A 57,671-nucleotide genomic window follows, 5' to 3' on the forward strand; every position below is an offset into this window, starting at 1 on the left:
TGCGCTACCTGGCCCTGCAGTCGGCGGGACAGTGCGGCCCCTGCCTCAACGGCCTGCCCCGCATCGCCGCCGCCTTCCGGACCCTGGCCACCCCCGGCCCCCAGGGCACCACCCGCACCGACATCGCCCGCTGGGCCGGCCTGGTGGAAGGCCGAGGCGCCTGCCACCACCCCGACGGCACGGTCCGCCTGGTCCGCAGCGCCCTGACGACCTTCGCCCCCGAACTGGACGCCCACGCCCGGGGCCACTGCACGGCCACGAACCACACCCCCGTCCTGCCGGTCCCCGAGAACGAGAGCTGACCCGATGACCACCACCCCCACGGCCCCGACCCTCGCCGTCGACTGGACCGCCTGCCAGGCCCACGGCCTCTGCGCGGAACTCCTCCCCGACCACATGGAGCCGGACGAGTGGGGCTACCCGATCGTCGCGGACGGCCCGATCCCGAGAGCGGCCCTGAAACGAGCGAAGCGAGCGGCGGCCGACTGCCCGGCGCTGGCTCTGCGATTGAACGCCGGGTAAGGACAGCCCCGAGTCTTTGAGGGGCGCGGGGAACTGCGCGACCAGCCACGAACCACCGTCGCTGTCCGAACGCTCAGAACCGATTCAGCCCTTCAACTGCCCAGGTCAAAGCCACCCGGCGAACTCCAGCAACAACTCCGCGTCCCGAGGCCGCCCCACGCGCAGTGCCCGCACCCCCGACTCCACGGCCCGGAACAGCGTCCACCCCCGCAGCCGCTCCTGCTCCACGTCCAGCGACTCGGCCAGCTTCTTCACCCGCCGCCGAGTGATCGCCGCCCCCGACGGTGAAGCGATCAGATCCTCCACCCGGTCCCGTACCAGCCGAGCCAGATCGAAGGCACACTCGCCCACCACCGGATCCGGCCCCACGGCCAGCCACGGCAACCGCTCCCCGGCCAGTACCTTGCTCTGCCGGAAGGTGCCGTGCAGCAACCGCTCCTCGGGCGTGGAGGCCAGCAACTCCGCGCGTACCCCGAGGGCCGCGTCGACCAGCCCCCGCACCTCGGAGTCCTCCCCGGCGCCCGCCCGGAGGGCCTCCGCCTGCCGCTCCGTCCGCTCCGCCACGGTCTCGAAGACATGCGCCGCCGGCGGCTCCACCCACAGCCGCCGCAGCGTCCCCGCGGCCTCCAGCAGGGCCTTCGCCTCCGGCAGTGACCGCACCGACAGATCGGGGCGCAGCCGCTCCAGCAGCAGTACGCCATGGCTGTCCCCGGGGTTGAGCAGCTGCACCGCGCCCCGCCCGTCCCAGTGCGCGAGGGCCGCCCGCTCGGCCTCCGGCCGGGCCCGCTCGGGCGCCAGCTTGAGCACGGCGGGGGTGTCGTCGATCATCCGCACCAGCAGGACGAGACTGCTGCGGCCACCCGGGGCCTGTACCCGCTCCGCGGTCAACTCGCGTAGATCCACGGCCTGTTGAAGCAGCCCGGGGAGGGTTTCCAGCCACTCGCCGATCCCGTCACCGCCGTCCGGCCGCCGGGTCTCGGCGAGCGCCCGCACCAGCCGCTGCGGCGGTTCGAAGTCCTCGAAAGCCATGCGAGCCATGTGCGAGTGGTTCCCTTCCGGAGCGTGATCAGGGCCGTGATCAGGTGTGCGGTGTCGCCGACGGACCGGCGGCGGCCGTCCGCTCGGCGAGACCAGGGAAGGCTACGCTTGCGCCCCGCCACCGGACCGCCCGCACCGCCGCTTCCCGCAGCGCCTCCGCCGCCGTGGCCCGCCGGGCACCCTCGGACGCCCGGACGAGATCCGAGTACACACCGGCCACCCGCTCCTCCAGCTCCGCGGCGAGGCGTGCGGCGGAGTCGGCATCGGACACCTGGAAGGGCAGGGAGTAGCCGGCCGCCGCCGCAGCGGGCTCGCCGCCCAGGTCCCGTACGGCCCGGGTGAGCTGGTCCCGGCGGGCCCGGTGCGCGTCGTACGCCTCCCGGGCCTCGCTCCGCCGGGCCTCGCCGATCTTCCCGCCGACGACGCCGTACCCGTACACGGCCGCGTGCTCGGCCCCGAGCGCCGCCTGTGCCGCCTTCAGTTCCCCGCCGCTCACTTCGCGCCCTCCGTCAGCATGTACGCGTGCCCGGCTCCCGCGGCGGCCACCGAGGCCATCAGCCGCGCGACCTCACCCGGCACGTCCAGCAACGCCTTGGCCCGCCGGTCGGCGAGCCCCCGCTCGGCGGCGGCCAGCTCGGAGAGGGCCGCCCTGGGGTCGCCGGGCACGGGGGAGGGCGAGGCGGAGGGGGAGGACGGGGAGGGCGAACCCGACGGGGACGACGGGGAAGCGCTCCCCGTTCCCTTGCCCGCCCCCTTCGCGCCCCCGAACGCCCTGGCGTGCCGTACGACCTCCGCCCGCAGCGGGGTCAGCAGCGCGGCCAGATCCGGATGGGCGGCCAGCACGAGGTCGTACCGCTCCACCAACCCCTCGCTGTCCCGTGCCACTCGCGCGCGTGTTCGCTCCACCTCCGACGCACCGCCCACGCCCCCGGACCCCTCACCCCCGGACGAGCACCCCACGAGCAGCCCCGCACCGGCGGCCCCGACGAGCAAACTCCTTCTGCGCGGCCCCGACGGGGCACGCGACGGCAGGCTGAACGACACAGCAGACGTCCTAGGGGAGTCGTACGAACAAAGAAGCGGTGCGATCACCGTACCCGTGAAACGCGCCGTGGCCCGCTAGGACCTGCCCCGGGGGCGCGGGGAACTCGTGGACGGCAACACCCCGGTGGAGCGGCTACCCTTTGACCTGACACGCGCCCTACCCACAACAGCACACGCGGCCGAGGAGTCACCCGGATGAGCACCACCCAGAGCGAGAGGCTGCGAGAACTGCTGGAACCGCTCGTACGCTCCCAGGGCCTCGATCTCGAAGAGATCGCAGTGGACTCGGTCGGACGCAAGCGGGTGCTGCGCGTGGTCGTCGACTCGGACGAGGGCGCGGATCTGGACGCGGTCGCCGACGTCAGCCGCGCGCTCTCGGCCACGCTGGACGAGACGGACGCGATGGGCCAGGCGGAGTACACCCTCGAAGTCGGTACGCCGGGCGCCGAGCGCGCCCTCACCGAGCACCGTCACTACCGCCGCGCCGTCGACCGCCTGGTGAAGTTCCAGCTCCGCGAGGACGGGGAACTGATCGCCAGAATCCTGACCGTGGACGACGAGGGCCTCGACCTCGAAGTGCCCGGCGTGAAGGGCCGCAAGGCCACCTCCCGCCGGCTCGCCTTCGACGCGATCGACAAGGCCCGCGTCCAGGTCGAGTTCAACCGCAAGGACAAGAAGGACATGACGGAAGAGGAGGAGGCGTAGCCGTGGACATCGACATGAGCGCCCTGCGGGGCTTGGTGCGGGAGAAGGAGATCTCCTTCGACCTGCTCGTCGAGGCGATCGAGGCGGCCCTCCTCATCGCCTACCACCGCACCGAGGGAAGCCGCCGGCACGCGCGCGTGGAGCTCAACCGGGAGACCGGCCATGTGACCGTGTGGGCGAAGGAGGACCCCGAGGACCTGGAGGAGGGGCAGGAGGCACGCGCGTTCGACGACACCCCGTCGGACTTCGGGCGCATCGCCGCCACCACCGCCAAACAGGTGATCCTGCAGCGTCTGCGGGACGCCGAGGACGACGCGACGCTCGGCGAGTACGCCGGGCGTGAGGGCGACATCGTCACCGGAGTGGTCCAGCAGGGCCGCGACCCGAAGAACGTGCTCGTCGACATCGGCAAGCTGGAGGCCATCCTGCCCGTGCAGGAGCAGGTCCCCGGCGAGACCTACCAGCACGGCATGCGGCTCCGGTCGTATGTCGTCCGGGTGGCGAAGGGTGTCCGCGGCCCGTCCGTGACGCTCTCGCGCACCCACCCCAATCTGGTGAAGAAGCTCTTCGCGCTCGAAGTGCCGGAGATCGCCGACGGCTCCGTCGAGATCGCCGCCATCGCGCGCGAGGCCGGCCACCGCACCAAGATCGCCGTCCGCTCCACCCGCAGCGGTCTGAACGCCAAGGGCGCCTGCATCGGCCCCATGGGCGGCCGGGTCCGCAATGTCATGGGCGAGCTGAACGGCGAGAAGATCGACATCGTCGACTGGTCGGACGACCCGGCCGAGATGGTGGCGAACGCGCTCTCCCCGGCCCGGGTCTCCAAGGTCGAGGTGGTGGACCTCGCGGCCCGCTCCGCGCGCGTGACGGTGCCCGACTACCAGCTGTCGCTGGCGATCGGCAAGGAGGGGCAGAACGCCCGCCTCGCCGCCCGCCTCACCGGCTGGCGGATCGACATCCGACCGGACACCGAACAGCCGTCGGAGCAGGCGTCCCAGTAGGTGTCGCAGCAGGCGTCACGGCGGGCAGGGAATAGATCCAGGCCGCGGGTCGCTTAGATCACGTCAGTTATATGCGCGGCAACTGTTCGATTCTTGCCCCAAAGGGGTGAGGTCGCTGCGGGGAGGTAGACTTAGCGGTGTCTGGCCGGACGCGTGCCCGCGCATGCCCTGAACGCACCTGTGTGGGGTGCAGGCAGCGAGCGGCCAAGACCGAACTGCTGCGCGTCGTGGCGGTCGAGGACGAATGCGTCCCCGATCCTCGCGGTACGCTGCCCGGCCGGGGTGCGTACATACACCCCGTTCAGGTCTGTCTCGACCTGGGTGTACGCCGCCGGGCGTTCACGCGGGCGCTGCGCGCCCCGGGAGCGCTCGACACAAAGGCGTTGCGCCGATACGTGGAGCAGACAACAGTTGCCGAACAGGCAACACCGTAAGACGTGTCGTACGGAGCCTCCGTGCGGCCCTGGTACCCCGCGAGTTGGAAGTAGGTCGAGATTGCGATGAGCACTCGATGAGCACGCGATGAGTACGCCCATGAAGTAGCGACGGTCCGGACGCACCCGGACCTAAAAAGGAGCGAAGTGGCTAAGGTCCGGGTATACGAACTCGCCAAGGAGTTCGGGGTTGAGAGCAAGGTCGTCATGGCCAAGCTCCAAGAGCTCGGTGAATTCGTCCGTTCGGCGTCCTCGACGATCGAGGCGCCCGTTGTCCGTAAACTGACAGACGCCCTCCAGCAGGGCAGCGGTGGCGGCAAGCCCGCCCCCCGCAAGGCCTCCCCGGCACGTCCGGCGGCCCCCTCTCCCGCGCAGGCCGCACGTCCGGCCGCCCCGCGCCCGGGTCCGGCAGCACCGAAGCCGCCCGCCGCGGAGAAGCCCGCGTCCTCGGCTCCCGCCCCGGGCCCGCGCCCGCTGCCGGGTCCCAAGCCGCCGACGCCGAAGCCCGCTCCGGCCTCCCCGGCCCCGAGCGTGCCCGAGTTCCAGGCGCCCCCGTCGGCTCCGGCCGCCCCCTCGTCGTCGTCTCCGCGTCCGGGCGCCCGTCCCGGCCCGGGTGCGCCGCGTCCGGGTGGCCAGCAGCGTCCCGGTGGTCCCGGTCAGGACCGTCAGGATCGCGGCCAGGAGCGTGGCGGCCAGGCCGCGCGCCCCGGTGGCCAGCGTCCCGGCGGTGCCGGCGCGCCCAAGCCGGGCGGTGCCCGTCCGGCCGGTCCGCGTCCCGGTAACAACCCCTTCACCTCCGGTGGCTCCACCGGCATGGGTCGCCCGCAGGGCCCCCGTCCCGGCGGCGCCCCGCGTCCCGGCGGCCAGGGTGGTCCCGGTGGCGCCCAGGGCGGTCCGCGTCCCGCGGCTCCCGGCCAGGCGCCCCGTCCGCAGGGTGCCGGCGGCGGTCCCCGTCCGCAGGCTCCGGGCGGCGCCCGTCCGACCCCGGGCGGCATGCCCCGTCCGCAGGGCGGCGGCCCCCGTCCCGGCGGTGGCCCCGGTGGCCCCCGTCCGAACCCCGGCATGATGCCGCAGCGTCCGGCTGCCGGCCCGCGTCCCGGCGGCGGTGGCCCCGGTGGCCGCGGTCCCGGTGGCGGCGGTCGCCCCGGTGGCGGTGGCGGCGGTCGTCCCGGTGGCGGCGGCGGCTTCGCCGGTCGTCCCGGTGGCGGTGGCGGTGGCGGCTTCGCCGGTCGTCCCGGCGCTCCCGGTGGCGGTGGCGGTTTCGCCGGTCGTCCCGGTGGTCCGGGTGCCGGCGGCGGTGGCCGTCCCGGCTTCGGCGGTCGTCCCGGTGGCCCGGGTGCCCGTGGTGGCACGCAGGGCGCCTTCGGCCGTCCCGGCGGTCCCGCGCGTCGCGGTCGCAAGTCGAAGCGGCAGAGGCGCCAGGAGTACGAGGCCATGCAGGCCCCGTCGGTCGGCGGCGTGATGCTGCCTCGCGGCAACGGACAGTCCGTCCGCCTGTCGCGCGGTGCGTCCCTCACCGACTTCGCGGAGAAGATCAACGCCAACCCGGCGTCGCTCGTCGCCGTGATGATGAACCTCGGCGAGATGGTCACTGCCACGCAGTCCGTCTCCGACGAGACCCTCCAGCTGCTCGCCGGCGAGATGAACTACGTCGTCGAGATCGTCAGCCCGGAGGAGGAGGACCGCGAGCTGCTCGAGTCCTTCGACATCGAGTTCGGCGAGGACGAGGGTGGCGAGGAGTTCCTCGTCGCGCGTCCGCCGGTCGTGACCGTCATGGGTCACGTCGACCACGGTAAGACCCGCCTGCTCGACACCATCCGCAAGACGAACGTCGTCGCGGGCGAGGCCGGTGGCATCACCCAGCACATCGGTGCCTACCAGGTCACGACCTCGGTCAACGACGAAGAGCGCAAGATCACCTTCATCGACACCCCGGGTCACGAGGCGTTCACCGCCATGCGTGCCCGTGGTGCGAAGTCGACCGACATCGCGATCCTGGTCGTCGCGGCCAACGACGGCGTCATGCCGCAGACGGTCGAGGCGCTCAACCACGCCAAGGCGGCCGACGTCCCGATCGTCGTCGCGGTCAACAAGATCGACGTCGAGGGTGCCGACCCGACCAAGGTGCGCGGTCAGCTGACCGAGTACGGCCTGGTGGCCGAGGAGTACGGCGGCGACACCATGTTCGTCGACATCTCCGCCAAGCAGGGCCTCAACATCGAGAGCCTGCTGGAGGCCGTGGTCCTCACCGCGGACGCCTCGCTCGACCTGCGGGCCAACCCGGAGCAGGACGCGCAGGGCATCGCGATCGAGTCCCACCTCGACCGCGGCCGCGGTGCCGTCTCGACGGTCCTGGTCCAGCGCGGAACGCTGCGCATCGGCGACACGATGGTCGTCGGCGACGCGTACGGCCGCGTCCGGGCGATGCTCGACGACAACGGCAACAACGTCGAGGAAGCGGGTCCCTCGACCCCCGTCCTGGTCCTGGGTCTCACCAACGTCCCGGGCGCCGGCGACAACTTCCTCGTCGTCGACGAGGACCGTACGGCCCGTCAGATCGCCGAGAAGCGGGCGGCGCGCGAGCGCAACGCCAACTTCGCCCGGCGTGGCGTCCGGTTCTCCCTGGAGAACCTGGACGAGGCGCTCAAGGCCGGTCTGGTGCAGGAACTCAACCTCATCATCAAGGGCGACGCGTCCGGTTCGGTGGAGGCCCTCGAGTCCTCGCTGCTCCAGCTCGACGTCGGCGAAGAGGTCGACATCCGCGTCCTGCACCGCGGCGTCGGTGCGGTCACGGAGTCCGACATCGACCTGGCGATGGGCTCCGACGCCATCGTGATCGGCTTCAACGTCCGCGCGGCCGGCCGTGCCGCGCAGATGGCCGAGCGCGAGGGCGTGGACGTCCGGTACTACTCGGTGATCTACCAGGCCATCGAGGAGATCGAGGCGGCCCTCAAGGGCATGCTCAAGCCGGAGTACGAGGAGGTCGAGCTCGGCACGGCGGAGATCCGCGAGGTCTTCAAGTCGTCCAAGCTGGGCAACATCGCCGGTGTCCTGGTCCGCTCGGGCGAGGTCAAGCGCAACACCAAGGCGCGCCTCGTCCGCGACGGCAAGGTCATCGCGGAGAGCCTCACCATCTCCGGTCTGCGTCGCTTCAAGGACGACGTCACCGAGATCCGCGAAGGCTTCGAGGGTGGTATCAACCTCGGAAACTTCAACGACATCAAGGTCGACGACGTCATCGCGACGTACGAGATGCGCGAGAAGCCGCGGTCGTAAGACGGTGGTCCATGCCGGCCGGGGGTGCCATTCGGTACCCCCGGCCGGTGTGGCCGTTCCGGGGGCCTCGCCCCCGGACCCCCTTCACGCGGTTCCCCGCGCCCCTAAAAGCGATCGAGCCCCTGCCGGGTTCGATGTACGGTTCTGATGTTGCCGCCCGGCCTACGGGTGGGCCATCGATCCCGTACCGGCGGGTGAACCGGATACACACATGTACGTGGGGACTCTGTCCTTCGACCTCCTGCTCGGCGACGTACGGTCGCTGAAGGAGAAGCGCTCCGTCGTCCGCCCGATCGTGGCCGAGCTGCACCGCAGGTTCGCGGTGAGCGTGGCGGAGGTCGACCATATGGATCTGCACCGCCGGGCCGTGATCGGACTGGCGGTGGTGTCCGGTGACACGGGGCATCTGACCGATGTACTGGACCGGTGCGAGCGGCTGGTCGCCGGGCGCCCCGAGGTGGAACTGCTGTCGGTCAGACGCCGTCTCCACGGCGACGACGACTGACCCGGTAGTGATCAGCAAACGCAGAAAGAGCTAGGAGACGGACCAGTGGCCGACAACGCGCGTGCCAAGAGGCTGGCGGACCTCATCCGAGAGGTGGTGGCCCAGAAGCTGCTGCGCGGGATCAAGGACCCGCGGCTCGGCTCCCACGTCACCATCACGGACACCCGGGTCACCGGGGACCTGCGGGAGGCGACCGTCTTCTACACGGTGTACGGGGACGACGAGGAGCGGGCGGCCGCCGCCGCGGGACTGGAGAGCGCCAAGGGCATCCTCCGTTCCGAGGTCGGCCGTGCCGCGCAGGTGAAGTTCACACCGACCCTCACCTTCGTGGCGGACGCCCTCCCGGACACCGCCAAGACCATCGACGACCTCCTCGACAAGGCACGGGCCTCCGACGCCCAGGTCCGCGAGAGCGCGTCGGGCGCCAAGTACGCCGGCGGGGCCGACCCGTACCGCAGGCCGGGCGACGACGCCGATGACGCCGACGAGGACGCCGCCGCCGAATGACCCAGCAGCGCCAGAAGAACACCACGCCCGACGGCCTTGTCATCGTCGACAAGCCGTCGGGCTTCACTTCGCACGATGTCGTCGCCAAGATGCGCGGCATCGCCCGGACCCGACGGGTCGGGCACGCGGGGACGCTCGACCCCATGGCCACCGGAGTGCTCGTCCTGGGGGTGGAGAAGGCGACCAAGCTGCTCGGCCATCTCGCGCTCACCGAGAAGGAGTACCTGGGCACGGTCCGGCTCGGGCAGACGACGGTCACCGACGACGCCGAGGGCGAGATCACGGCGTCGGTCGACGCGTCGAAGGTCACCCGGGACGCCGTCGACGCCGGTGTGGCCGAGCTGACCGGCCGGATCATGCAGGTCCCGTCCAAGGTCAGCGCCATCAAGATCGACGGCGTGCGCTCCTACAAACGGGCCCGGGACGGCGAGGACTTCGAGATCCCCGCCCGCCCCGTCACGGTCTCCTCCTTCGCCGTGTACGACGTCCGCGAGGCCGTCGCCGAGGACGGCACCCCCGTCCTCGACCTGGTGGTCTCCGTGGTGTGCTCGTCCGGGACGTACATCCGCGCCCTCGCCCGCGACCTGGGTGCGGGCCTCGGCGTCGGCGGCCACCTCACGGCGCTGCGCCGCACGCGCGTCGGGCCGTACAAGCTGGACTCCGCCCGCACCCTCGACCAGCTCCAGGAGGAGCTGACGGTGATGCCGGTCGCCGACGCCGCCACGGCCGCGTTCCCCCGCTGGGACGTGGACGACAAGCGCGCCCGGCTGCTGCTGAACGGGGTCCGTCTGGAGATGCCCGAGGAGTACGCGGACCGCGGCGCCGTCGCCGTCTTCGACCCCACCGGCCGTTTCCTGGCCCTGGTGGAGAGCCAGAAGGGCAAGGCGAAGAGCCTCGCGGTCTTCGGCTGAGGAGCCGTATCCGGCTGAAGAGCCGGCGGTCCTCGGCCGGGGCGTGAGGCGTCCGGCCGTCCGGCCGTCCGGCCGTCCGGTGGAGCGTGGAGCGGCGGTCACGGGGTTGCTGTTCCCGCCGCTCCACGGTCCCCCCTCGGTTCCCCCACCCAGAGGTGTATCCATCTCCCCGGGGCTATTCACCCCTTCGTGCAGGCGCTCGGAGTGAACCGAGGGAGCGGAAGGGGGCGCGTTCGCCGCGCGATCTGTTCCGCTGATCTTCACGTGCCTACCGTCGGAACACAGGTACGACGGGGAGGTCAGGACATGGCGGTACGGGGCCGTCGGGCAACCGACGACGGCCGTCGGGCGGCGCGGGACGAAGTCCTGGTGCGGGTCGGCGATCTGGCGGGACGACCGCGCGGCACGGGCTTCGTCGCCGACCACCACGGCACGGTCGTCACCAGCCACGAGGCGGTGGACGGGCTGGCCCGGATCGTGGTGCGCGCCACCGGCGACCGTGTCTGCGTGGTGACCTCCGACGCGGTGACCCCGCTGCCCGCCCTCGATCTCGCGCTCATCCGCACCGAGGGGCTGTGCGTGGACCCGCTGCCCTTCGCGCTGCGGGACGAGGTCGGGACGGGCGCGTACGTCCGCATCGCGGCCGGCAGCTGGCGCGAGGCACGGGTGCTGGGCACGGCGGACGTCACCTACACCGCGACCGACGGCTTCCATCTGCTGCGCGGCGCAATGGAGTTGGCCATCGGCACGGCCGGGAGCGAGGCGTTGAGGCTGGGCGGCGGCGCGGCCGGCGGCCCCGTGCTCGACGTGACCACCGGGGCCGTCGTGGGGGTGCTCGGCACCGCCCTGGAGGCACAGCACCGGGCCACCGGTTTCGCCGTACCCCTGCGTGGCTGGCGGTCCGAGCGGCCCCTGGCCGAACTGCTCGCGCGCAACGCGGCGACCGTGGGGGCGTACGGGACCGATCTGAACCTCGCGGGGGTACTGGAGCTCACGGCCACCACCGTCGGGTCGGACGGGCCCGGGGCGGCGGCCGGAGCCGTCGCCGCGACCGGGGGGCCCGCCCCGGTCGAACGGACCGATGTCGTAAGCGAGTTCACCGCTTTCACCGAGGGCCCGGCGACGGTCCTCGGACTCGTCGGCCCGCCCGGCAGCGGCCGTACGACGGAACTGGCCGCCCTTGCCGCCCGGCGCGGCCGCGACCCCGAACCGGCGCCGACCCTCTGGCTCCGCGGCGCCGACCTCCTCGCCGACGACGACTCCGTCGCGGACGCGGCCCGCCGCGCGCTGGAAAGGGCCGGGCGGATCGTGGCGGCGTCGTGGGCGGCGGGTGTTCCGGGGACGGGGGGCGCGCCGGCGGGGTCGATGGGGTCGATGGGGGAGCGGGGCGGCCGGGGTGGGGCTGTGGGCGAGTCCGGTGCGGCGGGGGCTTCGGACGCGCTCGCCGGGTCGGGCGGATGGGCCGCCTCGGATTTCTCGGCCGCCTCCGCCGCGACGGCCGGCTGGGGTGCGTCGGGTGGTGCCGACGATCTCGGAGAGGGGCGGGCCGGTGCGGTGGGGCGGCCGTGGCTGCCTGGTCGGTACGAGGGCGAGTTGGGGGACATCCGGCCGGAGCGGCTGGCGCGGCTCGCGGGTGCGGCGGGGCGGCCCCTGCTGCTGCTTCTCGACGGCCCCGAGGAGATGCCGCCGACGCTCGCGCACCGGCTGGCCGAGTGGACCGCCGGTACGGCCGCGTGGCTGCGGGAGAACGGGGCGCGGCTCGTGGTGGCCTGCCGTGCCGAGTACTGGGAGCGGGCCGGGGCGCAGTTCCCGGCGGAGCTGCTGTACGGGGAGGCCTCCGGCGCAGAGGGGCAGCCGCTGCCCGCCTGCGTACGGCTCGGTGACCTGACGCGGAGCGAGGCCCGCCGCGCCCGGCTCCGGTACGGGCTCCCCGAGGACGCGCTGGCCGCCGCCGACGCCCGCCACCCGCTCACCCTGCGTCTGCTGTCCGAGATCCGTGCGGCACTGCCGGAGCCCGCGGGCGGGCGGCCAGGCGACCGGCACCACGAGGACGACGGCTTCACCGGCCGGTGCAACGGGGGCGGGGGGCCCTCCGGCGCGGCGGCCTCCGCCTCGGGTGCCGATGGGTTCCCGTACGGCCGGGCGGCGTCATCCGCCGGTACGCCGTCGCCTTCCTTCGACCCGACGGCGTCAGCTTCCGCCTCCACCGCACCGCCCTCCCCGCCCCCCACCCCCTCGGGGCGGCCGGACCGGGACGACGTGTTGGCGGGCTATCTGGATCTGATGTGTCTGCGGGTCGCCGTGCGGCTGGCCGCGGGGAACGGGGTGCGGGGAGCGGCCGTACGGCGGCTGGCGGCACAGGTGTCCGGGCAGGTGCACGAGGCGGCCCGGCGGTGTCTGGGACCGGGACAGGGGGAGCTGGACCGGGCGGCGTTCGAGGCGGTGTTCCCCTGGGGGCCCGTGTCGGGGCGGCGGCTCGGCGGCACCACCGGCTGGGCCTCGGCCGTGCTCACCGAGGGCCTGCTCGTCCCGGCCGGCGACGGCTACCGCTTCGCCCACGAGGAGCTCGCCGACTGGATCCAGGGCGCACACCTGGACCTCGACGCGGCCCTCCACGCCCTGGTCCACCGGGGCTGGGTCGCCCAGGCCGAGACACGGCGCGGCTGGGGCACCATGCCCTCGGAGGCCCGGGTGCGGCGACAGGCCCGCCGGGCCACCCGCAACCTCCCCGTGCCCCGCCACCGCATCGGCCCCGTCGTCCACGCCCTGCTGCTCCTCGGCCGACAGCAGGGCCCCACCGAACTGGCCGGACGGCTGGAGGAGTTGCTCGACGCCCTGGACGCCCTGCTGCCGCCCGGCGCCCCGGCCCCCGACGATCCGACCTGGTGGGCCACCCGCCTCCTGGGGGAGGTCCTGCTCCGGGTGCCCGACGCGACGCCGTACTCCAGGGTGCTGCGCTTCCTCACCGAGCGGATCGGCGCCTGGCGGGCCCAGGGCCGGGGCGTGCCCGGGGAGTTCGGGCCGGACTTCTGGGCGTCCCTGCGGCTGCCCGAGGCGGAACGGTTCGACCTGCTACGACGCCTCGTCGTGGCCGACCCGCCCACCGGCGGGGGACCCCGCTATCTGGACGTGGTCTCCCGGCTCCTCGCCGCCGACCCCGTCGCCGTGCAGCCGCTGCTGACCCGTTGGTTCCTCGACGACACCCCGCTGGTCGCGACACCGGACGCCACCGTGGCGACGGCCGCGCAGGCGCTGCTGCACACCCGTCGCCGGTGCGCCCTGGACGACCTGACCGAGGCGCTGGTCGACAGCGCGCACCGGCGCGGGGACGAACTGCTCGCCGTACTCTCCGAGGAGGAGCCCTCGGCGGTGTGCCGGGCCGTCGACCGGTGGGTGCGGGACGAGCGCCCGGCGCGCCGGGTCGCGGGGCTCGCGTACGCCCTGCGGACCGCTCCTCAGGTCGGCACGGAGGCCGACCGCGAGCTGCTCCGCTACGCGGCGTTCGCCCTGTTGGCCCGCCCCGCCGACGTCACGCTGCACAGCGGCGCCCTCGCCCTGCTCGTACGGGACCCGCGGACCAGGTCGCGGTATCTGCCGCAGGCGCTGGAACGCTTCGCAGCCGGTGATCCGCAACTGCCCGCGAGCGCCCTGGTCACCGCTCTCGCCACCGACCCGGACCCGGTCCTGGACGCCTTCCGCGCCCGGCTGCGGACCCCGGGCGCCGAGGGCTCCGACGGGGAGGCCCTGCGGACGCTCGCCGAGGTCACCACCCCCGGCCTCGCGCGCCGCGTCACCGCGCTCGTACGGGAGGCCGTCGAGCTGCGCCCCGAGCTGGCGGGGCACGTCGCCGCGTACGTCGACCGCCGACTGGAACACGGGCCGGGTACCTGCGCCGTACTGTTCCCGCTGGTCAGTGGCCTCATCGTCGACGGACCCGTGCAGGTCCGCGCGACCCTCGCGGCGGTCTTCGCCGAGCGCGGCACACCGGCCTCCGGCCCCCTCCGGCGTGAGCTGCTCGACCTGCTGATGGCGACCGAACGGGACCCGTCCGTCCTCGACGCGCTCCTGCGCGCGGTCGCCACACGCGGAGCGGCGGCCGGCGGCGCGGCGACCGCCGACCGGGGGACCAGGGGCGACAGGCACGAAGGGGTGGATATGGCCGATCCGGGCGACGACCCGGTCACCCGGTCGCTGGTCCATCGGGTCGGGACGCTTCTCGTCCGTACACCCGAAGGGGCGACCCGTTTCGACTGGGCGCTCGTCGACCTGGCCCGTCATGTGCCCGGATTCGCGGTGCTGGTGGCAGGCTGGCTCAACGGTACGCCCCAGGAGTGGGCCACGGTGGTCGGCCCGAGCACACGCCGGATGATCGAGAACCTGGCAGGGGTCCCGGGAGTGCGGGTGCCCGCGTGAAGCGAGTCCGCAGCCGTGCCGCAGCCGTGCCGCGCATCACAGGGCGGATGCCGATGCGGGCCAGGGGCACCGGGCATGGCACCCTTAGACCTGCGCAAGGGTCAGGCGTCAATACGGACACGGGTTCGATGAGGAGCGGTCACAGTGCAGCGCTGGCGTGGCTTGGAGGACATCCCCGAGGACTGGGGGCGCAGCGTCGTCACCATCGGTTCCTACGACGGGGTGCACCGCGGGCACCAGCTGATCCTCCGGCACGCCGTGGAACGCGCGCGTGAGCTGGGGGTTCCCTCCGTCGCCGTCACCTTCGACCCGCACCCCAGCGAGGTCGTGCGCCCCGGCACCCATCCGCCGCTGCTCGCCCCGCACCACCGCCGCGCCGAGCTGATGGCAGAGCTGGGCGTGGACGCGGTCCTCGTCCTGCCCTTCACCAGCGAGTTCTCCCGGCTCTCCCCGGCCGACTTCGTCGTCAAGGTCCTGGTCGACAAACTGCGCGCCAAGGCCGTCGTCGAGGGCCCCAACTTCCGCTTCGGCCACAAGGCCGCCGGGGACGTGGCGTTCCTGGCCGAGCAGGGCAAGACGTACGACTTCGACGTCGAGGTCGTCGATCTGTTCGTCACCGGCGAGGCGGGCGGCGGACAGCCGTTCTCCTCGACCCTGACCCGACGGCTGGTCGGCGAGGGCGATGTCGAGGGCGCGCGCGAGATCCTCGGCCGCCCCCACCGTGTCGAGGGCGTCGTGGTACGCGGCGCCCAGCGCGGTCGCGAACTGGGCTTCCCGACGGCCAACGTCGAGACCCTCCCGCACACCGCGATCCCCGCCGACGGCGTCTACGCCGGCTGGCTGCACGTCGACGGCGAGGCCATGCCCGCCGCGATCTCCGTCGGCACCAACCCGCAGTTCGACGGCACCGAGCGCACGGTCGAGGCATACGCCATCGACCGCGTCGGCCTCGACCTCTACGGCCTCCACGTCGCCGTCGACTTCCTCGCCTTCGTGCGCGGCCAGGCGAAGTTCGACTCGCTGGAGGCGCTGCTGGTGGCGATGGGCGAGGACGTGAAGAGGTGCCGGGAGCTGATCGGGGCGTACGCGGGGGAGTAGACCCCGAGGGCCGATGACGCGCCTGGCGCACCGGTATGGCTGATGGGCTGAGGGCCCGTACCGTTCGTGGATCGTGAACGGTACGGGCCCTCAGCCGTGTTCCTGTCGTGCGGTTACTGCTGCTGTGGCGGGGCCGGCGGGTAGGGCTGCTGCTGGCCCTGTTGCGGCGGGTACGGCTGGCCCGGGGCGGGCTGGCCGGGCTGGCCGTAGGGCCCGGGGGTCGGCTGACCCGGGTAGGGCTGGGGCTGGCCGGGGTACGGCTGCCGGCCCTGCTGCGGCGGATACGGCTGGCCCTGTGGCTGGTGTTGCTGTGGCTGGTGCTGCTGCGGGTACGGCTGCTGACCGGGTGTCTGCTGGCCCGGCATCGGCGGGGCGACCACCGGAGGCGGGTTGCCGTCCGAGGTCCACAGACCGTGCGACTGCTGATGGCGGGCGATGTCCTCGGCGACCATCGCGGCGAGCGTGAAGTACGACTCCCGCACCTTCGGCCGCATCATGTCGAGGTCCAACTCCGCGCCGGCGGAGAGGTGTTCGTCGAAGGGCACGACGACGACCCCGCGGCAGCGCGTCTCGAAGTGGGAGACGATGTCCTCCACCTTGATCATCTTGCCGGTCTCACGCACCCCCGAGATGACCGTGATGGAACGGGCCACCAGGTCCTGGTACCCGTGCGCGGAGAGCCAGTCCAATGTCGTACTGGCGCTGCTCGCGCCGTCCACCGACGGCGTCGAGATGATGATCAGCTGGTCGGCGAGGTCGAGAACCCCGCGCATGGCGCTGTAGAGCAGTCCGGTGCCCGAGTCGGTGAGGATGATCGGGTACTGCTTGCCGAGGATGTCGATCGCGCGCCGGTAGTCCTCGTCGTTGAACGTCGTGGAGACGGCCGGGTCGACGTCGTTGGCGATGATCTCCAGCCCGGAGGCCGCCTGTGAGGTGAACCGCCGGATGTCCATGTACGAGTTGAGGTACGGGATCGCCTGGACCAGGTCGCGGATGGTCGCCCCGGTCTCCCGCCGCACACGACGGCCGAGCGTTCCGGCGTCCGGGTTGGCGTCGATCGCGAGGATCTTGTCCTGACGCTCGGTGGCGAGCGTCGAGCCGAGCGCCGTGGTGGTCGTGGTCTTGCCCACGCCGCCCTTGAGGCTGATGACCGCGATGCGGTAGCAGGACAGCACCGGCGTCCTGATCAGCTCCAACTTCCGCTGCCGCTCGGCCTCTTCCTTCTTCCCGCCGAGCTTGAACCGCCCACCGCCGGACGCCGGACGGCTGCTCTTCGTCTTCTGCTTCTTGCTGTTGAGCAGCCGGTCGGAGGACAGCTCGACCGCCGCGGTGTAACCGAGCGGCGCCACACCGGGGTTGGTGGGCTGCCGCTGATCGTGCCGCACGGCCTGCGGCCAGGCCGCGCCTGTGCGGGGGTCGACGGGGGCGGAGGGGGCGGAGGTGTGGGGGTGAGGGTGACCGCCGGGGTGTTCACCGGGGTGCGCTGGCTGGCCGGGGAAGGGGGGGTGCGGCTGACCGGGGTGCTCCGGCTGGGTGGGCTGGGTGGGTTGGGTGGGGGGTTGGGGGAAGCCGTAGCCACTCTGGGGGGTGGGGGCTCCGGGGGCAGCGGGGGAGGGCGGGAAGCCGTAGCCGGCTTGGGGCACGGGGGCGTGGGGGGTGTTGGGGTGGGGCGTGGGGGCGGCAGGCTGTTCCGGCTGTCCGGGGTGTGCCGGTTGGGCCGGGGGTTGGGGGAAGCCGTAGCCGCCCTGCTGGGGGATGGGGGCTTGCGGGGGTACGGGCGCGCCTGGGGGCGGGAAGCCGTAACCGGGGGTGGGTTGGGCGGGGGGTGCTGCGGGTGTGGGGGCCGCAGGTTGTCCCGGCTGTTCCGGCTGTCCGGGGTGTCCTGGCTGTCCGGGGTGTGCCGGTTGGGCCGGGGGCTGGGGGAAGCCGTAGCCGCCCTGCTGGGGGACGGGTGTCTGTGGGGGTACGGGTGCGCCCGGGGGCGGGAAGCCGTAGCCCGCGGGGGCGGGGGCGGGGGCGGGGGCGTAGGGAGTCTGCGGGGGCGGCGGCTGCTGGCCGGGCGCGGCCGGCGCCCCCGGCGTGGCGTCGATCGGGTTGCCCCAGGCCGCGGGCGCGCCCTGCGGCGCCTGCGGATGGAACGGCTGCTGATGGGGCACGGCTGCGGGCTCCCCCTGCGCCGCGGCCGGCTCCTGGCCCGGCATTCCGGGGTACTCCGGCGCGGACGGCGGCCACTGCGCTCCCGGCGCGGGCGCGGGCGCCTCCGCCAACTGGAACGCGGGCGGCAACGGCGGAAGTCCACCCTGCGGCGCGGGCGGCGTCCAGGAAGGAGGCGCCTGCGGCACACCACCGGGCGCACCCGGAGCTGGTGCGGCGGGTGCCGCGTCCTGGGGTGCGGTGCTGCCGGGAGTGGTGTCATGCGGGGCGGGATGTGGAGGAGCGGTCTCCTCTACGTCGGCCTTTTGCACGGCGGGTTCCTGGGAGCCGGAGCCCTGGGAGTCCGGGCCCGGGGCAGACAAGTCCTGCGGAGCCGAGCCCTGGGCGTCGCCGGCCTGTGCGGTTGAGCCCGCCGGTGCGGCGGCCTGCGGTGCGGAGCCCTCCGGCGCGGCATCCGCAGACTCGGCTCCCTCGCCGACGCTCTCTGGCTTCGCGTCGTCCCCGGAACTCTCGCCTACGGCGGCACCGACCCCGCCGGGCAGCTCTCCCTCCGCGACACCGGCCTCGTCGGCCGCGCCCTCGACGGCCGTACCCTCGGCAGACTGCACAACACCGACTCCGACGCCGACGTCACCGGCAGCCGGATCCGCCCCGGCATGGTCACTGTCGCTGCCCTCGCCCTCGGCCGCGCCCTCGGAGCCGGACTCCGCAGCTTCGACGGCCGCGCTCTCGGTCACCTGTGGTGCGTTCAACTCAAAATCATGGGCATCCGCTTGATCACCGGAAGCGGCTCCCACGGCCACACCCGCGTCAGGCGCCGCCCCCGAAGGCGAGCCAGCGCCCACAGCCGTACCAGCGGCCGTAGCGGCGTCCTCGATCTCATGCTTCAGCGCGACAGCGGAAATCCGCATGGTGGAGCCGCTCTCGATGTCCCCGTTGTCGACGCCCGCCGACGACACGGCGGCAACAGGCGGCCAGGGAGGCGCAACCGCGCCCGGAGCCACGGCGGGCGCGCCAGGCGTGCCGGGGGGCGGAGCGACCGGCGGCGCAGGAGGAGCGGGAGGCACAGGAGGCACCGGCGGACCGGCCACCGGAGGCACCGGCGGACCGGCAACCGGAGGCACGGCATCCGCACCCGTACCCGAAGCCGCGTCGACACCCGCACCCGCACCCGCACTCGAACCCGGTTCCGAACCGGCCCCTGGCGATGACGCGTTCTGCGTGTACCAGGCAGGCGGCGCGTAATCGATGGTGAACTCGCCCGTCGCCTCGACGGCGGACTCGGCGTCGGGCTGGTCATCGTCGGGTGTGGCCCAGCCCCCGCGCATCCCGTCCCGATCGCTGCTCACAATTCCTCCTGGTGTGGTCGAGCACCCTCATGCCGTGCTGGGGCGACCGTTCCTGTCGTCTGATTCGCCGGGCTGGTCCCCCCTCGGGCCCCGGGCAGATGCCGCACAGCCCGTACCACCCGCTTGCGGGCAACTCGCGACGTGCTGTACCCCAGCCTAATCATCAAAACCTCGGGCCCGGCAGGCCCGTCTGTCCTGACCGGCTTCACCGAAGCACTCAAGTGCCCAGAGAATTGAATAATTTGGACATATGGTCTCGACTCGATCTTCACGCGTCGGGCTCGTCCGGAACAGCCGGCTCAGTCCATGCGGCGCGCCGCACCCAGGAGACCGGTCTCCGCGTCCGTGGCCTGAGTCATCACGTACTGCCGGTCCCGCTCCGTGCACCACAGCGTGATGCCGTCCTGCAGTCCGGGCAGGGACCGGGTCTCGGGGTGCGGCAGCCCTATCCCCCGACCGATCTCCGTGGCCTCGTCCGGAGACACCCGCTGGACGCCCACGAGGCGAGCCTGACGCAGCAACCGTGGTGCGACGGGACTCAAATAAGGAAGAAGTGTGAGTACGGCCTGCCACGGAGCCGACGCCACGCGTCCACGCGGCGGCCGCAGGGCTCGTAGCCGCCGACGGGAGAAGAGCGAAGCGATGCAGGAGGTCAGGACGAGGTGAAGGCGACCGCCGGTACGAGCCGGGGGCCGCCGAACGCGGGGGACGAGTGGAACACGGGGATCCGGAGGCACTTGACCACCCGGGGCGCGCGGCCGACCCCGCTGGGCGGTGCAACGCGTCAACCTAGACGCGCTGTGGGCCCGATCCACCGGGACGAACGTTCAGGTGCGGTGATCGACACCGGAGTGGATGCCAAGAACCGCCAGGTCACCCAGGCCGTGGACGCCTCCAGCGGTGCGAACTACCTCCCCACGAAGAACTCCAGGGGCGAGAAGACCGACCGCGGCAACAGCCAGGGCACCACCGAAACGGTGGGCCACGGCACGCGGGTGGCCGGATCATCGCGGCCCGCCCCAGTGAAGGGGACCGGCTTCGTTGGCCTGGCCCCGGACATCAGGATCATCCCGATCAAGCAGAACAACACCGAGGAAGACGGTGCGGCCTCACCCTGGCCTCGTCGATCCGCTACGCCGTCGACGAAGGTGCCGATGTCATCAACATCTCGCAGGACACGGCCAACGCCCTGAAACCCGACGCGACTGGAGGAGGCCGTCCACGTCAAGGTCACCTATCCGGCGCCGTACGTCGCCGGGGTGGCGGCCCTCCTGAAGTCCAAGTACCCACACTGGACGGCCCAGCAGGCGGTCGCCCAGATCGAGCAGACGGCAGAACGCTCCATCCCCGGCCGCGACCGCCCGGCTGGGGAGTGGTCGACTCCGTCAAGGCCCTGACGGACGTGGACACACCAGCCTGGCGCCCCATGTGGCCGTCGTCGGCCTCGTCCTGGTGGCGGGGCTGAGCGGCACGGCGGTGGCCGTCCGGGACGCACCACGCAAGCGGCGACGACCGGAGGGCAATACAGGGACCCGCTGACCCAATTGACCGTACTGGGCCTGATTCTGTCCGCGCTGCTCTTGGTCATGGCCTGCGTCAAGGCGGACTGGGTACGCGCCTGCGCTCCCGCATCAACCCCTCGGCCGAGGAATTACCGACTCCGCCTTCGCTGCCGCCCGCGTCACCCTGATCATCATGGCAACCGTCGGCATCTACCTGGCCGTCCAGAGCTTGGGCGTTCCGCGGTGACATGACGGGGGACGACAGCGAGCCGACCGCTCGGACGAGAACGGCTGCCCGCCGCCGAACATCATCGGAGTGCAGCAGACCGTCGCCTGTCCGGCAAGGCGGCATGCTGTGGACGCGTGGGACTTGCCGGAAACCAGCGGGGCCTCGTAAGGCGGCCACGCATGCGTCACATCCCGCACCTGTAACTGGCCCTCTCAAGATTGACATCATGGGACTCTTCGACAAGCTGACCGGAACCAAGTACCCCGCCGACGGTGTCGCACCGCGTTCGGTCGAGGAGGTGCGGGCAGCCCTGCTCGGCCTCAGCCGACCCGATGTCCCCTACGTCATTCGCGAGGGTGAGGGTGGGGGAGAGGGCGTCGACCTGGTGGCGGAATGGCGGATGTCGGAGCCCGCCTGGCAAACCGTCTTCATCGAGTCGCAGCTGTCTCGCTTCGTCCGGATCCGGATGCGTCCGGTCCAGCGCGGCCACGAAGTACGCGTCCTCGAGGAATCGTGGGAGGTCACCAGGGTCGGGAATCCGCCGCAGCTCAAGGTGTCAGCGGCTTACTCGCGCGGGCCGAACAGGACTGTCTCGCGCCAGTACTCGATCCAACGCGGGGCCGACAACCGCCTCGAAGCGACAGAGGGCTTCCGCTTCGACAGCGCCGACCTCCGAGACCCCCTGCGGAACGCCGTCCTCGCATCGGGCTGGACATGGCGCGGCGTGCTCTTCGGCAAGCTGTGAGGGCGACGGGCTCCTGACTCATCGCTTGGCGCGCGCCTCACTGAGCTTTTTCAGCGTTGCCACTCCGGAGTGAGGTCCGCTCCCTTGTACCGGGCGGGCCGCCGTCCAGCAGGACGAAGTCCGCCCCGGTCCCGCGCAGAACCTTCACCAGCACCGGTCGCCCTCACGGGCGACAACGCGCAGGGTCACCCACGAGGGCCTCCGAGCGGCGCGTCGAAACGTCGTCAATCCGCAGCTGCTGGCTCTCTCCACCGGCCTGGCCATGCTGATGCGCGCCCATCTCTTCCGCTACACCGCGCAGGTGGGCGCCGCCCTGGCCGCTGGTCTCACGGTCCTGGTCCTCCTCGGACTCGGGCTGGCGCTGAACCCGCCGCAGGACTATGTGCGCGACGCGCTCCTCGGTGATTCCCACGCCCTCGACATCCGCAGCGTCTGGCTCGCCGCGGCGATCGCCGCGGCAGCGGTCCTGGTCACCGCGATCGGTCTCATCGCTCCGCGACGCGGTGTGACCCCGTTCTGGGGACGCTTCCTGGAGATCGCCGAGAGCTTCGTCCTGCTGACCCTGATCCCGCTGGCTCTGGCCGTCTTCGACGTGTACGCACGGGCCCGGGCCATGACCAGCTAGCGGTACGGCCGCTGTTCCGTGCGGGGCGACGGGGCAGGGAGCCGGCACGGCTTCCCACCCCGCTCGCCGCCGCCCGGCTACGCGTCCAGCCCCCCATTGTGCGGCGCGGGCTCCAGATCGAACTCCCCGTCCCGCGCTCCCAGCACGAAGGCCCGCCACTCCGCCTCCGTGTAGCGGAGCACGGTGTCGGGGTCGAGGGAGGAGCGCATGGCCACGGCGCCCTCCGGGAGGTACGCGATCTCCACCCGCTCCTCGTGCTCCTCCGTACCCGGTGCGCTGTGCCACTCGACGCCCGAGATGTCGAGCGCGTAGAGCTCGTCCTTCTCCCGCTCCTTGCGTGCTTTGAGTTCTTTGTCCTCGGCCTCGGCCATGACGGCTCCGATCCTTCCTCCGCGCCAACGCACTGTGCGGTCACCCTACTTGCCGCCGTTCTCGCTGCTCAGAGGTTTGGCCAAGGACGACCGTGACGAGGGGTGGTGGCCCGGTCACAGGCGCGGGCGGTGGGGAGGCGGAACGGGGCGCCCCTCCGCACTGGTACCCTGTGTGGCGGCCGTCTGTGTTCGCACCCGGGACCCCTTCACGGGTCTCGGAGACCGCGCCGACGGATCCCGGCCACCCGAGTCGTGTAAGCCCCCCTGAGACGAAGACCAGGGGCACTCGGTGGCATCAATGAGACTCATGAGGAGTATCGCGTGTCGCTCGACGCCGCTACGAAGAAGCAGATCATCAGCGAGTTCGGTACCAAGGAGGGCGACACCGGCTCCCCCGAGGTGCAGGTCGCGATGCTCTCCCGCCGTATCTCGGACCTGACCGAGCACCTCAAGACCCACAAGCACGACCACCACTCCCGCCGTGGTCTGCTGATCCTGGTCGGTCAGCGTCGCCGTCTGCTGCAGTACCTCGCCAAGAAGGACATCCAGCGCTTCCGTGCGCTGGTCGACCGCCTCGGCATCCGCCGCGGTGCGGCGGGCGCCAAGTAGGACGCCGTGCAGGGGAGCGGTTCCCGGGAGAATGGGGGACCGCTCCCTTTGCTGTACACGGTTTGCTGTACACGGTTTGCTGTACACGGTGGTGCGCGTCGCCGTACGCGCCCCCGAGGACCCGCCGCACGCGGGACGTACGTGCGGAAACGTGCGGAGTGTCACCACCCCTTTGTAGTGTGGTAGCACAACGCAATACGCACGACACAGTGTGAGGACGCCCGGACCCGGACGACCGCACACGACGAAGACACCACGCACGACGCACGACGAAGGCACAACGCACGAGGAGAAGCGCACCTCGCCGCCGCCGGTCCTCGGTAGTGGCCCCCGGGAGATTGCGAACCCCGAGGGCTTCGATCGAAGACCGGCCCGCACCAGACGGCGCGCTTCTCCGCCACCGTCCCCCTGCCACACGGGCAGGCCCAGGGACGAAAGACGACATGTAACGGAGAAATCGCTAGTGGAGAACGAGACCCACTACGCCGAGGCCGTCATCGACAACGGCTCCTTCGGCACCCGCACCATCCGCTTCGAGACGGGCCGCCTCGCCAAGCAGGCCGCCGGCTCCGCCGTGGCGTACCTGGACGACGACACCATGGTGCTGTCGGCCACCACCGCCTCCAAGAACCCCAAGGACCAGCTCGACTTCTTCCCCCTCACGGTGGACGTCGAGGAGCGGATGTACGCCGCCGGCAAGATCCCCGGCAGCTTCTTTCGCCGTGAGGGCCGTCCCTCCGAGGACGCCATCCTCACCTGCCGCCTCATCGACCGCCCGCTGCGCCCGTCCTTCAAGAAGGGCCTGCGCAACGAGATCCAGGTCGTCGCCACGATCATGGCGCTCAACCCCGACCACCTGTACGACGTCGTCGCGATCAACGCCGCGTCCGCGTCCACGCAGCTGGCCGGTCTGCCCTTCTCCGGCCCGATCGGCGGCGTCCGTGTCGCGCTGATCAACAACCAGTGGGTGGCGTTCCCGACGCACACCGAGCTGGAGGACGCCGTCTTCGACATGGTCGTCGCGGGCCGTGTCCTGGAGGACGGCGACGTCGCGATCATGATGGTCGAGGCCGAGGCCACCGAGAAGACGATCCAGCTGGTCAAGGGCGGTGCCGAGGCGCCGACCGAGGAGGTCGTCGCCGCCGGTCTGGACGCCGCGAAGCCCTTCATCAAGGTGCTCTGCAAGGCCCAGGCCGACCTCGCCTCGAAGGCCGCCAAGCCCACCGGCGAGTTCCCGGTCTTCCTCGACTACCAGGACGACGTCCTGGAGGCGCTCACCGCCGCGGTCAAGGACGAGCTGACGCAGGCCCTCACCATCGCGGGCAAGCAGGACCGCGAGGCCGAGCTGGACCGCGTCAAGGGTCTCGCCGCCGAGAAGCTGCTCCCGCAGTTCGAGGGCCGCGAGAAGGAGATCAGCGCGGCCTACCGCTCGCTGACCAAGTCCCTGGTCCGTGAGCGCGTCATCAAGGACAAGGTCCGCATCGACGGCCGTGGCGTCACGGACATCCGTACGCTCGCCGCCGAGGTCGAGGCCATCCCGCGCGTGCACGGCTCGGCGCTGTTCGAGCGTGGCGAGACCCAGATCCTGGGCGTCACCACCCTCAACATGCTCCGTATGGAGCAGCAGCTCGACACCCTTTCCCCGGTGACGCGCAAGCGCTACATGCACAACTACAACTTCCCGCCGTACTCCGTCGGCGAGACCGGCCGCGTCGGCTCCCCGAAGCGCCGCGAGATCGGCCACGGCGCGCTCGCCGAGCGCGCCATCGTGCCGGTCCTGCCGACGCGCGAGGAGTTCCCGTACGCGATCCGTCAGGTGTCCGAGGCCCTCGGCTCCAACGGCTCGACGTCCATGGGCTCGGTCTGCGCCTCCACCATGTCGCTGCTGAACGCCGGTGTGCCGCTGAAGGCCCCCGTCGCCGGTATCGCCATGGGCCTGATCTCCCAGGAGATCAACGGCGAGACGCACTACGTCGCCCTCACCGACATCCTCGGTGCGGAGGACGCCTTCGGCGACATGGACTTCAAGGTCGCCGGCACCAAGGAGTTCGTCACCGCCCTCCAGCTCGACACCAAGCTGGACGGCATCCCCGCCTCCGTCCTGGCCGCCGCCCTCAAGCAGGCCCGTGACGCCCGCCTCCACATCCTCGACGTGATGATGGAAGCGATCGACACGCCGGACGAGATGTCCCCGAACGCCCCGCGGATCATCACCGTCAAGATCCCCGTGGACAAGATCGGCGAGGTCATCGGCCCGAAGGGCAAGATGATCAACCAGATCCAGGAGGACACCGGCGCCGAGATCACGATCGAGGACGACGGCACCATCTACATCGGTGCCCAGGTCGGCTCGCAGGCCGAGGCCGCCCGCGCCACGATCAACGGCATCGCCAACCCGACCATGCCGGAGGTCGGCGAGCGCTACCTGGGCACCGTCGTGAAGACGACGACCTTCGGTGCGTTCGTGTCGCTGCTCCCGGGCAAGGACGGACTGCTGCACATCTCGCAGATCCGCAAGCTCGCCGGCGGCAAGCGCGTGGAGAACGTCGAGGACGTCGTCGGCGTGGGCGCCAAGGTCCAGGTCGAGATCGCCGAGATCGACTCCCGCGGCAAGCTCTCCCTCATCCCCGTGATCGAGGGCGAAGAAGGCTCCGAGGACAAGAAGGACGACGGCGACAAGTGACGTCCCGTAGCTCCAAGGCGACGGCCCGCACCTCCACGGAGGCGCGGGCCGTCGCCCGTACCCAAACCCTGATCAAGGGCCGGGACGGCATCGGTACGGTCCGCAAGACCACCCTCCCGGGCGGCCTGCGCATCGTCACCGAGACCCTGCCGTCCGTGCGCTCCGCCACCTTCGGCATCTGGGCGCACGTCGGCTCCCGCGACGAGACGCCCGCGCTGAACGGCGCCACCCACTATCTGGAGCACCTGCTCTTCAAGGGCACCACCCGTCGCAGCGCGCTCGACATCTCCTCCGCGATCGACGCGGTCGGCGGCGAGATGAACGCGTTCACGGCGAAGGAGTACACGTGCTACTACGCACGCGTGCTCGACTCCGACCTGCCGCTGGCCATCGACACGGTCTGCGACATGCTCACCGGCTCGCTCATCCGCGAGGAGGACGTCGACGTCGAACGCGGCGCCATCCTCGAAGAGATCGCGATGACCGAGGACGACCCGGGCGACTGTGTGCACGACCTGTTCGCGCACACCATGTTCGGCGACACCCCCCTCGGCCGCCCGGTCCTCGGCACGGTCGACACGGTCAACGCCCTCGGCGCCGACCGCATCCGCCGCTTCTACAAGAAGCACTACGACCCGACCCACCTCGTGGTCGCCTGCGCCGGCAACATCGACCACAACAAGGTCGTACGCCAGGTCCGCGCCGCCTTCGAGAGCGCCGGTGCCCTCACCCGCGCCGACGCCACCCCGATCGCCCCGCGCGAGGGCCGCCGCGCCCTGCGTACGGCCGGCCGGGTCGAGCTGATCGGCCGCAAGACCGAGCAGGCCCATGTCGTCCTCGGCATGCCCGGACTCGCCCGCACCGACCACCGCCGCTGGGCCCTCGGTGTCCTCAACACCGCGCTCGGCGGCGGCATGTCCTCCCGCCTCTTCCAGGAGGTCCGGGAGAAGCGCGGCCTCGCCTACAGCGTGTACTCGTACACCTCCGGCTTCGCCGACTGCGGCCTCTTCGGCGTCTACGCCGGCTGCCGTCCCTCCCAGGTGCCCGACGTGCTCAAGATCTGCCGCGACGAACTCGACCAGGTCGCCCAGCACGGCCTGCCCGACGACGAGATCGAGCGCGCCATCGGCCAGCTCCGCGGCTCCACCGTCCTCGGTCTGGAGGACACCGGCGCGATCATGAACCGCATCGGCAAGAGCGAGCTGTGCTGGGGCGAGCAGATGTCCGTCGACGAGATGCTGACCCGTATCGCCATGGTGACCCCGGACGAGATCCGCTCGGTGGCCCGCGAGATCCTGGGACAGCGCCCCTCCCTGTCGGTGATCGGCCCGCTCAAGGACAAACAGGCGTCGCGTCTCCACGAAGCCGTCGCCTAACCCCAGTTAAGGAACCAAGCAATGAGCAAGCTGCGCGTGGCGGTCCTCGGTGCCCGGGGCCGGATCGGCGCCGAGGCCGTCCGGGCCGTCGAGGCCGCCGAGGACATGGAGCTGGTCGCCGCCCTGAGCCGGGGCGACAAGCTGGAGACCCTGACCGAGACCGGCGCCCAGGTCGCCGTCGAACTGACCACCCCCGCCTCGGTCATGGAGAACCTCGACTTCTGCGTCCGCCACGGCATCCACGCGGTCGTCGGTACGACGGGCTGGACCGACGAACGCCTCGCGCGGCTGACCGGCTGGCTGGACGGCTCCCCGGAGACGGGCGTGCTCATCGCGCCGAACTTCTCCATCGGCGCCGTCCTGAACATGCGGTTCGCGCAGCTCGCCGCCCCCTACTTCGAGTCGGTGGAGGTCGTCGAGCTGCACCACCCGAAGAAGGTCGACGCCCCCTCGGGCACCGCCACACGCACCGCCCAGCTCATCGCCGAGGCACGGCGCGAGGCAGGCACGGCCCCGGCCCCGGACGCCACGGAGACGGCGCTGGACGGCGCGCGCGGCGCGGACGTCGACGGCGTCCCCGTCCACTCCGTCCGTCTGCGCGGCCTGCTGGCCCACCAGGAGGTCCTCCTCGGCGGCGAGGGCGAGACCCTCACCATCCGCCACGACTCCCTCCACCACAGCAGCTTCATGCCGGGCATCCTGCTCGGCGCCCGCCGCGTGGTGACCACCCCGGGCCTCACCTTCGGCCTCGAACACTTCCTCGACCTGGGCTGACAGGCCCAAGGAACGTCATGCGCGCGAAGCTCACCTATGCCGTCACGGCAGCCGTCCTGGTCGTCTACTTCGTCCTGGTCGGCAGCCGCGGGATCCTGCTCATCGAGACCGGCACACCGATCACGATCGCCTTCGGCACGGCCGTGCTGGTCCTGCCGGGGATCGGCCTCTGGTTCCTGTGGAAGAACACCCAGTTCGTCCGCCGGGCCAACCTGCTCGCCGCCGAACTCGACGCCGAAGGGGGCCTCCCCATCGACGAGTTGAAGCGCACCCCGAGCGGCCGTATCGACCGCGACTCGGCCGACGAGGTCTTCGCACGGCGCAAGGAGGAGACCGAGGACGCCCCCGACGACTGGCGCACCTGGTTCCGTCTCGCCGTCGCCTACCACGACGCCCGCGACACACCCCGGGCCCGCAAGGCGATGCAGCGCGCGATCGCCCTCCACGACGGCGGACCGACCCCGGCCGCCTGACCCGCCCGCTGCCCCCGTACACGGCCGAGGGGCCGGCCCGCACCCGCGGACCGGCCCCTCGCCCATGTGCTCGACCGCCCGGCTACGCGGCGCGCCGGTACTCCGCCGCCCACGCCTCGATCATGTCCGCCGCCCGGTCGAAGGCCTCCGTACGGGCCAGGAAGTCGGCGTTGTGCGTCGTCATCAGCGGGGTCACGTACTCCTGCACCTGGTCCCTGCGGACGAGGAGCAGCGCCTGCCCCTGCACGGTCCGCGGCAGCCCGAGCCAGCGCACGGGCTGCTGCACGGTACGCACCGACACGTTCGGCTCCCAGGACGCCGTACGTGTGCGGAAGAAGCCCACCTGACGCACGCCCCGCGCGCTCACCCAGATGCCGACCCGGAGCAGCCGCAGGGCGCAGCCGATGATCAGCAGCGCGCCCGCGAAGCAGATCGCGCCCGCCTGGAGCGTCTCGGCCACCGCGATGATGACCGCCGCGACGAGCACGTACGAGGCGAGCAGCAGCAACAGCGCGGCGGCGCCCACCCGCCAGGGGCCGGGCCGGTAGGGGCGCCGCCAGCGGTCGCGGTCCTCGAAGGGCAGCGCTTCGTCCACCGCCTGGTCGAAGGCGCGGTCGGCGGTCAGGAAGGGCAGGGGCACGGCTGATCCTCACTCAATCCACGCACAGGTTCGCCGGGTGAGGCTATCGAGCCGGCTCCCTCCTCACCACTCCCGGGGGTCCGACAGGCGCCCAAGAGGGTGCAACTCGGGGCATCCGGGCCTCTTGTCGGTGCCGGGCCGTAGAGTGGTCGCCGCCCGAGAGCAGCCATGGGAAGGACCCTCCGAGCCGTGACCGACACCCCCGCCGACGACCTCAAACCCAGTTTCCGCAGTGAAGTCACCGTCGAGTTGGTGAAGCACAGCGCGGCCGACTCGGACGTCCTGTGGGCCGCCCGCGTCTCCACCGCCGGCGAGCAGTCCCTGGAAGAGCTGACGAAGGACCCCGAGCGCTCCAAGGGTCTCATCAACTACCTCATGCGGGACCGGCACGGCAGCCCCTTCGAGCACAACTCGATGACCTTCTTCATCAGCGCCCCGATCTTCGTCTTCCGCGAGTTCATGCGCCACCGGGTCGGCTGGTCGTACAACGAGGAATCCGGCCGCTACAGGGAGCTCCAGCCCCACTTCTACGTCCCCGACGAGTCCCGCAAGCTGGTCCAGGAGGGCCGTCCCGGCAAGTACGTCTTCGTGGAGGGCACGCAGGCGCAGCAGGAGCTGGTCGGGCGGGTCATGGAGGACTCGTACGTGCATGCGTACGAGGCGTATCAGGAGATGCTCGCCGCCGGTGTGGCCCGTGAGGTCGCCCGCGCGGTTCTGCCGGTCGGTCTCTTCTCCTCGATGTACGCCACCTGCAACGCCCGCTCGCTGATGCACTTCCTCGGTCTGCGCACACAGCACGAGCTTGCCAAGGTGCCGTCCTTCCCGCAGCGGGAGATCGAGATGGTGGGCGAGCGGATGGAGGCGGAGTGGGCGGGGCTCATGCCGCTCACACACGCCGCGTTCAATGCCAACGGCCGGGTCGCGCCCTAACGGACCGCCGACTTTCGGCCAGGCACAGATGTACGGGTCAGCCGAGCGAAGTGTCCGGATTGCGGCATTTCGCGAAGTTCATCTAGCCTGATCAAACGGACCCGGCACTGCTTGAACCCCCGAGCAGGCAGTGCCGGGCTCCGCATTTGTCCTGACTTTTCCCGCCCCCCGAGGGCAGACCGTGCCCTGAGCAGCGAGTAGCGTGTTACCCATGGCTCCGACCTCGACTCCGCAGACCCCCTTCGGGCGGGTCCTCACCGCCATGGTCACGCCCTTCACGGCGGACGGCGCACTCGACCTCGACGGCGCGCAGCGGCTCGCCACCCACCTGGTGGACGCAGGCAACGACGGCCTGGTCATCAACGGCACCACCGGCGAGTCCCCCACCACCGGTGACGCGGAGAAATCGGACCTGGTACGAGCCGTCCTCGAAGCCGTGGGCGACCGCGCCCACATCATCGCGGGCGTCGGCACGAACGACACCCACCACAGCACCGAGCTGGCCCGCGCCGCAGAGAAGGTCGGCGCGCACGGCCTCCTCGTCGTCACGCCGTACTACAACAAGCCCCCGCAGGAGGGCCTGTACCGGCACTTCAAGGCCATCGCCGACGCCGCCGACCTGCCGGTGATGCTCTACGACATCCCGGGCCGCAGCGGAGTCCCGATCGACACCGAGACGATCGTCCGGCTCGCCGAGCACCCGCGCATCGTCGCCAACAAGGATGCCAAGGGCGACCTCGGCCGCGCCAGCTGGGCCATCGCCCGCTCCGGCCTCGCCTGGTACTCGGGCGACGACATGCTGAACCTCCCGCTGCTCTCCGTGGGCGCGGTCGGCTTCGTCTCGGTCGTCGGTCACGTCGTCACCCCCGAGCTGCGCGCCCTGGTCGAGGCGTACGTCTCCGGTGACGTCCAGAAGGCCACCGAGATCCACCAGAAGCTGCTGCCCGTCTTCACCGGTATGTTCCGCACCCAGGGCGTGATGACCACCAAGGCGGCGCTCGCCCTCCAGGGACTGCCCGCCGGACCCCTGCGCGCCCCCATGGTGGAGCTTTCCCCCGAGGAGACGGCCCAGCTCAAGATCGATCTTGGCGCCGGCGGGGTACAGCTCTGACACCGGACTTTCGTACGACGCGCAAGGTGATGTCGGACCTGACACCTCTGACATCTCTGAACACATCTGAGACTTCACAACTGAATAGGCAGGACGACAGCGCCTGCGTTCCCATCCACAACTGCTTTTGCACGAACGTCATGCGCGCCACGTGCCACAGAGGTACGTGGCGCGCGTGGTGAGGAGAGTCTTTTGAGTCATCCGCATCCTGAACTCGGCCCGCCGCCGCCACTCCCCGAGGGGGGCCTGCGGGTCACCCCATTGGGCGGTCTCGGCGAGATCGGCCGGAACATGACCGTATTCGAATACGGCGGCCGGTTGCTGATCGTCGACTGCGGGGTGCTCTTCCCCGAGGAGGAGCAGCCCGGAATCGACCTGATCCTGCCGGACTTCTCGTCCGTCAGGGACCGCCTCGACGACATCGAGGGCATCGTCCTCACGCACGGCCACGAGGACCACATCGGCGCGGTCCCGTATCTGCTGCGCGAGAAGCCCGACATCCCGCTGATCGGCTCCAAGCTGACCCTCGCTCTCATCGAGGCCAAGCTCCAGGAGCACCGCATCCGCCCGTACACCCTTGAGGTGGCCGAGGGGAACCGCGAGCGCATCGGCCCCTTCGACTGCGAGTTCGTCGCGGTCAACCACTCCATCCCGGACGCCCTCGCCGTGGCCATCCGCACCCCCGCGGGCATGGTGGTCCACACGGGTGACTTCAAGATGGACCAGCTCCCGCTGGACAACCGTCTGACGGATCTACACGCGTTCGCACGGCTGAGCGAAGAGGGCATCGATCTCCTTCTCTCCGACTCCACGAACGCCGAGGTCCCCGGATTCGTTCCGCCCGAGCGGGACATCTCCAACGTCCTGCGCCAGGTCTTCGCGGGTGCCAGCAAGCGGATCATCGTGGCCAGCTTCGCCAGCCACATCCACCGCATCCAGCAGATCCTGGACGCCGCCCACGAGTACGGCCGCCGGGTCGCCTTCGTCGGCCGCTCGATGGTCCGGAACATGGGCATCGCCAGGGACCTCGGTTATCTCAAGGTTCCGCCGGGCCTGGTCGTGGACGTCAAGACGCTCGACGACCTGCCGCAGCACGAGATCGTCCTCGTCTGCACCGGATCGCAGGGCGAGCCGATGGCGGCCCTGTCCCGCATGGCCAACCGGGACCACCAGATCCGGATCGTCCAGGGCGACACGGTGATCCTGGCCTCGTCCCTGATCCCGGGCAACGAGAACGCGGTCTACCGCGTCATCAACGGCCTGACCCGCTGGGGCGCCAACGTCGTCCACAAGGGCAACGCCAAGGTCCATGTCTCCGGACACGCCTCGGCCGGCGAGCTGCTGTACTTCTACAACATCTGCCGCCCGAAGAACCTGATGCCGGTGCACGGCGAATGGCGCCATCTGCGGGCCAACGCCGAACTGGGCGCCCTGACCGGCGTACCGCACGACCGCATCGTCATCGCCGAGGACGGCGTCGTCGTCGACCTCATCGAGGGCAAGGCGAAGATCTCCGGCAAGGTCCAGGCCGGGTATGTGTATGTCGATGGCCTCTCGGTCGGTCTCGGCGAGCCGGCCCTGAAGGACCGGAGGATCCTGGGCGACGAGGGCATCATCTCGGTCTTCGTCGTCGTGGACTCCTCCACCGGCAAGATCACCGGGGGCCCGCACATCCAGGCCCGTGGCTCCGGTATCGAGGACTCCGCGTTCAGCGCGGTCGTTCCGAAGATCACCGAGGTGCTGGAGCGTTCGGCACAGGACGGGGTGGTCGAGCCCCACCAGCTGCAACAGCTCATCCGTCGCACCCTCGGCAAGTGGGTCTCCGACACCTACCGGCGCAGGCCGATGATCCTGCCTGTGGTGGTGGAGGTCTGACCCTCCGTCAGTGCTCGTCCCGGAGCGGGGCTCCTCGATTTGCATCGGGGCGCCCCGCTCCAGTACGTTTACGGCTCCGCCCAGGGGGGAACCCGACGCAACTACGCGTCAGGAGCCGCCGGACCGGGTGGAAATTCCGACTCAGAACCTCTGATAAAGTCGGAGTCGCCGGAAAGGGAAACGCGGAAGCGGAAACCTGGAAAGCACCGAGGAAATCGGAACCGGAAACGGTCTGATAGAGTCGGAAACGCAAGACAGCAAGACCGAAGGGAAACTGCCCGGAGGAAAGCCTGAGCGAGAAGCTCGGGTGAGTACAAAGGAAGCGTCCGTTCCTTGAGAACTCAACAGCGTGCCAAAAATCAACGCCAGATATGTTGATACCCCGTCTCCAGCATCTGCTGGGACGAGGTTCCTTTGAAACAAAACACAGCGAGGACGCTGTGAACCATCGGACTATTCCTCCGGTGGTTCCGCTCTCGTGTGTGTGCACCGGCTGAATTAGTTTTCCGGCCGAGTAAACATTCACGGAGAGTTTGATCCTGGCTCAGGACGAACGCTGGCGGCGTGCTTAACACATGCAAGTCGAACGATGAACCACTTCGGTGGGGATTAGTGGCGAACGGGTGAGTAACACGTGGGCAATCTGCCCTTCACTCTGGGACAAGCCCTGGAAACGGGGTCTAATACCGGATACAACACTCTCGGGCATCCGATGAGTGTGGAAAGCTCCGGCGGTGAAGGATGAGCCCGCGGCCTATCAGCTTGTTGGTGAGGTAACGGCTCACCAAGGCGACGACGGGTAGCCGGCCTGAGAGGGCGACCGGCCACACTGGGACTGAGACACGGCCCAGACTCCTACGGGAGGCAGCAGTGGGGAATATTGCACAATGGGCGAAAGCCTGATGCAGCGACGCCGCGTGAGGGATGACGGCCTTCGGGTTGTAAACCTCTTTCAGCAGGGAAGAAGCGAAAGTGACGGTACCTGCAGAAGAAGCGCCGGCTAACTACGTGCCAGCAGCCGCGGTAATACGTAGGGCGCGAGCGTTGTCCGGAATTATTGGGCGTAAAGAGCTCGTAGGCGGTCTGTCGCGTCGGATGTGAAAGCCCGGGGCTTAACCCCGGGTCTGCATTCGATACGGGCAGACTAGAGTGTGGTAGGGGAGATCGGAATTCCTGGTGTAGCGGTGAAATGCGCAGATATCAGGAGGAACACCGGTGGCGAAGGCGGATCTCTGGGCCATTACTGACGCTGAGGAGCGAAAGCGTGGGGAGCGAACAGGATTAGATACCCTGGTAGTCCACGCCGTAAACGGTGGGAACTAGGTGTTGGCGACATTCCACGTCGTCGGTGCCGCAGCTAACGCATTAAGTTCCCCGCCTGGGGAGTACGGCCGCAAGGCTAAAACTCAAAGGAATTGACGGGGGCCCGCACAAGCAGCGGAGCATGTGGCTTAATTCGACGCAACGCGAAGAACCTTACCAAGGCTTGACATACACCGGAAACGGCCAGAGATGGTCGCCCCCTTGTGGTCGGTGTACAGGTGGTGCATGGCTGTCGTCAGCTCGTGTCGTGAGATGTTGGGTTAAGTCCCGCAACGAGCGCAACCCTTGTTCTGTGTTGCCAGCATGCCCTTCGGGGTGATGGGGACTCACAGGAGACTGCCGGGGTCAACTCGGAGGAAGGTGGGGACGACGTCAAGTCATCATGCCCCTTATGTCTTGGGCTGCACACGTGCTACAATGGCAGGTACAATGAGCTGCGAAGCCGTGAGGCGGAGCGAATCTCAAAAAGCCTGTCTCAGTTCGGATTGGGGTCTGCAACTCGACCCCATGAAGTCGGAGTTGCTAGTAATCGCAGATCAGCATTGCTGCGGTGAATACGTTCCCGGGCCTTGTACACACCGCCCGTCACGTCACGAAAGTCGGTAACACCCGAAGCCGGTGGCCCAACCCCTTGTGGGAGGGAGCTGTCGAAGGTGGGACTGGCGATTGGGACGAAGTCGTAACAAGGTAGCCGTACCGGAAGGTGCGGCTGGATCACCTCCTTTCTAAGGAGCATCTAGCTGCCGCAAGGCAGCCAGAGCCACTACGCAGACAAACGTTCTGCGGTGGTCAGCTCATGGGTGGAACGTTGATTATTCGGCCGGTTCACCGGGCCGGAGGCTGTGAGTACTGCTCGTCAGAGTGTGGAAAACATGATCTCCGGACGGGGAGCGGCCGGGCACGCTGTTGGGTGTCTGAGGGAATGAACTTCCTTCAGTGCCGGCCCCGGTGTACTCACTGGATCTCCAGTGGGGTGACGGGTGGTTGGTCGTTGTTTGAGAACTGCACAGTGGACGCGAGCATCTGTGGCCAAGTTTTTAAGGGCGCACGGTGGATGCCTTGGCACCAGGAACCGATGAAGGACGTGGGAGGCCACGATAGTCCCCGGGGAGTCGTCAACCAGGCTTTGATCCGGGGGTTTCCGAATGGGGAAACCCGGCAGTCGTCATGGGCTGTCACCCATACCTGAACACATAGGGTATGTGGAGGGAACGCGGGGAAGTGAAACATCTCAGTACCCGCAGGAAGAGAAAACAACCGTGATTCCGGGAGTAGTGGCGAGCGAAACCGGATGAGGCCAAACCGTATGCGTGTGAGACCCGGCAGGGGTTGCGTATACGGGGTTGTGGGATCTCTCTTTCACAGTCTGCCGGCTGTGAGACGAGTCAGAAACCGTTGATGTAGGCGAAGGACATGCGAAAGGTCCGGCGTAGAGGGTAAGACCCCCGTAGCCGAAACGTCAGCGGCTCGTTTGAGAGACACCCAAGTAGCACGGGGCCCGAGAAATCCCGTGTGAATCTGGCGGGACCACCCGCTAAGCCTAAATATTCCCTGGTGACCGATAGCGGATAGTACCGTGAGGGAATGGTGAAAAGTACCGCGGGAGCGGAGTGAAATAGTACCTGAAACCGTGTGCCTACAAGCCGTGGGAGCGTCGCGCATCGAGTTTACTCGGTGCGTCGTGACTGCGTGCCTTTTGAAGAATGAGCCTGCGAGTTTGCGGTGTGTTGCGAGGTTAACCCGGGTGGGGTAGCCGTAGCGAAAGCGAGTCCGAACAGGGCGATTTTAGTAGCACGCTCAAGACCCGAAGCGGAGTGATCTAGCCATGGGCAGGTTGAAGCGGAGGTAAGACTTCGTGGAGGACCGAACCCACCAGGGTTGAAAACCTGGGGGATGACCTGTGGTTAGGGGTGAAAGGCCAATCAAACTCCGTGATAGCTGGTTCTCCCCGAAATGCATTTAGGTGCAGCGTCGTGTGTTTCTTGCCGGAGGTAGAGCACTGGATAGGCGATGGGCCCTACCGGGTTACTGACCTTAGCCAAACTCCGAATGCCGGTAAGTGAGAGCGCGGCAGTGAGACTGTGGGGGATAAGCTCCATGGTCGAGAGGGAAACAGCCCAGAGCATCGACTAAGGCCCCTAAGCGTACGCTAAGTGGGAAAGGATGTGGAGTCGCAGAGACAACCAGGAGGTTGGCTTAGAAGCAGCCACCCTTGAAAGAGTGCGTAATAGCTCACTGGTCTAGTGATTCCGCGCCGACAATGTAGCGGGGCTCAAGCGTACCGCCGAAGTCGTGTCATTGCGATATGTACCCCCAACGGGGATCGTGATGGGTAGGGGAGCGTCGTGTGCCGGGTGAAGCCGCGCCGGAAGGCAGTGGTGGACGGTTCACGAGTGAGAATGCAGGCATGAGTAGCGATACAAACGTGAGAAACGTTTGCGCCGATTGACCAAGGGTTCCTGGGTCAAGCTGATCTGCCCAGGGTAAGTCGGGACCTAAGGCGAGGCCGACAGGCGTAGTCGATGGATAACCGGTTGATATTCCGGTACCCGCTGTGAAGCGTCAAACACTGAACCAGGCGATGCTAAGTCCGTGAAGCCGCCCCGGAGCCTTCGGGCAAAGGGGAGTGGTGGAGCCGACGGACCAGACTTGCAGTAGGTGAGTGATGGGGTGACGCAGGAAGGTAGTCCATCCCGGGCGGTGGTTGTCCCGGGGTAAGGGTGTAGGCCGTGCGACAGGTAAATCCGTCGTACTTGTGGCTGAGACCTGATGCCGAGCCGATTGTGGTGAAGTGGATGATCCTATGCTGTCGAGAAAAGCCTCTAGCGAGTTTCATGGCGGCCCGTACCCTAAACCGACTCAGGTGGTCAGGTAGAGAATACCGAGGCGTTCGGGTGAACTATGGTTAAGGAACTCGGCAAAATGCCCCCGTAACTTCGGGAGAAGGGGGGCCACGCTCGGTGATCCGATTTACTCGGTGAGCTGGGGGTGGCCGCAGAGACCAGCGAGAAGCGACTGTTTACTAAAAACACAGGTCCGTGCGAAGCCGTAAGGCGATGTATACGGACTGACGCCTGCCCGGTGCTGGAACGTTAAGGGGACCGGTTAGTCACATTTCGGTGTGGCGAAGCTGAGAACTTAAGCGCCAGTAAACGGCGGTGGTAACTATAACCATCCTAAGGTAGCGAAATTCCTTGTCGGGTAAGTTCCGACCTGCACGAATGGCGTAACGACTTCTCGACTGTCTCAACCATAGGCCCGGTGAAATTGCACTACGAGTAAAGATGCTCGTTTCGCGCAGCAGGACGGAAAGACCCCGGGACCTTTACTACAGTTTGATATTGGTGTTCGGTTCGGCTTGTGTAGGATAGCTGGGAGACTGTGAAGCTCGGACGCCAGTTCGGGTGGAGTCGTCGTTGAAATACCAGTCTGGTCGTGCTGGATGTCTAACCCGGGTCCGTGATCCGGATCGGGGACAGTGTCTGATGGGTAGTTTAACTGGGGCGGTTGCCTCCCAAAGGGTAACGGAGGCGCCCAAAGGTTCCCTCAGCCTGGTTGGCAATCAGGTGGTGAGTGTAAGTGCACAAGGGAGCTTGACTGTGAGACCGACGGGTCGAGCAGGGACGAAAGTCGGGACTAGTGATCCGGCGGTGGCTTGTGGAAGCGCCGTCGCTCAACGGATAAAAGGTACCCCGGGGATAACAGGCTGATCTTCCCCAAGAGTCCATATCGACGGGATGGTTTGGCACCTCGATGTCGGCTCGTCGCATCCTGGGGCTGGAGTCGGTCCCAAGGGTTGGGCTGTTCGCCCATTAAAGCGGTACGCGAGCTGGGTTTAGAACGTCGTGAGACAGTTCGGTCCCTATCCGCTGCGCGCGCAGGAATATTGAGAAGGGCTGTCCCTAGTACGAGAGGACCGGGACGGACGAACCTCTGGTGTGCCAGTTGTTCTGCCAAGGGCATGGCTGGTTGGCTACGTTCGGGAGGGATAACCGCTGAAAGCATCTAAGCGGGAAGCCTGCTTCGAGATGAGTATTCCCACCCACTTGATGGGGTAAGGCTCCCAGTAGACGACTGGGTTGATAGGCCAGATCTGGAAGCCCGGTAACGGGTGGAGGTGACTGGTACTAATAGGCCGAGGGCTTGTCCTCAGTTGCTCGCGTCCACTGTGTTGGTTCTGAAACCACGAACAACCCCATTGCCCTGGTCACGGGTGGTGGTGCGGTTGAGTGTTTCATAGTGTTTCGGTGGTCATAGCGTGAGGGAAACGCCCGGTTACATTCCGAACCCGGAAGCTAAGCCTTACAGCGCCGATGGTACTGCAGGGGGGACCCTGTGGGAGAGTAGGACGCCGCCGAACAAATATTGAGAGCTGGTCCCCGAATTTCGGTTCGGGGACCAGCTCTTTTTTGTTGCGCTTTACTTGGAGTTCACGTTGCGCGACCAGTATCCGCGCCATGGGTACCGTTGGAATGCTCAGGGCCGCGGGTGTCGGCGTCGGTGACGAGGTGGTCGTGCCGGCGTTCGGGAATCCGGAGGTCGCCCAGGCGGTGAGCCTGGCAGGGGCTGTGCCGGTGTTCGCCGACATAGACCCGATGACGTACTGCCTGGATGCCTCGGCCGTCGAGGCCGCGGTGACGTCGAGGACGGTGGCCGCGGTCGTCGTCCACCGCTTCGGTCGGTCGGCCGATATCGCGGCACTGCGCCAAGTCGGGCAACGGCACGGGCTGTTGGTGCTGGAGCAGGGCGAGTCGGAGACGCCGTACAGCGAGCTGGGGGAGCGTAGGCGGCGGGCCGCGTATCTCAGCGCGAAGCTCAAGGGCGTACGGACTCCCGAAGGGTGTGACGGGCACACCTTTCAGCAGTACGTCGTGCGGGTGCCCGGGAACGGGCGGCCGGACCGGGACGCGTTCGCCCGGGCCGTGCGGGCCAGGGGTGTTGAGTGCAGTGTGCCGGTGAAGACGCCCGTGCACAGGATGCCCGGATTCCGGCGGGACGTGTGTCTGCCGGAGACCGAGCGGGCCGCTGACGAGACGCTGGCGCTGGCCATCGGCGGCGAGATGTCGCGGCGCGAGCTGCAGCGGCTGGTGTCGGCGTGCAATGCGCTCGGCGGGCTGTTGCAGCCTGCGTTCTAGTTCTCCGCGTTCCCGCTCTTCTGATGATGATCTGGTGGGGCGCCGGATGGTTCGAAGCAGCCGCCGGATCGGGGTATGATCTATCTCGTTGCCGCGAGGGAAACCTCGAACAGGTGACAGGCCCCTATAGCTCAGTCGGTAGAGCGTCTCCATGGTAAGGAGAAGGTCAACGGTTCGATTCCGTTTGGGGGCTCCGACAAGAAGGCCCCGCCCACTTGGGCGGGGCCTTTCTCATGCCCGCACATCCCCGTTCAGTCCTGCTGGAGACCCGGGACGCGCATCGCCAGGATGGCCATGTCGTCGGAGGGGGCGTCGGAGGCGAAGCGTTCGACCGCGCGCATGACACGGGCCGCGACCGCGCCGGCCGTGAGGCCCGTGCAGGTGGTGAGGACCTCGGTGAGGCCGTCGTCACCCAACATGCGGGTGCCTTCACGGCGTTCGGTGACCCCGTCCGTGACGCAGAGGAGGACGTCCCCCGGGTCGAGGGTGACCGTCTGCTCGTACAGCTCCAGGTCCTCCATGACGCCGAGGAGTGCCTGGGGCTCGGCGGCGGGTTCGACCGTGCCGTCCTGGCGCAGGCGCAGGGGGAGCGGGTGGCCGGCGCAGACGACCTTCAGGACCGCGCTGCCGTCCTCCTGGGGCCACAACTCGCCGTACAGGAGCGTCAGGAAGCGGCTGCGGGCGCCCTCGTCGATGATCGCGGAGTTGAGGCGCTCCAGGACCGCCGGGCCGGCGTACCCCTCGCGGGCCAGCAGGCGCAGGGCGTGGCGGGCCAGGCCGGTGACCGCGGCGGCCTCCGGGCCGGTGCCGCAGACGTCGCCGATGGCGAAGCCGTACGCGCCGTCGCGGATGGGGAAGAGGTCGTAGAAGTCGCCGCCGACCTCGTTGCCCTCGCCCGCCGCGCGGTAGATGACCTCGACCTCCACACCGTCGATCTGCGGGAGTTCGGGAGGGAGGAGGCTGCGCTGGAGGGACTGGCTGATGGCCACGCGCTCCGAGTAAAGGCGGGCGTTGTCCAGGGCGAGCGCGGCCCGGCGGGAGAGATCCTCGGCCAGTTCCAGGATCTCCTGGCGGAAGTGCTCGTCCGTGGGCTTGCCGAGGGTCAGCATGCCGATGACGCGGTTGCGGGCCACGAGGGGGAGGACGACGGTCTCGCCGCCGACCGCCGAGGCCGTCGCCAGAGTGGTGCCGATACCGGAGCTGACCGTGGCGGGTTCGCCCAGGCCCAGGCTGCGCATGGAGGTGCGCAGGGCCGCCTGGTGGGCCGCCTCCGCGGGAGCCGTCCAGACGCGGGCGCCGGGAGTGGGGATGGGCTCCGGCGGGCGGATCTTGACGAGGAGGGCCTTGAGGCCGTCGATGAGGTCCTCGTCCTCGTGCAGGACGTAGGAGAGGTACGGGTCCGAGGCCTGGTCGGCGATCGTGTAGACCGCGCACCAGGTGGCGAGGGTCGGGATCGTCATCTGGGCCATGAGGGCCAGGGTCTGATCGCGGTCCAGGGTGCCCGCGAGGAGGTCGGAGGCCTCGACCAGGAAGCTCAGTGAACCGCGGCGCAGCCGCTCCAGCTCGCCGAGGCGGGCCGACTCGACGGCCAGGGCGATGCGGTCGGCGGCGAACTGCAGGCGCAGGGCCTCCTCGTTGGAGTACCGGCCGTGGGCCTCGGCGGCGACGCCCAGGGAGCCCGTGAGGCGGCCCTCGACCTTGAGGGGGACCGTGACGACCGAGCGCATGCCCGTGCCGTTGAGGAGGGGGACGGCGCCGGGGACGGCCGTGAGGTCGTCGTGGACGGCAGGCATACGGGCCGAGCCGTAGCGGCCGGGGCCGGCCTCGACCGGGACGCGGGCGAAGCGCTGGCGGGCCGAGGGAAGGCCCGTGGAGGCCCGTACCTCCAGCTCGGTCTCGTCGTCGGTGGCCAGGAGCAGGAAGGCGGAGTCGCCGTCGAGCATGTCGCGAGCGCGTTCGACCGTGCGCTGGAGGAGGCCGTCGAGGTCGTCCGGGGCCGGTGAGCCGATGAAGACCTCGAAGGGGTCCGTGGCCTGGCCGTCGCCCGACCCGGGGCCGTCGCCGGACGGCATGCGCAGCGGGGTCTGGAGGACGGCGCGCTCGTGGTCCCGCACGAGGAGGCAGACCGTGGAGGGGTCGCCGTCGGTGTCGCGGACCCGGAGGTGGGAGGCGTAGACCGGGATCACCCGGCCGTTGGCGCCCCGGATGCCGTAACTGCCCTCCCAGCGGGAGAGTTGGAGGGCCTCGGCGACTCCGGTGCTGGTGCCCGGGGTGTGCGGCCAGGCCGCGAGGTCGGTGAGGGGTTTGCCGATGACGTGGTCGGGGGCGTAGCCGAAGAGTTCCTCGGCGTCCTCGTTCCAGGCGCCGATCGCGCCCGCGCGGTCGATCTGGACGACGGCGACACGGACCCGGCCGTCGGCGAGCGGGAGCAGGTCGGCTGGGAGGGCCGGGCCGGCCGAGCGGGTGCCCACCGGTCGGTCGGGGAGGTCGAGTTGGAACCAGACCTGCTTGTGCGTGGGGGTGTACTCGACGCCCCAGCGGGTGGCCATCGCCGCACACAGCTGGAGGCCGCGGCCGCCCTCGCGGTCCGGGCTGCCCATGTTGATGTGACTGCCCTGGAGGGGGATCTCGCGTTCGGGGTATCTGTCGGCGACCTCGATGCGTACGCCGTCGTCGGCCCGTAGGCACAGGACGTCGGCGGAGGTGCCCGCGTGGACGACCGCGTTGGTGACGAGTTCGCTGGTGAGGACCACCGCGTCGTCCACGATGTCGGCGAAGCCCCAGCCCTGGAGGGTGTCGCGGACGAACGAGCGGGCGGTCGCGACGGATCGTGAGACGGCAGCGAAGCTGGCGGCCGCGCGCGCGGTGATCACAGAACTCCTTGTCCGGTTCTCGACGTGCGGGGGTGCGTGGACGGCCTCCTGCCGTGGCAGAGGCTGGTTCTCCGTCGGCCTGGGGTCCTGGGGGGTCTCCCCGGGATGCAGTCCGGTGGTCATGGTGAGGCCGCCCCTCCGATGCCTGCCCGCTCGTGCTCGTTCGCCACCGTCCAGGCCGGGTCGGGACCGGCATGGCTGGACAGCCGCATGCAAGGTTACTTACCTTCGCCGTCCATGCGGATGCCGGTCGTCTGTGTTTCCGTCCGGAGGTGTGCGGACCGTGTGCGAAGCTGCCGAACTGTTATGGCCTGGTTCAGCCATGGTGAAACACTGGGCAGGCTTCCGGGAGAAGGTCGGGCGAATCCGAGTACCTTCCCAGTGCGTCGGGGAGTGGCACCCGGCCCGCTGAGCAAAGTATCCGAGTACGAAGTAGTACGAGTGGTATGAGCAGTGTGAGCAGCGCGAAGCGTTCGGGCACTTCGAACGCCTCGCACACGGCGAGTACGTCTAGCAGGAACGGTCGACCCTTGCGGGAGGGACACAGTGGAGTCTGGCGCAGCGACGCGAGGCACTAAGGCGCGCGCGAAAGGCGGACAGTCCCTGAGTGAGCAGCGCAAATCGCGCAAACCGCGCAATGGGACCACCACCGTGGACACGGCTGCCCTGAACCGGCTGCTCACGGCGTTGGAGTCGATGCGGGACGGCAACTTCCGCAAGCGGCTGACCGTCTCGGGCGACGGTGTGATGGCCGAGATCGCCGCCGTGTACAACGAGGTGGCGGACCGGAATCTGCATCTGACCGGCGAGTTGTCGCGGGTGCGGCGTGTGGTGGGGCGTGAGGGCAAGCTCACCGAGCGGCTGGAGACGGGGGCCACCGAGGGGTCCTGGGCGGCCGCGATCGACGCGTCGAACGCGCTGGTCGACGATCTCGTACGGCCCGTGTCCGAGGTCAGCCGGGTGCTGTCGGCCGTCGCGGACGGTGATCTGTCGCCGCGGATGGAGCTGCGGACGCAGGCGCCGGACGGGTCCGGGCATCCGCTGCGCGGGGAGTTCCTGAAGGTCGGGCGCACGGTCAACAACCTGGTCGACCAGCTGTCCACGTTCACCGACGAGGTCACCCGGGTGGCCAGTGAGGTCGGCACCGAGGGCAAGCTGGGCGGGCAGGCCAAGGTGCGGGGCATGTCCGGTTCGTGGAAGGACCTGACCGAGTCCGTCAACACGATGGCGTACCGGCTCACCGCACAGGTGAGGGACATCGCGCTGGTGACGACCGCGGTGGCCAAGGGTGACCTGTCCCGCAAGGTCACGGTCGACGTGGCCGGCGAGATGCTGGAGCTGAAGGTCACCGTCAACACGATGGTGGACCAGTTGTCCGCGTTCTCCTCCGAGGTGACCCGCGTCGCCCGTGAGGTGGGCACGGAGGGGCAGCTCGGCGGTCAGGCCGAGGTGCCGGGTGTGGCCGGTGTGTGGAAGGAGCTCACCGATTCGGTGAACCTGATGGCCGGCAATCTCACCGCGCAGGTGCGGGGGATCGCCCAGGTCACCACCGCGGTCGCCAACGGTGACCTGTCGCAGAAGGTGACCGTGCCCGCACGGGGCGAGGTCGCCAAGCTCGCCGAGACGATCAACCAGATGACCGAGACGCTGCGGATCTTCGCGGACGAGGTCACGCGGGTGGCGAACGAGGTCGGGGCCGAGGGGCGGCTGGGCGGTCAGGCTCAGGTGCCGGGCGCGGCGGGGACGTGGAAGGACCTCACCGATTCGGTGAACACGGTGTTCCGGAACCTGACGATCCAGGTACGGGACATCGCGGCGGTGACGACGGCCGTGGCCAACGGTGATCTGTCGCAGAAGGTCACCGTGGACGTGGCCGGCGAGATGCTCGAACTGAAGAACACCGTCAACGGCATGGTCGACCAGCTCTCGTACTTCGGTGACGAGGTCACGCGGGTGGCGAACGAGGTCGGGGCCGAGGGGCGGCTGGGCGGTCAGGCGCAGGTGCCGGGCGCGGCGGGGACGTGGAAGGACCTGACGGACTCCGTCAACACCGCGTTCCGGAATCTCACCGGACAGGTGAGGAACATCGCGGCGGTGACGACGGCGGTGGCCAACGGTGATCTCTCGCAGAAGGTCACCGTCGATGTCGCGGGCGAGATGCTCGAACTGAAGAACACCGTGAACACGATGGTGGACCAGCTGTCGTCCTTCGCCGACCAGGTGACCCGGATGGCGCGGGACGTGGGTACGGAGGGCCGGCTCGGGGGTCAGGCCCGGGTGGACGGTGTGTCCGGTACCTGGAAGGAACTCACCGACTCGGTCAACTCGATGGCCGGCAACCTCACCTCCCAGGTGCGCAACATCGCCCAGGTGACGACGGCCGTGGCGCGGGGTGACCTGTCGCAGAAGATCGACGTCGACGCGCGCGGGGAGATCCTGGAGCTGAAGAACACCATCAACACGATGGTGGACCAGCTGTCGTCCTTCGCCGACCAGGTGACCCGGGTGGCCCGGGACGTGGGTACGGAGGGCCGGCTCGGCGGTCAGGCGCAGGTGCCCGGTGTCGCCGGTGTGTGGCGCGACCTCACCGAGTCCGTGAACGGCATGGCCGGGAACCTGACCGGCCAGGTGCGCAACATCGCGCAGGTCGCCACGGCCGTGGCGCGGGGTGACCTGTCCCAGAAGATCACCGTGGACGCGCGCGGGGAGATCCTGGAGCTGAAGAACACGCTGAACACGATGGTGGACCAGCTGTCGTCGTTCGCGGAGGAGGTCACCCGCGTCGCCCGCGAGGTGGGTACGGAGGGCCAGCTCGGCGGTCAGGCCGAGGTGCAGGGTGTCTCCGGCACCTGGAAGGACCTCACGCAGTCGGTGAACTTCATGGCGAACAACCTGACCATCCAGGTGCGCCAGATCGCCGAGGTCACGACCGCCGTCGCCAAGGGCGACCTGTCGAAGAAGATCACCGTCGACGCCAAGGGCGAGATCCTCGAACTCGTCACCACCGTCAACACGATGGTCGACCAGCTGTCGTCCTTCGCCGAGCAGGTGACCCGGGTGGCCCGTGAGGTGGGCACCGAGGGCATCCTCGGCGGCCAGGCGCACGTGCCGGGCGTCACGGGCATCTGGAAGGACCTCAGCGGCAATGTGAACCTGATGGCCAAGAACCTGACCATGCAGGTGCGGAACATCTCCCAGGTCGCGGCGGCCGTGGCCAACGGCGACCTGACCCGTACGGTGACGATCGAGGCGGCCGGTGAGGTCGCGCAGCTCGCCGACACCTTCAACAGCATGGTGAAGACGCTGAGTTCGTTCGCCGACCAGGTCACCAAGGTGGCCCGTGAGGTGGGCACGGACGGCATCCTGGGCGGCCAGGCGCACGTACCGGGTGTGGCGGGTACGTGGAAGGACCTCACCGAGTCGGTGAACTCGATGGCGTCCAACCTCACCGGGCAGGTCCGCAACATCGCGATGGTCACGACCGCCATCGCCAAGGGCGATCTGACCAAGAAGATCGACATCGACGCGCGCGGCGAGATCCTGGAGCTGAAGACCACCATCAACACGATGGTCGACCAGCTCTCCTCCTTCGCCGAGGAGGTCACCCGGGTGGCCCGTGAGGTGGGCACCGAGGGGCAGCTGGGCGGCCTCGCGCGCGTGCGGGACGTCGACGGGACCTGGCGGGACCTCACCGAGTCGGTGAACGAGATGGCCGGGAACCTGACCCGGCAGGTGCGCGCCATCGCGCGCGTGGCCACCGCGGTGACCCGGGGCGACCTGAACCTCAAGATCGACGTCGACGCGTCCGGCGAGATCAAGGAGCTGCAGGACTACATCAACAAGATGATCGCCAACCTGCGCGACACCACGATCGCCAACCAGGAGCAGGACTGGCTCAAGGGCAACCTCGCCCGGATCTCCGCCCTGATGCAGGGCCGCCGGGACCTGGACGACGTGGCCTCGCTGATCATGAGCGAGCTGACGCCGGTGGTGTCCGCGCAGCACGGCGCGTTCTTCCTGGCGCTGCCGTTCCTCGACGGCAAGGACCTGGCCCCGGACAACGACGACCAGTACGAGCTGCGCATGCTCGGCTCGTACGGCTACTCGATGGGGTCCATGCCGACCTCGTTCCGGCCCGGTGAGGCGCTGGTGGGGACGGCGGCGAAGGAGAAGCGCACGATCCTGGTGGAGAACGCGCCGAGCGGCTATCTGAAGATCTCCTCCGGGCTCGGCGAGGCGCCCCCGGCGCAGGTCATCGTGCTTCCGGTGCTCTTCGAGGGGACCGTGCTCGGGGTGATCGAGCTGGCGTCGTTCACGCCGTTCACCCAGATCCAGAAGGACTTCCTGAACCAGATCGCGGAGATGATCGCGACGAGCGTCAACACCATCTCCGTGAACACCAAGACCGAGGTGCTGCTGAAGCAGTCGCAGGAGCTGACCGAGCAACTGCGCGAGCGGTCCGACGAGTTGGAGAACCGGCAGAAGGCCCTCCAGGCGTCCAACGCCGAACTGGAGGAGAAGGCCGAGCTGCTGGCCCGGCAGAACCGCGACATCGAGGTCAAGAACACCGAGATCGAGGAGGCGCGGCAGGTCCTGGAGGAGCGCGCCGAGCAGCTGGCGGTCTCGATGCGCTACAAGAGCGAGTTCCTGGCGAACATGTCGCACGAGCTGCGCACGCCGCTCAACTCGCTGCTGATCCTGGCCAAGCTGCTCGCGGACAACGCCGAGTCGAATCTGACGCCCAAGCAGGTCGAGTTCGCCGAGACGATCCACGGGGCGGGCTCGGACCTGCTCCAGCTGATCAACGACATCCTGGACCTCTCGAAGGTCGAGGCGGGCAAGATGGACGTCTCGCCGACCCGGATCGCCCTGGTCCAGCTCGTCGACTACGTGGAGGCCACCTTCCGGCCGCTGACCGCGGAGAAGGGCCTCGACTTCTCCGTACGGGTCTCGCCGGAGCTGCCCGCCACGCTGCACACGGACGAGCAGCGGCTGTTGCAGGTGCTGCGGAACCTGCTGTCCAACGCGGTGAAGTTCACCGACTCGGGGGCCGTGGAGCTGGTGATCCGGCCGGCGGGCGCGGATGTGCCGGTGGCCATCAGGGAGCAGTTGCTGGAGGCGGGTTCGCTGCGGGACGCGGACGCCGACATGATCGCGTTCTCGGTGACGGACACGGGCATCGGTATCGCGGCCAGCAAGATGCGGGTCATCTTCGAGGCGTTCAAGCAGGCGGACGGCACCACGAGCCGCAAGTACGGCGGTACGGGCCTGGGGCTGTCCATCTCGCGGGAGATCGCCCGGCTGCTGGGCGGCGAGATCCACGCGCAGAGCGAGCCCGGACGCGGCTCCACCTTCACCCTCTATTTGCCGCTGCACCCGAGTGAACTGCCCCCGCAGGGCTACGCGCACAACGCGCCGGCCGCGCTGGAGGCGGGGGAGCTGCTGGCCTCCGAGAACGAGCTGGCGGAGCGCACCGAGGCGCCGGCGGAGGTGAAGTCGTACCGTGAGGCCCAGAACGGCGCCGCCGCGCTCTTCAGGCGGCGCCGCAGGTCCCTGCCGACCGGCTCCCCGTCCACCGTGCACCGGCAGGGCAACGGGCAGGCGCAGGAGCACTGGGCGCAGCAGGCCGCGCACGAGGCGGCTGCACAGCCGCGCCGGACGGTCCGCTTCGACGGGGAGAAGGTGCTGATCGTCGACGACGACATCCGCAACGTCTTCGCGCTCACCAGCGTCCTGGAGCAGCACGGGCTGTCCGTGCTCTACGCGGAGAACGGCCGTGAGGGCATCGAGGTCCTGGAGCAGCACGACGATGTGACGGTCGTTCTGATGGACATCATGATGCCGGAGATGGACGGGTACGCGACGACCACGGCGATCCGTCGGATGCCTCAGTTCGCCGGGCTGCCGATCATCGCGCTGACGGCCAAGGCGATGAAGGGCGACCGGGAGAAGGCGATCGACTCGGGCGCCTCCGATTATGTGACGAAGCCGGTCGATCCCGATCATCTGTTGTCGGTCATGGAGCAATGGATGAGGAGTGAGTGACAGGGAGTGCCGCCGGTGGTCACAACCCGTTGAGGGGCGCGCGGAGTTGCTGACTGAGTGTGGCCGAGGTCGTGTAGAAACGCGGGATTCGGGGAACCTTCTGGTCCCCGCTCGCGTTTCTGCTACGAGCACAGTGACATCACGGTGACAGGGTGTGGCGACGGGCGGGGTGCGGCTACGATGACCGGCACAAGGACGGGTGGCGCGAGGGAGTCGTCCCCTGGGGTGACGCCGACCGGTGTCACGTCGAGTCCTGCGGACAGGGGAGGCCCCACGCCGGGGCGAGGAGGGCGGGCCATGGTGCAGAAGGCCAAGATCCTCCTGGTCGATGACCGGCCGGAGAATCTGTTGGCGCTGGAGGCCATCCTCTCCGCGCTCGATCAGACACTGGTGCGGGCATCGTCCGGGGAGGAAGCGCTCAAGGCGCTGTTGACGGACGACTTCGCGGTCATTCTGCTGGACGTCCAGATGCCGGGAATGGACGGTTTCGAAACGGCCGCGCACATCAAGCGGCGCGAACGGACCCGGGACATCCCGATCATTTTTCTCACCGCCATCAACCACGGACCGCATCACACGTTCCGTGGGTACGCGGCGGGTGCGGTCGACTACATCTCGAAGCCGTTCGACCCCTGGGTGCTGCGCGCCAAGGTCTCGGTCTTCGTCGAGCTGTATATGAAGAACTGCCAGCTCAGGGAGCAGGCGGCGCTGCTGCGGCTCCAGTTGGAGGGCGGTGGAAAGGGTGCGGCGGGCGGTTCCAAGGAGCCCTCCGGCGGCATCCTCGCCGAGCTGTCCGCGCGCCTCGCGGCCGTCGAGGAGCAGGCGGAGGCGCTGTCCAAACAGCTCGACGACGACTCCGCCGACGCCGCCGCGGTGGCCACGGCGGCGCATCTCGAACGCAAACTGACGGGCCTGCGCAGGGCGCTGGACGCCCTGGAGCCGGGCACGGGCGGGCCTCCGTCGCTGCCGTCGCAGAACTGAGGCGGAACCGAGCACGTCCCGGAGCGCGGGCGGGGCCATGGAAGTGGCCCGGACCCGCGCTCAGTTGCGTCCGGGGTGGCGCGGTCCGCATCATGCCGTCCGAGTCGTGCTCTCCGGATCGTGCCGTCCGGATCGTGCGGCCCGGAGCGTGTGCTGAGTGGCTGTCAGGCCGTGTCAGCTTCGGGGCAACGGCCACGCGACACGAACGGGTGAAGCAGTAGGCACACGTGTCGGCTGTGGCCTCCACCGGTAACCTCACACCCATGGCCTCACGTCAGTCCGCAGCGAAGAAGCCGCCCGCGAAGAAGGCGGCCGCTCCGACGAAGGCTCCGGCGAAGAAGGCCCCCGCGAAGAAAGCCGCCGCCAAGAAGGCACCCGCCAAAAAGGCGGCGGCGAAGAAGACGGCCCCTCCGAAGCCGGCGCCCAATCCCACTTCAGGCGTGTACAGACTCGTACGCGCCGTCTGGCTCGGTGCCGCGCACGCCGTCGGCGCCGTCTTCCGCGGCATAGGGCAGGGCGCGAAAGGGCTCGACCCGGCGCATCGCAAGGACGGGGTCGCGCTCCTGCTGCTCGCGCTCGCCCTGATCGTCGCCGCCGGTACCTGGTCCAATCTGCGCGGCCCGGTCGGCGACCTCGTCGAGATGCTGGTGACCGGTGCCTTCGGGCGGCTCGACCTGCTCGTGCCGATACTGCTGGCGGTCATCGCCGTCCGCTTCATCCGGCACCCCGAGAAGCCCGACGCCAACGGCCGCATCGTCATCGGTCTGTCCGCGCTCGTCATCGGCGTCCTCGGTCAGGTCCACCTCGCGTGCGGGTCGCCCGCCCGCAGCGCAGGCATGCAGGCGATAAGGGACGCCGGGGGGCTCATCGGCTGGGGCACGGCCACCCCGCTGACGTACACCATGGGCGAGGCGCTCGCCGTGGCGATGCTCGTCCTGCTCACCGTCTTCGGCCTGCTCGTCGTCACCGCGACACCGGTCAACGCCATCCCGCAGCGGCTGCGGCTGCTCGGGCAGAAGCTGGGCATCATCGCCGACGACGAGGACGACGAGGAGTACGCCGAGGACGACGCCCGCTACGACGAGCAGTGGCGCGACGCGCTCCCCGCGCGCTCCCGCAGGCGGGGTTCGGCCCCCGAGCCGTACGACCCGGACAGCGCGGAGCAGGAGGCCCTCACCAGGCGGCGTCCGAGGCGCTCCGCCGTCCGGCAGCCCGACCCGAACCGGCCGATGGACGCCGTGGACGTGGCCGCGGCGGCCGCCGCCGCGCTCGACGGGGCCGTGCTGCACGGCATGCCGCCTTCCCCGGTGGTCGCCGATCTCACCCAGGGCGTGAGCGTGGGGGACCGGGAGGAGACGACGCCCGTCCCGGCCGCGCGCAGCAGGCCGGCCAAGGAGGAGGAGCCCCCGGCCGCCAAGCCGCCCAAGGGCGCCCGGCAGGACGCCCTGGTGCCGGACCTGACCAAGCAGGCCCCGGAGGCGCACCGCGAGCTGCCGCCGCGCGCGGAGCAGCTCCAGCTCTCCGGCGACATCACCTACTCCCTGCCCTCGCTCGACCTGCTGGAGCGGGGCGGCCCGGGCAAGACGCGCAGCGCGGCCAACGACGCCATAGTGGCCTCCCTGTCGAACGTGTTCTCGGAGTTTAAGGTCGACGCGTCTGTCACCGGCTTCACCCGGGGGCCGACGGTCACCCGCTACGAGGTCGAGCTGGGCCCGGCGGTCAAGGTCGAGCGGATCACCGCGCTCACCAAGAACATCGCCTACGCCGTCGCCAGCCCGGACGTACGGATCATCAGCCCGATCCCCGGCAAGTCCGCCGTCGGCATCGAGATCCCCAACACCGACCGCGAGATGGTCAACCTCGGCGATGTGCTGCGCCTCGCGGACGCGGCCGAGGACGACCATCCGATGCTGGTCGCGCTCGGCAAGGACGTCGAGGGCGGCTATGTGATGGCCAACCTGGCGAAGATGCCGCATGTGCTCGTCGCGGGTGCGACCGGTTCGGGCAAATCGTCCTGCATCAACTGCCTGATCACCTCGGTCATGGTGCGGGCGACCCCCGAGGACGTCCGCATGGTCCTCGTCGACCCCAAGCGCGTCGAGCTGACCGCGTACGAGGGCATCCCGCACCTCATCACGCCGATCATCACCAACCCGAAGCGGGCCGCCGAGGCGCTCCAGTGGGTCGTGCGCGAGATGGACCTGCGCTACGACGACCTGGCCGCGTTCGGCTACCGGCACATCGACGACTTCAACGAGGCCATCAGGAACGGCAAGGTCAAGCTGCCCGAGGGCAGCGAACGCGAGCTGTCGCCGTACCCGTATCTGCTGGTGATCGTGGACGAGCTGGCCGACCTGATGATGGTCGCGCCGAGGGACGTCGAGGACGCGATCGTGCGGATCACGCAGCTCGCGCGCGCGGCCGGCATCCATCTGGTGCTCGCCACGCAGCGGCCGTCCGTGGACGTCGTCACCGGTCTGATCAAGGCGAACGTGCCCTCCCGGCTCGCCTTCGCCACCTCCTCGCTCGCCGACTCCCGCGTCATCCTCGACCAGCCCGGCGCCGAGAAGCTGATCGGCAAGGGCGACGGGCTGTTCCTGCCGATGGGGGCGAACAAACCGACCCGGATGCAGGGCGCGTTCGTGACCGAGGGCGAGGTCGCGGCGATCGTCCAGCACTGCAAGGACCAGATGGCGCCCGTCTTCCGGGACGACGTCACCGTGGGCACCAAGCAGAAGAAGGAGATCGACGAGGAGATCGGCGACGACCTCGACCTGCTGTGCCAGGCGGCCGAGCTGGTCGTCTCCACCCAGTTCGGCTCGACCTCCATGCTCCAGCGCAAGCTGCGCGTCGGCTTCGCCAAGGCCGGCCGGCTGATGGACCTCATGGAGTCCCGGGGCATCGTGGGGCCGAGCGAGGGCTCCAAGGCTCGTGACGTTCTTGTGAAACCCGATGAACTGGACGGCGTGCTGGCCGTGATCCGGGGGGAGACTGAGGCGTAAGGGCCGCAGCGGTATCGCGGAGGGGCGCGAGCGGGGCGCACGGCGGGGAAAACCGGTTGTCCGACGGGCGGAACACGGATGCAATTACGGCATCCGGGTATTCGAACGTGACTCACCCGTAAGGAAATGGTGAGCAACCGTTTCCCTTCGTCGTACGTCAAGTTGGACGAGGGGACAGCCCCGTGCCCCACCCTCACCACCAGCAGGATGTCCGGCCATTCTGATGGCGTACAAAGTCCCACCGCCCGGTTGCCCCACCCTTTCGTACCCCCCCTAGACTGAACTTCCAGCACAGGTGGCTACACGCTCGAAAGGCGCCCCCGTGTCCATCGGCAACTCCCCTGACGGCAACTTCCCCGAAGACGAGCGTCCGTTCGAAGACGACCGTGATGAACGCTCGGCGGAACGCCCCTCGATCGGCCGTGCCCTCCAGCAGGCCCGCATCGCGGCCGGGCTGACCGTCGACGACGTCAGCAACGCCACCCGGGTCCGCATCGCCATCGTGCACGCGATCGAGCAGGACGACTTCGAACCCTGCGGTGGCGACGTCTACGCGCGCGGTCACCTCCGCACCCTCGCGCGCGCGGTGCGCATCGACCCCGCCCCGCTGCTCGAACAGTTCGCCGAGACGCACGGCGGACGGCCCGCGCCGACCCCGGCGGCCCCGCTGTTCGAGGCGGAACGCATCCGGCCCGAGCGGCGCGGCCCCAACTGGACCGCCGCCATGGTCGCCGCGATCGTCGCGGTGATCGGCTTCGTCGGCTTCACGGCGTTCGACAACGGCGACGACGGCGACACCACCCAGGTCGCCGAGGGCTCCACGCCGACCACCAGCAAGTCCGCCTCGCCCACGCCCAAGGCCGACAAGCCCGACGCCGACCCGAAGCCCGACCCGACCGACAGCGCCATCGCCGCCGCGCCCCGCGACAAGGTGACCGTGCAGGTCAGCGCCTCCGACGGCCGGAGCTGGATCTCCGCCAAGGACCACAACGGCCGGCTCCTGTGGGACGGCCTGCTCAAGCAGGGCGAGTCCAAGACCTTCCAGGACGGCTCCAAGATCGACCTCGTCCTCGGCGACGCCGGGGCCGTCCAGCTCTACGTCAACGGCAAGAAGATCAAGGACGACTTCCAGCCCGGCCAGGTCGAACGCCTGACGTACACGAAGGGCGACCCGGAGGTCGGCTGAGTGTTCCGTACCTCCGGTCGACGGATGTACGGACGATTCAAAGGGAGACGCGGAAACGGGGTTGGCCAAGATCGGCCAACCCCGTCGACGTGGGCTGTCGGTGGGACGAAGTAGTCTTGAGCCCATGCCTGAACGCCGTACCGTCGCACTCGTCACTCTTGGCTGCGCCCGTAACGAGGTGGACTCGGAGGAGCTCGCAGGCCGCTTGGAGGCGGACGGCTGGGAGCTCGTCGAGGACGCCGAGGAAGCGGACGTCGCGGTCGTCAACACCTGTGGCTTCGTCGAAGCCGCCAAGAAGGACTCCGTCGACGCGCTCCTGGAGGCCAACGACCTCAAGGGTCACGGCAGAACCCAGGCCGTCGTGGCGGTCGGCTGCATGGCCGAGCGGTACGGCAAGGAACTGGCCGAAGCGCTGCCCGAGGCCGACGGCGTGCTCGGCTTCGACGACTACGCGGACATCTCCGACCGCCTCCAGACCATCCTGAACGGCGGCATCCACGCCTCGCACACCCCGCGCGACCGGCGCAAGCTGCTGCCGATCAGCCCGGCCGAGCGCCAGGAGTCCGCGGCCGAGGTCGCGCTTCCCGGGCACGCCCCCGTCGATCTTCCGGAAGGCCTCGCTCCGGCTTCCGGTCCGCGTTCGCCGCTGCGCCGCAGGCTGGACGGCTCGCCCGTCGCCTCCGTGAAGCTCGCCTCCGGCTGCGACCGCCGCTGCTCCTTCTGCGCCATCCCCTCCTTCCGCGGCTCCTTCATCTCGCGCCGCCCCTCGGACGTGCTGAACGAAACGCGGTGGCTGGCCGAGCAGGGCGTCAAGGAGGTGATGCTCGTCTCCGAGAACAACACCTCGTACGGCAAGGACCTGGGCGACATCCGTCTCCTCGAGTCCCTGCTGCCCGAGCTGGCCGAGGTCGACGGCATCGAGCGGGTGCGCGTCAGCTACCTCCAGCCCGCCGAGATGCGGCCCGGCCTCATCGACGTGCTCACCTCCACCCCCAAGGTCGTGCCCTACTTCGACCTCTCCTTCCAGCACTCCGCCCCGGCGGTGCTGCGCTCGATGCGCCGCTTCGGCGACACCGACCGCTTCCTGGAGCTGCTCGACACCATCCGCGGCAAGGCGCCCGAGGCCGGCGTGCGGTCCAACTTCATCGTGGGCTTCCCCGGCGAGACCGAGGACGACCTCGCCGAGCTGGAGCGCTTCCTGAACGGCGCGAGACTGGACGCCATCGGTGTCTTCGGTTACTCCGACGAGGAGGGCACCGAGGCGGCGACGTACGAGAACAAGCTGCCCGAGGACGTCGTCGCCGAGCGCCTCGCGCGGGTCTCGCGGCTGGCCGAGGAGCTGGTCTCGCAGCGTGCCGAGGAGCGCGTCGGCCAGACCGTGCAGGTGCTCGTCGAGTCGGTCGACGGCGACGAGGGCGCGTACGGCCGCGGTGCGCACCAGGCGCCCGAGACGGACGGCCAGGTGCTGTTCACGAGCGGCGAGGGCCTGAGCGTCGGCCTTATGGTCGAGGCGAAGGTGGTCGGCACGGAAGGCGTCGACCTGGTGGCCGAGGTGCTTCCGGGCTCGCTCGGCTCCCTCGCGTGTACTGAGGAGGCGGCCAGATGACGGGAGTCCCGGCATCCGCGGCGGGCGGCACCTCCGGCGCCAAGGGCACGACGAGCGCCCCCGGCGCCACCGGTGCCCCGAACACCGCCGCCCCGAGCGATGCCGGGGAGGCGCGGCCCGTGCGCGGCGGAAAGCTGGGAGCCGCCGCCGTCAACCAGGCCAGCCTCTGGAACATCGCGAACATCCTGACCATGGTCCGTCTGGTCCTCGTGCCGGGTTTCGTGGTGCTGATGCTCATGGACGGCGGGTACGACCCGGTCTGGCGGGCCTGGGCCTGGGCCGCCTTCGCCGTCGCCATGATCACTGACGTCTTCGACGGCCATCTGGCCCGGACCTACGACCTCGTCACCGACTTCGGGAAGATCGCCGACCCCATAGCCGACAAGGCGATCATGGGTGCCGCGCTGATCTGTCTCTCCTACCTCGGCGATCTGCCGTGGTGGGTCACCGGAGTCATCCTCGGCCGGGAACTCGGGATCACGCTCCTGCGTTTCATCGTCATCCGGTACGGAGTCATCCCGGCGAGCCGCGGCGGCAAGCTGAAGACCCTGACCCAGGGCATCGCCGTCGGGATGTACGTCCTGGTGCTGGAGGGGCCCCTGGCCACTCTGAGGTGGTGGGTGATGGCCGCGGCGGTCGTGCTGACCGTCGTCACCGGAATCGACTATGTGAGACAGGCCATTGTGCTGCGCCGACGCGGAACGGCCGAGCGCGAAGCCGCGGCGGAGGGAGCGGAGCGTTGAATTCCACGGCCGCCGACGTGCTGCGACTACTGATGGTGAGGGGTGAGACGCTCGCCGTCGCCGAGTCGCTGACCGGCGGTCTGGTCGCGGCCGAGATCACCGCGACCCCCGGCGCCTCCCAGGTCTTCCGGGGCTCCGTCACCGCGTACGCCACGGACCTCAAGCACCAGTTGCTCGATGTCGACGCCACTCTCCTGGACCAGCGGGGAGCGGTGGATCCGCAGGTCGCGGCCGAGATGGCCGACGGCGTCCGCAAGGCGCTCGGCGCCGACTGGGGAATTTCGACCACCGGCGTCGCAGGTCCGGAACCCCAGGACGGCCGGCCCGTCGGCACGGTCCATGTCGCCGTCGCCGGGCCGTCCACAGCCGGTTCCGGCGTATCGGGTGGCGGGAAAGTGTCGTCGTTGCGGTTGAACGGCTCCCGGACGGAAATCCGTATGGAGAGTGTACGGAGCGTACTTGCACTGCTTCTTCAGGAGCTTGCGGGCGAACAGACCGGGAATGAGCGGACACAGGATACGGAACAGAACGGGGGGACTTGATGTTTGCAGCCCTGAGTGAACACAACAGCGCTCCCCGCACGGCCGCAGCGCAAGGCGGTACGGTGGGGCGTGAAGGATGCGGCTACGCGGTCCGAGGAGGGAGCCACCGATGATTCTGCTCCGTCGCCTGCTGGGTGACGTGCTGCGTCGGCAGCGCCAGCGCCAGGGCCGTACTCTGCGCGAAGTCTCCTCGTCCGCCCGAGTCTCACTCGGCTATCTCTCCGAGGTGGAGCGGGGGCAGAAGGAGGCATCCTCCGAGCTGCTCTCCGCCATTTGCGACGCGCTGGACGTACGGATGTCCGAGCTCATGCGGGAAGTGAGCGACGAGCTCGCCCTTGCCGAGCTGGCCCAGTCCGCAGCGGCCACCGAGCCGGTGCCAGCACCAGTGCGTCGACCGATGCTCAACTCCGTCTCGGTGGCCGGTGTGCCACCGGAGCGGGTCACGATCAAGGCGCCCGCCGAAGCGGTGGACGTCGTCGCGGCGTGATCTGCCGGGACATGGTGAGGCGCTAGCAGCGAAGCGGAGCCCCGGCCGGGGCCTCCAGGGAGACCTGGGGGTGCCGGCCGGGGCTCTTGTGCTGCCCGGGGCTCCCGTTTGCCGGGGTGTCGGCGTGCGGTCATGGTGGTCTGGTGGCCGTACGCAGGCCGTACGGACGTCTCAAGAAGCCGGAGCGTGCCGATGTACGTGGTGAAGAGCCCGTTGTCCGAGGCCGATCTCAAGACCGTCGCCGAGGCGCTGCAAGGGGCCCTGGTCGATCTCGTCGACCTGTCTCTGGTGGCCAAGCAGATCCACTGGAACGTGGTCGGGCCGCGCTTCCGCTCCGTCCATCTGCAGCTCGACGAGGTCGTGGACACCGCCCGGCTGCACTCCGACACGGTCGCCGAGCGCGCCTCCACCCTGGGTGTCCCGCCCGACGGGCGGGCCGGGACGGTGTCCGGGAGCAGCGGAATCGGCAAGGTGCCCGACGGCTGGGTCAAGGACGTGGACGCGGTGGGGACGCTGGTGGAGGCGCTGGGAGCGGTGATCACCCGGATGCGGGCGCGGGTGGAGAGCACCGCGGAGGCGGATCCGGTGAGCCAGGACATCTTCATCCAGATCACGGCGGACCTCGAGAAGCACCACTGGATGTTCCAGGCCGAGAACGGGTAGTGCGGCGCGGGTGGCCGGTGGGGGCGTGAGGACGGCGGTGAGTGGCTGCGGGGCGCATCGGGTGCCCCGTGGGCGCGGTCCTTGTGAGGGCGCCGTGCGTCCCTGTGCCGGTGGTGCGCCCTCTCCGGCCGTGACGAGGGCCGTCTAGCGTCGTTCTGGGGGCCCGGAGGCCTTGGAGGTGGCGG

Annotated in this window: 37 protein-coding genes, 1 tRNA gene, 3 rRNA genes and 3 pseudogenes (1 of these 44 running past the window's edge); 36 read left to right on the top strand and 8 right to left on the bottom strand. The window is 69.5% G+C overall.

What is annotated here, in order from left to right; all coding sequences use genetic code 11:
• Window positions 1-302 carry the final stretch of an NADH-ubiquinone oxidoreductase-F iron-sulfur binding region domain-containing protein gene (locus tag J8M51_RS21310; RefSeq protein ID WP_267299385.1) on the top strand. The gene continues 928 nt to the left of window position 1, outside the view, so only the last 302 of its 1,230 coding nucleotides appear in the window; its start codon lies off the left edge, out of view; it ends in the stop codon at window positions 300-302.
• A 4-nt stretch (window positions 303-306) separates the two neighbouring features.
• The gene (locus J8M51_RS21315; RefSeq protein ID WP_267299386.1) at window positions 307-522 is read left to right on the top strand and encodes a ferredoxin; all 216 of its coding nucleotides are present in this window, start codon (window positions 307-309) and stop codon (window positions 520-522) included.
• A gap of 105 nt (window positions 523-627) precedes the next feature.
• Here J8M51_RS21315 and J8M51_RS21320 read toward each other — a convergent pair whose 3' ends face one another.
• From J8M51_RS21320 to J8M51_RS21330, 3 genes are read right to left on the bottom strand one after another with little or no spacing between them, the layout of a single operon-like run.
• Window positions 628-1,560 (bottom strand): aminoglycoside phosphotransferase family protein, encoded by a 933-nt coding sequence (locus J8M51_RS21320; RefSeq protein WP_086763370.1) that lies wholly within the window; start codon window positions 1,558-1,560, stop codon window positions 628-630.
• 40 nt (window positions 1,561-1,600) lie between these two features.
• The gene (locus J8M51_RS21325; protein ID WP_216590047.1) at window positions 1,601-2,056 is read right to left on the bottom strand and encodes a ferritin-like domain-containing protein; all 456 of its coding nucleotides are present in this window, start codon (window positions 2,054-2,056) and stop codon (window positions 1,601-1,603) included.
• Entirely contained in the window at window positions 2,053-2,553 is a 501-nt protein-coding gene (locus J8M51_RS21330) for a hypothetical protein (RefSeq protein WP_267299387.1), read from the bottom strand. Before J8M51_RS21330 ends, J8M51_RS21325 begins: the two co-directional genes overlap by 4 nt.
• Window positions 2,554-2,799: 246 nt before the next feature.
• Here J8M51_RS21330 and rimP point away from each other — a divergent pair, with 246 nt between their 5' ends.
• The 9 genes from rimP (at window position 2,800) to J8M51_RS21375 (ending at window position 15,454) form a co-directional block, all read left to right on the top strand.
• Entirely contained in the window at window positions 2,800-3,309 is a 510-nt protein-coding gene (gene rimP, locus J8M51_RS21335) for a ribosome maturation factor RimP (RefSeq protein WP_086764082.1), read from the top strand.
• Between the two features lie 2 nt (window positions 3,310-3,311).
• Window positions 3,312-4,310 (top strand): transcription termination factor NusA, encoded by a 999-nt coding sequence (nusA, locus tag J8M51_RS21340; protein ID WP_086764084.1) that lies wholly within the window; start codon window positions 3,312-3,314, stop codon window positions 4,308-4,310.
• Between the two features lie 137 nt (window positions 4,311-4,447).
• On the top strand, window positions 4,448-4,744 hold the full coding sequence (locus J8M51_RS21345; RefSeq protein WP_179203523.1) for a YlxR family protein: 297 nt from the start codon (window positions 4,448-4,450) through the stop codon (window positions 4,742-4,744).
• Window positions 4,745-4,891: 147 nt separating this feature from the next.
• A complete protein-coding gene (gene infB / locus J8M51_RS21350; protein ID WP_216591430.1) occupies window positions 4,892-8,020 on the top strand; it encodes a translation initiation factor IF-2 in 3,129 nt (1,042 codons plus the stop codon).
• A 211-nt stretch (window positions 8,021-8,231) separates the two neighbouring features.
• Window positions 8,232-8,525, top strand: a complete 294-nt coding sequence (locus J8M51_RS21355) for a DUF503 domain-containing protein (RefSeq protein ID WP_086762067.1) — start codon at window positions 8,232-8,234, stop codon at window positions 8,523-8,525.
• A gap of 45 nt (window positions 8,526-8,570) precedes the next feature.
• Complete coding sequence (rbfA, locus tag J8M51_RS21360) at window positions 8,571-9,032, top strand: 30S ribosome-binding factor RbfA (RefSeq protein ID WP_086762065.1); 462 nt, start codon at window positions 8,571-8,573, stop codon at window positions 9,030-9,032.
• Window positions 9,029-9,943, top strand: a complete 915-nt coding sequence (gene truB / locus J8M51_RS21365) for a tRNA pseudouridine(55) synthase TruB (RefSeq protein WP_216591429.1) — start codon at window positions 9,029-9,031, stop codon at window positions 9,941-9,943. Before rbfA ends, truB begins: the two co-directional genes overlap by 4 nt.
• A gap of 306 nt (window positions 9,944-10,249) precedes the next feature.
• Window positions 10,250-14,356: a serine protease gene (locus J8M51_RS21370; protein WP_267299388.1), complete on the top strand. Its 4,107-nt coding sequence runs from the start codon at window positions 10,250-10,252 to the stop codon at window positions 14,354-14,356.
• Between the two features lie 144 nt (window positions 14,357-14,500).
• Window positions 14,501-15,454, top strand: coding sequence for a bifunctional riboflavin kinase/FAD synthetase (locus J8M51_RS21375; RefSeq protein WP_086759019.1), 954 nt, complete (start codon window positions 14,501-14,503; stop codon window positions 15,452-15,454).
• A gap of 113 nt (window positions 15,455-15,567) precedes the next feature.
• Here J8M51_RS21375 and J8M51_RS21380 read toward each other — a convergent pair whose 3' ends face one another.
• Both J8M51_RS21380 and J8M51_RS21385 read right to left on the bottom strand, forming a co-directional pair.
• Window positions 15,568-18,957 carry an SCO5717 family growth-regulating ATPase gene (locus J8M51_RS21380; protein ID WP_267299389.1) on the bottom strand — a complete coding sequence of 1,130 codons (3,390 nt, stop codon included), beginning with the start codon at window positions 18,955-18,957 and terminating at the stop codon, window positions 15,568-15,570.
• Window positions 18,958-19,256: 299 nt separating this feature from the next.
• A pseudogene (locus J8M51_RS21385) lies at window positions 19,257-19,565 on the bottom strand (hypothetical protein); the annotation flags it as partial.
• 148 nt (window positions 19,566-19,713) lie between these two features.
• Here J8M51_RS21385 and J8M51_RS21390 point away from each other — a divergent pair.
• The 3 genes and pseudogenes from J8M51_RS21390 to J8M51_RS21400 all read left to right on the top strand — a co-directional run.
• A pseudogene (locus J8M51_RS21390) lies at window positions 19,714-20,496 on the top strand (S8 family serine peptidase); the annotation flags it as partial.
• A gap of 418 nt (window positions 20,497-20,914) precedes the next feature.
• Window positions 20,915-21,433, top strand: a complete 519-nt coding sequence (locus tag J8M51_RS21395) for a hypothetical protein (RefSeq protein WP_086752521.1) — start codon at window positions 20,915-20,917, stop codon at window positions 21,431-21,433.
• A gap of 229 nt (window positions 21,434-21,662) precedes the next feature.
• Window positions 21,663-22,058 (top strand): annotated as a pseudogene (locus J8M51_RS21400) (type VII secretion integral membrane protein EccD); the annotation flags it as partial.
• A gap of 77 nt (window positions 22,059-22,135) precedes the next feature.
• Here J8M51_RS21400 and J8M51_RS21405 read toward each other — a convergent pair.
• Entirely contained in the window at window positions 22,136-22,429 is a 294-nt protein-coding gene (locus J8M51_RS21405) for a DUF397 domain-containing protein (RefSeq protein WP_086752519.1), read from the bottom strand.
• A 321-nt stretch (window positions 22,430-22,750) separates the two neighbouring features.
• Between J8M51_RS21405 and rpsO the strand changes: the two genes are divergently transcribed.
• From rpsO to J8M51_RS21430, 5 genes are all read left to right on the top strand, one after another.
• Window positions 22,751-23,038: a 30S ribosomal protein S15 gene (gene rpsO, locus J8M51_RS21410; RefSeq protein WP_030041128.1), complete on the top strand. Its 288-nt coding sequence runs from the start codon at window positions 22,751-22,753 to the stop codon at window positions 23,036-23,038.
• 463 nt (window positions 23,039-23,501) lie between these two features.
• Entirely contained in the window at window positions 23,502-25,721 is a 2,220-nt protein-coding gene (locus tag J8M51_RS21415) for a polyribonucleotide nucleotidyltransferase (protein WP_086752517.1), read from the top strand.
• Complete coding sequence (locus tag J8M51_RS21420; protein WP_086752514.1) at window positions 25,718-27,097, top strand: M16 family metallopeptidase; 1,380 nt, start codon at window positions 25,718-25,720, stop codon at window positions 27,095-27,097. Before J8M51_RS21415 ends, J8M51_RS21420 begins: the two co-directional genes overlap by 4 nt.
• Window positions 27,098-27,118: 21 nt before the next feature.
• Window positions 27,119-27,871 carry a 4-hydroxy-tetrahydrodipicolinate reductase gene (gene dapB / locus J8M51_RS21425; protein ID WP_086752512.1) on the top strand — a complete coding sequence of 251 codons (753 nt, stop codon included), beginning with the start codon at window positions 27,119-27,121 and terminating at the stop codon, window positions 27,869-27,871.
• A 17-nt stretch (window positions 27,872-27,888) separates the two neighbouring features.
• The gene (locus J8M51_RS21430; RefSeq protein WP_086752510.1) at window positions 27,889-28,344 is read left to right on the top strand and encodes a tetratricopeptide repeat protein; all 456 of its coding nucleotides are present in this window, start codon (window positions 27,889-27,891) and stop codon (window positions 28,342-28,344) included.
• 82 nt (window positions 28,345-28,426) lie between these two features.
• Here the strand turns inward: J8M51_RS21430 and J8M51_RS21435 are convergent, their stop codons facing one another.
• On the bottom strand, window positions 28,427-28,984 hold the full coding sequence (locus tag J8M51_RS21435) for a hypothetical protein (RefSeq protein ID WP_086752508.1): 558 nt from the start codon (window positions 28,982-28,984) through the stop codon (window positions 28,427-28,429).
• Between the two features lie 189 nt (window positions 28,985-29,173).
• On the opposite strand from J8M51_RS21435, the gene thyX reads away from it, so the two are divergent.
• The 8 genes from thyX (at window position 29,174) to J8M51_RS21475 (ending at window position 39,551) form a co-directional block, all read left to right on the top strand.
• Window positions 29,174-29,914: an FAD-dependent thymidylate synthase gene (gene thyX, locus J8M51_RS21440; RefSeq protein ID WP_086752506.1), complete on the top strand. Its 741-nt coding sequence runs from the start codon at window positions 29,174-29,176 to the stop codon at window positions 29,912-29,914.
• Window positions 29,915-30,125: 211 nt separating this feature from the next.
• Complete coding sequence (gene dapA, locus J8M51_RS21445; protein ID WP_086752504.1) at window positions 30,126-31,025, top strand: 4-hydroxy-tetrahydrodipicolinate synthase; 900 nt, start codon at window positions 30,126-30,128, stop codon at window positions 31,023-31,025.
• Between the two features lie 192 nt (window positions 31,026-31,217).
• Window positions 31,218-32,900: a ribonuclease J gene (locus J8M51_RS21450; protein ID WP_086752503.1), complete on the top strand. Its 1,683-nt coding sequence runs from the start codon at window positions 31,218-31,220 to the stop codon at window positions 32,898-32,900.
• A gap of 521 nt (window positions 32,901-33,421) precedes the next feature.
• Window positions 33,422-34,948: ribosomal RNA gene (locus J8M51_RS21455) — 16S ribosomal RNA — on the top strand.
• A gap of 302 nt (window positions 34,949-35,250) precedes the next feature.
• Window positions 35,251-38,374: ribosomal RNA gene (locus J8M51_RS21460) — 23S ribosomal RNA — on the top strand.
• Window positions 38,375-38,466: 92 nt separating this feature from the next.
• A 5S ribosomal RNA gene (gene rrf, locus J8M51_RS21465) occupies window positions 38,467-38,583 on the top strand.
• The 16S, 23S and 5S rRNA genes sit together here, the layout of an rRNA operon.
• A gap of 112 nt (window positions 38,584-38,695) precedes the next feature.
• On the top strand, window positions 38,696-39,358 hold the full coding sequence (locus J8M51_RS21470) for a DegT/DnrJ/EryC1/StrS family aminotransferase (protein ID WP_086752168.1): 663 nt from the start codon (window positions 38,696-38,698) through the stop codon (window positions 39,356-39,358).
• 120 nt (window positions 39,359-39,478) lie between these two features.
• Window positions 39,479-39,551 (top strand) — tRNA-Thr (locus tag J8M51_RS21475).
• A 58-nt stretch (window positions 39,552-39,609) separates the two neighbouring features.
• Here the strand turns inward: J8M51_RS21475 and J8M51_RS21480 are convergent.
• Window positions 39,610-42,354, bottom strand: a complete 2,745-nt coding sequence (locus tag J8M51_RS21480) for a SpoIIE family protein phosphatase (RefSeq protein ID WP_086752165.1) — start codon at window positions 42,352-42,354, stop codon at window positions 39,610-39,612.
• Between the two features lie 528 nt (window positions 42,355-42,882).
• On the opposite strand from J8M51_RS21480, the gene J8M51_RS21485 reads away from it, so the two are divergent.
• The 9 genes from J8M51_RS21485 (at window position 42,883) to J8M51_RS21525 (ending at window position 57,486) form a co-directional block, all read left to right on the top strand.
• Complete coding sequence (locus J8M51_RS21485; protein ID WP_398856602.1) at window positions 42,883-48,276, top strand: HAMP domain-containing protein; 5,394 nt, start codon at window positions 42,883-42,885, stop codon at window positions 48,274-48,276.
• Between the two features lie 297 nt (window positions 48,277-48,573).
• On the top strand, window positions 48,574-49,257 hold the full coding sequence (locus tag J8M51_RS21490; protein ID WP_037723958.1) for a response regulator: 684 nt from the start codon (window positions 48,574-48,576) through the stop codon (window positions 49,255-49,257).
• A gap of 263 nt (window positions 49,258-49,520) precedes the next feature.
• A complete protein-coding gene (locus tag J8M51_RS21495; protein WP_398856605.1) occupies window positions 49,521-52,259 on the top strand; it encodes an FtsK/SpoIIIE family DNA translocase in 2,739 nt (912 codons plus the stop codon).
• Window positions 52,260-52,581: 322 nt separating this feature from the next.
• A complete protein-coding gene (locus J8M51_RS21500) occupies window positions 52,582-53,445 on the top strand; it encodes a helix-turn-helix domain-containing protein (RefSeq protein WP_267299391.1) in 864 nt (287 codons plus the stop codon).
• Between the two features lie 124 nt (window positions 53,446-53,569).
• Window positions 53,570-55,051, top strand: a complete 1,482-nt coding sequence (gene rimO / locus J8M51_RS21505) for a 30S ribosomal protein S12 methylthiotransferase RimO (RefSeq protein ID WP_216590803.1) — start codon at window positions 53,570-53,572, stop codon at window positions 55,049-55,051.
• Window positions 55,048-55,794, top strand: a complete 747-nt coding sequence (pgsA, locus tag J8M51_RS21510; RefSeq protein WP_216590802.1) for a CDP-diacylglycerol--glycerol-3-phosphate 3-phosphatidyltransferase — start codon at window positions 55,048-55,050, stop codon at window positions 55,792-55,794. Before rimO ends, pgsA begins: the two co-directional genes overlap by 4 nt.
• Complete coding sequence (locus J8M51_RS21515; RefSeq protein ID WP_267299392.1) at window positions 55,791-56,336, top strand: CinA family protein; 546 nt, start codon at window positions 55,791-55,793, stop codon at window positions 56,334-56,336. The genes pgsA and J8M51_RS21515 overlap by 4 nt, the downstream gene beginning before the upstream one ends.
• A gap of 109 nt (window positions 56,337-56,445) precedes the next feature.
• Complete coding sequence (locus J8M51_RS21520; RefSeq protein WP_005481441.1) at window positions 56,446-56,823, top strand: helix-turn-helix domain-containing protein; 378 nt, start codon at window positions 56,446-56,448, stop codon at window positions 56,821-56,823.
• Between the two features lie 192 nt (window positions 56,824-57,015).
• Complete coding sequence (locus tag J8M51_RS21525; protein WP_267299695.1) at window positions 57,016-57,486, top strand: Dps family protein; 471 nt, start codon at window positions 57,016-57,018, stop codon at window positions 57,484-57,486.
• Window positions 57,487-57,671 lie beyond the last annotated feature (185 nt).

This window comes from Streptomyces griseiscabiei, assembly GCF_020010925.1.
In the GTDB taxonomy this organism is placed as follows: domain Bacteria; phylum Actinomycetota; class Actinomycetes; order Streptomycetales; family Streptomycetaceae; genus Streptomyces; species Streptomyces griseiscabiei.

Bases quoted from the DNA above. Each gene is read 5' to 3' on its own strand.
- pgsA (WP_216590802.1), top strand. From the start codon at position 55,048: ATGACGGGAGTCCCGGCATCCGCGGCGGGCGGCACCTCCGGCGCCAAG.
- dapB (WP_086752512.1), top strand. From the start codon at position 27,119: ATGAGCAAGCTGCGCGTGGCGGTCCTCGGTGCCCGGGGCCGGATCGGC.
- J8M51_RS21490 (WP_037723958.1), top strand. From the start codon at position 48,574: ATGGTGCAGAAGGCCAAGATCCTCCTGGTCGATGACCGGCCGGAGAAT.
- dapA (WP_086752504.1), top strand. From the start codon at position 30,126: ATGGCTCCGACCTCGACTCCGCAGACCCCCTTCGGGCGGGTCCTCACC.
- J8M51_RS21430 (WP_086752510.1), top strand. From the start codon at position 27,889: ATGCGCGCGAAGCTCACCTATGCCGTCACGGCAGCCGTCCTGGTCGTC.
- J8M51_RS21405 (WP_086752519.1), bottom strand. From the start codon at position 22,429: ATGGCCGAGGCCGAGGACAAAGAACTCAAAGCACGCAAGGAGCGGGAG.
- J8M51_RS21520 (WP_005481441.1), top strand. From the start codon at position 56,446: ATGATTCTGCTCCGTCGCCTGCTGGGTGACGTGCTGCGTCGGCAGCGC.
- J8M51_RS21370 (WP_267299388.1), top strand. From the start codon at position 10,250: ATGGCGGTACGGGGCCGTCGGGCAACCGACGACGGCCGTCGGGCGGCG.
- truB (WP_216591429.1), top strand. From the start codon at position 9,029: ATGACCCAGCAGCGCCAGAAGAACACCACGCCCGACGGCCTTGTCATC.
- J8M51_RS21315 (WP_267299386.1), top strand. From the start codon at position 307: ATGACCACCACCCCCACGGCCCCGACCCTCGCCGTCGACTGGACCGCC.
- J8M51_RS21495 (WP_398856605.1), top strand. From the start codon at position 49,521: ATGGCCTCACGTCAGTCCGCAGCGAAGAAGCCGCCCGCGAAGAAGGCG.
- rimP (WP_086764082.1), top strand. From the start codon at position 2,800: ATGAGCACCACCCAGAGCGAGAGGCTGCGAGAACTGCTGGAACCGCTC.
- J8M51_RS21395 (WP_086752521.1), top strand. From the start codon at position 20,915: ATGGGACTCTTCGACAAGCTGACCGGAACCAAGTACCCCGCCGACGGT.
- J8M51_RS21320 (WP_086763370.1), bottom strand. From the start codon at position 1,560: ATGGCTCGCATGGCTTTCGAGGACTTCGAACCGCCGCAGCGGCTGGTG.
- rimO (WP_216590803.1), top strand. From the start codon at position 53,570: ATGCCTGAACGCCGTACCGTCGCACTCGTCACTCTTGGCTGCGCCCGT.
- J8M51_RS21480 (WP_086752165.1), bottom strand. From the start codon at position 42,354: ATGACCACCGGACTGCATCCCGGGGAGACCCCCCAGGACCCCAGGCCG.
- J8M51_RS21470 (WP_086752168.1), top strand. From the start codon at position 38,696: ATGCTCAGGGCCGCGGGTGTCGGCGTCGGTGACGAGGTGGTCGTGCCG.
- J8M51_RS21525 (WP_267299695.1), top strand. From the start codon at position 57,016: ATGTACGTGGTGAAGAGCCCGTTGTCCGAGGCCGATCTCAAGACCGTC.
- J8M51_RS21355 (WP_086762067.1), top strand. From the start codon at position 8,232: ATGTACGTGGGGACTCTGTCCTTCGACCTCCTGCTCGGCGACGTACGG.